Consider the following 53,904-nt stretch of genomic DNA (forward strand, 5'->3'; position numbering starts at 1 on the left):
TGGGTCGCTATGGCCAGTGGGACAACCCCGCCAAGGTCATCGATCCCCGCGAAGAGTAGAGAAAGGAGCTGAGCATACATGGCAGTTACGTTCGAAGGCTATGAGCGTCGCATCGACAAGATCAACGAGACGCTGGCAAAGTACGGCATCGCTGACCTCGAGGAAGCCCTCAAGCTCTGCACCGACAAGGGTTTCAACCCGTATGACATCACCGAGGATGTCCAGTCCATCGCGTTCGAGAACGCCAAGTGGGCTTACACGCTCGGCTGCGCTATTGCTCTGAAGAAGGCCGAGAAGGGCGAGGTCACCAACGCCTCCGAGGCAGCCGCCGCCATCGGCGAGGGCCTGCAGGCCTTCTGCGTCCCCGGCTCCGTGGCCGAGGACCGCAAGGTCGGTCTCGGCCACGGCAACCTGGGCGCAATGCTGCTCGGCGAGGACACCGAGTGCTTCGCGTTCCTGGCTGGCCACGAGTCCTTCGCAGCCGCTGAGGGTGCCATCGGCATCGCCAACAACGCCAACAAGGCCCGCAAGAAGCCGCTGCGCGTCATCCTCAACGGCCTCGGCAAGGATGCGGCCCAGATCATCGCCCGCATCAACGGCTTCACCTACGTCCAGACCCAGTTCGACTACTTCACGGGCGAGCTGAAGGTCGTCAAGACGATCCCGTACTCCGATGGTCCCCGCGCCAAGGTCAACTGCTACGGCGCCGACGACGTCCGCGAGGGCGTTGCCATCATGTGGCACGAGAACGTTGACATCTCCATCACCGGCAACTCCACGAACCCGACCCGCTTCCAGCACCCCGTTGCGGGCACCTACTTCAAGGAGCGCACGCTGGCTGGCAAGAAGTACTTCTCCGTCGCCTCTGGTGGCGGCACCGGCCGTACGCTGCACCCGGACAACATGGCTGCCGGCCCCGCCTCTTACGGCATGACCGACACCATGGGCCGCATGCATTCCAGCGCCCAGTTCGCCGGCTCCTCCTCCGTCCCCGCGCACGTCGACATGATGGGCCTGATTGGCATGGGCAACAACCCCATGGTCGGCTGTACCGTCGCCTGCGCCGTCGCTGTCGAGGGCGCCATCAAGGCCTAGGTTCGCATCGAACCCTGAGCCCCCTTGGACTCACGAGACCCGTCACCTTGGTGGCGGGTCTTTTTCTGTTACGGCCCCTCGCGAGGCGAGAATAGTAAGGCGCCGACCGAACTGCGACGGCACACCGGTCGCCTCTTTCTGCGCGCAGCCCCAGCCGCGCGAGCCCCTGCCCTACTCGCCCGCAGCCTCCACGGCGGACGCACGCTTAGAGCACAGCTGGAAGTAGCGTTCGAAGACCGTCTCCATCACGTAGTAGAAGCAGAGCCTGCTGGTCAGGTCCATGCTGTCGTAGACGATGTGCTTGTCCATGGCGTAGAGCGCAATGTCAGCCTGCTTGGCAAGCTTGTTCTTCGAGAGTCCCGTCAGCGTGATGAGGGTCGCGCCGTGGGACTTTGCAATGGCGGCCGCCTCGACCGACAGCCTGGTCTGTCCGGTCACGCTCACCACGAACACCACGTTGGGAGCCTCCGCGCGTTTGGCGGCATGACGCATCACGTGGCGTTCGGTGTAGACGACCGAGTCCTTACCCATGATCGTGAGGCGCCGGCTCATGTCCTCGCACGGAAGCGCCGAGAGTCCCGACGCGAAGAAGTCCACGCGCCGCGCACCGTCCAGGGCGTGCACCACCTGGTCCACGACTTCGTCGTTGAGCAGCTCGTGGGTGCGGATGATCTGCTCGTCCAGACTCGTGCGCTCCATGACAAAGCCAGCCTCCTGAAGGGAGAGCAGGTACGAGGTCTTGAGGTCGTTGAACCCCTTGTATCCCAGCTTGTGCGCCAGGCGCGTGATGGTGTTGGGCGCGACGTAGAAGTGGTCCGCGAGAGAGCGGGCCGTCAGCTCTCCCACACCCTCCTTGCTCGCAATAACGTAGCGGAGAATGTCCGCATCCAGGTCGTTGAGCTTTTCGGCGTTCTCCGCGACGGCCTCATAGAATTCCACGAGCGCTCCAGTCATCCGATGTGTATGGATACACAGACCTGTGTCACAACTCGAAAAGTGTATCGCCGAGCCGAATGGCTATGCAACCCGCACTTTTTTTGCACCCATACGGTAAAACGGATTGCGTCGCGGCGAGACGAAATCCCGGGAGCGTCAACACTGCCGCATTGCTGGAAGCAAATGGCTCCAAACCAAGGAAAGTGGTTTTCGATGAAGGACAAGCTCAACATCGTTATCGTCGGCGGCGGCTCCACCTGGTGCCCCGGCATCCTCAAGTCGCTCACCAAGCACCAGGACATCTTCCCGCTCAACCGCGTAATCATGTTCGACACGGACGCAGAGCGCCAGGCCGTGATCGGCGAGTTCGGCAAGATCCTGTTCCGCGAGGAGGCCCCCGAGGTCGAGTTCGACTACACAACCGACAAGGACGTGGCATACGAGGATGTCGACTTCGTTCTGTGCCAGATTCGTACCGGCGGCTACGACATGCGCTCCAAGGACGAGAAGATCCCCCTGCACATGGGCCTCATCGGTCAGGAGACCGTCGGTGCCGGCGGCATGGCCTACGGCATCCGTTCAATGACCGACATGATCGAGATCGTTAAGGACGTCCGTGCCCACAGCCCCAAAGCTTGGATCATCAACTACACCAACCCCGCAGCGCTCGTGGCCTACGGCCTGCAGAAGGCCTTCCCAAAGGAGGACCACATCCTCAACATCTGCGATCAGCCCGTCAATCTGCTGCGCTCCTATGGCCGTCTGCTGGGCCGCGACTCAAGCGAGTTCGAGCCCGTCTACTTCGGCCTGAACCATTTCGGCTGGTTCACGCACCTCTACGACAAGGATGGCGTCGACCTCGTCCCGACCGTCAAGAAGTTCGTTAAGGAGAACGGCTTCAAGCCGGTCGACGCCGAGCAGCGCGACCAGTCCTGGCTCGACACCTACGCGATGGTCGCCGACATGCTCCAGGACTTCCCCGACTACCTGCCCAACACCTACCTGCAGTACTACCTCTATCCCAAGTACAAGCTCGCTCACCTCGACCCCGACTACACCCGCAGCGACGAGGTCATCAACGGGCGCGAGAAGCGCGTCTTCGCCGAGTGTCGCCGCGTCGCCGAGGTCGGCACCGCCAAGGACTCCTCGGTAGTCCAGAATGACGCGCACGGCGACATGATCGTCGAGGTCTCCTCGGCCATCTACCGCAACACGCGCCAGACCTTCATCGTCATGGTCAAGAACGACGGCATCGTCAAGGACTTCCCGGACGACGCGATGGTCGAGGTCGCGGCAAGCGTCGGCGTAAACGGCCCCCAACCCTACGCCGTCGGCGAGATCGGCACCTTCTACCACGGCCTAATGGTCAACCAGTACTCCTACGAGCGCCTTGCGATCGAGGCCTACTTCGAGCACTCCTACGAGAAGGCGCTCCAGGCCCTCACGCTCAACCGCCTCGTCAACGACGCCAAGGACGCCCGCGCCATCCTCGACAAGCTCATCGAGGCCAACAAGGACTACTGGCCCGAGCTCAGCTAGTCGCCCACGTGCGGAAGGCACGGCAAACCTAAGATTCAGTGGAGAGTAGTGAGAGGAATCAAGATGAATAAAGAAGAGGTGCTTGGAAAGTTCCAGCGCTTGGGCAAAGTCCTCATGACGCCCGTGCTCATCCTGCCTATCGCTGGCATCCTCGTTGGCCTGGGCAACGCGTTCACGAGCAAGTCGCTTATCGCCGTGGCACCCTGGCTCGGTACCATCGTGCCGACCATGATCTTCACGCTCTGCAAGGTCGCAGGCAACGTGGTCATGGGCAACATCCCCGCAATCTTCGCGATCTGCGTCGCCTACGGCTTCGCGAAATCCGAAAAGGCCACAGCCGCGCTCTGCGGCTTCCTGGGCTACATGACGATGAACACCGTCATGGGCACCTTCCTGACCACCACGGGCGTCATCGACCCCGCGAACCTCGCCACCGGCCAATCCTCCATCCTGGGCGTGAGCACGCTCGACACCGGCGTCATCGGCGGCCTCGCAGTCGGTGCGCTCGTCGCCTGGCTGCACAACCGCTACTACAAGATCGAGCTTCCGCCCGTGCTGTCCATCTTTAACGGCACCCGTTTCATCCCCGCGGTCACGCTCCTCTTCTGCACCGTACTCGGCCTTCTGATGTCCTTCATCTTCCCGCCCATCCAAGGTGCCCTGGGCATGCTGAGCGAGTTCATCCGCAGCACCGGCGCGCTGGGTAGCTTCGTCTACGGCGCGGCCGAGAGGCTCCTGCTCCCCTTCGGCCTGCACCACTTCGTGTACCTGCCCTTCATGTTCACCAGCCTGGGCGGCACTGCCACCATCGACGGTACGGACCTGACAGGCGCGGTGAACATCTACAGCGCCATCCTCAACTCCAGCAGCACGCCCTTTGACATCGAGGTCAGCCGCTTCGTCATGAACGGCAAGGTCATCTTCGCGATGTTCGGCCTCACAGGCGCGGCACTCGCCTTCTACCACACCGCTCTGCCCGAGAACAAGAAGAAGGTCGGCGCGCTCATGATTGCCGTCGTCATCCCCTGCTTCTTCATGGGCATCACCGAGCCGATCGAGTACTCGTTCCTGTTCATCGCCCCCGTTCTCTACGTCTTCCACGCAGTCATGGCAGGCCTCGCCTACGCCCTCACCTACCTGTTGAACTTCAACGTCGCCGGTTCCGCGGCATTCGGCGGCCCGTTCCTCTCGCTGGTGTTCAACGGCATCCTGGGCACTGGCAAGGGCTCCAACTGGCAGGTCATCCTGATCCTGGGCCCCGTCTACTTCGCAGCCTACTACTTCGCCTTCAAGGCCATCATCCTCAAGAAGGGCCTCAAGACCCCGGGCCGCGAAGACGCCTCCGACGAGGACGACGCTCCCCAGGCGACCGTAAGCAGCACCGAGATCAGCAAGGTTATCCCGCAGATCATCCAGGCCGTCGGCGGCGCGCAGAACATCAAGAGCGCCGACGCCTGCTTCACCCGCCTGCGCCTGCAGCTGAACGACATGGACAAGGTTGCAGATGACGGCGTATTCACCCGCGACCTGGGCGCCAACGGCATCGTCCACGTGAGCGGCGGCGTACAGATCGTCTACGGCAACAAGGCCTCGCTCTACGCCACGCAGATGCGCGAAGCCCTCGAGCAGGAGTAGTGACCGGCCATGTTCATCAGGAACCCCTTCTCTCGCTCGCGGCTAGTCACCACCAAGACTGACGGCAAGGCTCCCACAGGCGTCAGCATCGTCAGTCCCGCGACGGGCGAGGCAGAGCCCTTGGAGAAGTGCTCGGACGAGGTGTTCGGCAAGGGCATGATGGGCCCCGGCGCCCTCATCATCCCCAGCGAGGGCAAGATCTTCTCGCCCGTCGACGGCAAGATCGAGGTGCTCTTCGACACGCTCCACGCCTTCGGCTTCAAGACCCCCGAAGGATGCGAGGTCATGCTGCACGTGGGCATCGACACCGTCGAGCTCGGCGGCGCCCCGTTCGTGGCCCACGTCGCCCAGGGCGACACCGTCCGCAAGGGCGACCTGCTGCTCGACATGGACCTCTCGGCCATCGAGGCCGCGGGCAAGAGCAGCGAGACGCTCGTAATCGTGACCGACGCGCACGGCAAGCAGGTCAGCCTCACCAACAACGGCTCCGTGCAGGCGGGCGACCCCATCCTGAGCGTCGCGTAGCCGCACGCGCCCAACAGTCCCCCACCCCCCTGCGAGGCCCCGCTCCGGCGGGGCCTTTCGCTTTCGCAGAAGTGCCACGCCCACAGGCCCGCCACAACTCGGGCCGTGCGGGACCCGCCGCCGTGGCGTCGGGCCCCCTAGTCGAAACACACGGCCCCTCCATACACGCCCCGCATAGAATGTGCTCGCCAATGCATACGAATCGGCGCACCAACGCAGCGCAGTCACAGCAAGGAGCATGAATGGGCGTAATGTCGGGCAACTTCACCGAGGACCTCCGGTTCAGCAAGCTGCTGGCACGCGAGTTTTCCAACAGGCAGTCCGCCATCAGCGAGATCATCAACCTCGAGACCATCCTCACCCTTCCCCGCGGCACCGAGCACTTCGTGAGCGACATCCACGGCGAGCACGAGGCGTTCATACACATCCTCAACAACTGCTCCGGCGTCATCCGCGAGCAGATTCGCGTCATCTTTGACGGCGAGCTGGACGACCATGGACAGGAGGAGCTGCGTACCCTGGTCTACTACCCGCGCGAGAAGCTCGAGCGCATCCACGCGCACGGCCTCGCGACCGACGAGTGGTACCAGGTGAACCTGTACAACCTGGTGCGCCTGGCGCGCTGGATCGCCGGCAAGTACACGCGCTCCAAGGTGCGCAAGTCGATGCCACGCGAGTACGCCTACATACTGGACGAGCTCATGCACGCCACCCGCGACGAGGAGAAGGTCCGCCACGAGTACCACCAGTCGATCCTCCGCTCCATCGTGGGCACGGGCGCGCAGGACGACTTCGTCGAGGCGCTGGCCACACTCATCAAGCGCCTGGCCGTCGACCGTCTGCACGTGGTGGGCGACATCTACGACCGCGGCCCGCACGCGGACCGCATCATCCACGACCTCAAGAACCACCCCTCCGTCGACATCCAGTGGGGCAACCACGACATCGCCTGGATGGGAGCCGCCTGCGGGTCTCTGGCCTGCATCTGCTCCATCGTGCGCACCTGCGTGCGCTACGACACGCTGGACATCCTCGAGAGCGCCTACGGCATCTCCCTGCGCAAGCTGGCGCTGTTCGCAGATGCCACCTACCGCCACGACGACGCCGTCGCACCCATGGAGAAGGCCATCGACGTCATCCTCTTCAAGGTCGAGGGCCAGACCTTCCGCCGCCATCCCGACTGGCGTCTCTCGAGCCACAGGCTGCTGCTCGACAAGATGGACCTCGCCCGCGGCGTCGTGAACGTCAACGAAACCGAGTGGCCGCTTTCGACCACCGACTTCCCCACTGTCGACCCGAAGGACCCCTTCGCGCTCTCGCCCGAAGAGGAAGAGCTGCTCCACGGCATCGCGCAGGCCTTCGGCGAGAGCGGCCGCCTGCACCGCCACATCTCGTTCTTCTACGAGCGCGGCTCGCTCTACCTGGTCCGCGACGGCAACCTGCTGTTCCACGGCTGCATCCCCATGGCGAAGGACGGGTCCTTCTCGCGCGTGATGTGCAACGGCGAGCTGCTGAGCGGCCGGGCCTACATGGACTTCTGCGACCACGTGGCGCGCCGTGCCTGGTCCCAGGGCGACCAGGACGCCCTCGACTGGATGTACTACCTGTGGTGCGGCGCGCACTCGCCGCTCTCGGGCCGCGTGGTCAAGACCTTCGAGCGCGCCTTCGTGCCCGACAAGGCCGCATGGGAGGAGCCGCGCAACCCCTACTACGAGCTCAGCAACGACGAGCGGGTCTGCGAGCGCATACTGGCGGAGTTCGGACTGGCGGGGCCAACCTGCCGCATCATCAACGGCCACACGCCGGTAAAGGCGTCCTCGGGCGAGAGCCCCGTACGCGCGAACGGCCGCAAGCTCGTGATTGACGGCGGCTTCTGCAAGGCCTACCACAAGAAGACGGGCATCGCCGGCTACACGCTGGTCTCGGGCTCGCACGACATGCGCATCAAGGCGCACCGCCCCTTCGACGGCATCGACTCCGCCCTGGACGACAACGCCGACATCATGAGCGAGAGCGACGTCATCTGCCGCTACGACCACCAGGTGCTCGTCGCCGAGACCGACCGCGGCGACGACATCCGCGAGCGCATCGAGGACCTCTCGCACCTGGTGGCGGCCTACCGCGAGGGACTGATCGTCGAGAAGTACGACTAGCCCTTCTCGGGCGCCCCCCTTGCGGGCGTCTGGCACGGAGCCACCACCGGCAACCCGTATAATCGGGAAGAAACGCCACGGCCGTACATGCACGTCGCGCGGCCACACCAAAGGAGCGACATGAGCTTTCTTCCCGTCAGCAAGCAGGACATGGCCGAGCGCGGCTGGGACCAGTGCGACTTCGTCTACGTGTGCGGAGACGCCTACGTGGACCACAGCTCGTTCGGCATGGCCATCATCACGCGCACGCTCGAGGCGCACGGCTACAAGGTCGGCGTCATCTGCCAGCCAGACTGGAAGGACCCCCAGAGCGTCAGGGTGCTGGGCGAGCCGCGCCTGGGCTTCATGGTCTCGAGCGGCAACATGGACTCGATGGTCAACCACTACACCGTCGCCAAGCGCCGCCGCAGCAAGGACTTCTACTCCCCCGGCGGCGTCATGGGCCTGCGCCCCGACCACGCCACCGTGGTCTACTCGAACCTCATCCGCAGCCAGTACAAGCACGCGCCCATCATCCTGGGCGGCATCGAGGCGTCGCTCAGGCGCCTGGCCCACTACGACTACTGGTCGAACGACCTCAAGCGCTCCATCCTGCTCGACTCCGGCGCCGACCTGCTGATCTTCGGCATGGGCGAGAAGAGCGTGGTCGAGGTTGCCGACGCGCTCGACTCGGGCCTGCCCGTCAGCCAGCTGACATGGATCCACGGCACCGCATACAAGACGCGCAACCTGGCGGACCTCGACGACCCCGTCATCCTCCCCACCTGGGAGGAGCTGCGCGCAGACAAGCTCAACTATGCCCGCAGCTTCGGCATCCAGAGCAAGAACCTCGACCCCTTCAGCGCGCACACGCTGGTCGAGGGCTATCCCCACGACGTCTACGTGGTGCAGAACCCACCCAGCATGCCGCTCACCACGCAGGAAATGGACGAGACCTACGAGCTCCCCTACGAGCGCACCTACCACCCCATGTACGAGGGCAGGGGCGGCATCCCCGCCATCAAGGAGGTCAAGTTCTCCATCGCCAACAACCGTGGCTGCCTGGGGCAGTGCAGCTTCTGCGCGCTCAACTTCCACCAGGGCCGCATCATCCAGGCTCGCAGCCACGAGTCGATCCTGGCCGAGGCGCGCCTGATGACCAAGGACCCGGACTTCAAGGGCTACATCAACGACATCGCCGGCCCCACGGCGAACTTCCGCATACCTGCCTGCCAGAAGCAGCTCAAGGCGGGAGCCTGCGTGAATCGCCGCTGCCTGAGTCCAAAGCCTTGCCCCAACCTGCGCGTGACCCATAAGGACCTTGTCAAGCTCCTGCGAGAGCTGCGCGCCATCCCCGGCATCAAGAAGGTCTTCATCCGCAGCGGCATCCGCTTCGACTACGCCATGCTCGACCCCGACCGCAGCTTCATCGAGGAGATCGCCAAGTACCACACCTCGGGCCAGCTGCGCCTTGCGCCCGAGCACATCTCGGACGCCGTGCTCGAGGTCATGGGCAAGCCCAGCAACGATTCCTACCAGGCCTTCTGCAAGGAGTTCTACCGCATCAGCAAGCAGGCCGGAAAGGAGCAGTACGTTCTGCCCTACCTGATGAGCAGTCACCCGGGCTCCACCATGAAGGAGGCCGTCAAGCTTGCCGAGTTCTGCCGCGACCTGGGCTACAACCCCGAGCAGGTGTCCGACTTCTACCCCACGCCCTCGACGGTCTCGACCTGCATCTACTACACGGGCGTCGACCCGCGTACCATGCAGGAGGTCTACTGCCCCACCAACCCGCACGAGAAGGCCATGCAGCGCGCGCTGATCCAGTATCGCAACCCCAAGAACTACGACCTGGTGGTCGAGGCGCTCCACCGCGCGCACCGCGAGGACCTCATCGGCTACGGGCCCAAGTGCCTGGTCCGTCCCGACGGCCCGCACGGCCCGAGGCGCGAGGGCGCCAAGGGCAAGGGCCCCAAGCGAGACGCCAAGGGACAGAAGGGCACGCCGGGCGAGAAGGGCAAGACCCCCCAGCGCAAGCGCGGCAAGAGCGGCAGGCCCGCCAGGGGCGTGGGAGCGTCCCACGGCACCGGAACCAACCCCAAGCAGGGAATCTACGCGGCGCGCGGCAGGCACCACGGAAAGAAGGCGCGCGGAGCCGGCAACGGCCGCGCCGGCAGGCCCCAAGGCGGAAGGTAAGACGTGACCACGGCACCCAATCCCATCGAGGCGCTCGCCCGGGCGTCCGCCAGCCAGACCAAGATCCGCTACGTTCGCTACCACGGCGCGTACGCGCGACCCTGCCCAGCCCCAGCCAAGGCGGACGGCTCGCCGCAGGCTGATTTCACAAGCACGCGGCCAGCTGACGCCACGGACGCGCGACAGCTGGCCATCCTGCGCCACATAGAGCTCCCGCGCATCAGGGAGCGTCTCTGGCACGGAGAGTCCATCCTTCTGGCCACGACCTCGCAGGAGCAGGCCCGGGCGGCGCTGCGCATTGTGCGCGAGGCGCTTGAGGGAGAAGAAATCGACACCGCGCTCGAGGGCGCCAACGTGATCCTGCACCGTCCGCAGTACGACGCCTACGACGCCGTCTATCTGCTGCCGGCCAACCCGGGTCCACAGGCTGGCGCGGGCGCGTTCGCGCTGGGCGGCATCGTCGTCAAGGGCGAGGTCTGCCTCGTCGCGTCGGCGGACGACCCGCAGGCCCAGGCCCTTCTGGCCACGGTTCCCGCAGAACGCCTGGGCGTGGAGGACTCGACGCTCCTCTCGATCTTCGACGACGTGCGCGAGGGCGTCACCACCCTCGAGGGCGAGCCGGTCCCCACCTTCCACCGCCGCGTCGGCCGCACCCTGCGCGAGCTGGACAAGAGCGGCAGCATCCCGCGCCTGTGGTTCAAGAAGAACGTCACGCTCTCGCAGCTCGCCGACCAGGACGGCGCGGGCCTGGGCAGGCTCGCGCGCCAGTGGGACGTGCCCAGCAACGCGTGCTTCGACTTCGCGGTGTTCGACCGCGTCAGCCGCAGGCTCTGCGCGCTGATCGACGTCCGGGCGCCGGGAGCGGCGAGCGACGCCCCGCAGGTCCGGACCAAGGCGCGCTTCGTGCGCGAGGCGCTGGGCGCCGCTGCGGTGACGCTCACGCAGCCCGAAGAGCCCACACACGCGGACGAGGGTGCGAACCCGGATGCCTCGACTTTCTCGTACGTCACCATCCCCACAGACGGCAGCACCTTCCTCGAGACCAAGGAGCTGCGGCTCAAGGCCATGTCGATGAGCCTTGCCGGCAGCCGCTACCTACCCGATGGCACCAAGCTGCCCGTCAGCCTGGCCCACGTGCTGCTGAGCGCCTTCAGGGCGCAGCGCTCGGACGACGAGCGGCGCCTCTACGTAAGCGAGGACGTGCTCAGGGCCGCGCGCGACGCGGGACTGAGCATCTGGCCCAAACCCAAGCCAAAAGACGAGGCCAAGGCCGCCAAGGCCAAGCGAAAGGCCGCCGACGCCGGCGGCGCGACGGCAAGGGACGCAGGCAAGAAGGGCGCGCCCCCCAGGGGCGGCAAGCAGGATGGCACAAGGCAGGACAGCGCCAGGCTCGGCCACGACGGCAAGCAGCCACATGGCAGCGGGCGTGCCGTCGCGCGGAAGCAGAAGGTCAAGCCCGGCTACAAGGCGAAGGCTAAGCGCAAGGCAAGGCGTACGCAGCACGGCCGCGAGGGCGGCAGGCGCTAAGCGAGATCCGCGGCAGGCGCTAAGCGAGATCCGCGGCAGGCACTAGGCGGAATCCGGGGCGAGCGCGGGGCTCGTGCCAACAGGCGCGGGGCCCTCATCCATGGTCCGCTTGAGGTAGTCCGTGAACTCGCGCACGGGCAGCGCCGGCGAGAAGTAGAACCCCTGCTCGTACTCGACGCCCATGTTGAGCACGTCCGAGGCCATGTGCATGGTCTCGACGCCCTCGACCACGACGTCGAAGCCCATGTGCTCGAGCATGTCTATCTGGAAGCGCAGGACCTGGCTCTCGCCCTTGAAGAAGGCGCGGGTGGTCTCGGCGTCGAGCTTGACCTCCGATATGGGCAGGGTCGAAAGGCGAACGATGTTGCTGGTCCCCGAGCCGAAGTCGTCCAGGGCGAACGTCGCGCCCTCGCCTATCAGGCGCAGCATCTGGCTGCGCAGGAGGGTCAGGTCGTCCATGGCGGACTCGGTGATCTCGAAGCAGAAGTCCGAAAGCAAGACGTTGCGACGGGCCGCCTCCTGGATTAGCTCCTCGGCCAGGTTCTCGCTCATACACTGCGCGGGAGAGAGGTTGACGTTGATGCGCTCGATGCCCAGGGCCCGCAGGTCATGCGTAGAGGCAAACAGGCAGGCACCCGCGAACACCTGACGCCCCAGCTCGCGAATGCTGCCGTTCCTTTCGGCCACGGCGACGAAATCCGACGGGGGAACGCTGCCCATCTCGGGATCGTTCAGGCGGGCGAGGGCCTCCGCCCCCGTGATCTGGCGGTCGTGCACGGAGTAGATGGGCTGGAAGAAGACCTCGATGCGCCTCTCGCGCAATGCGCTCATGACCGCGCCCTCGACGGCAGCCTCGCGAATGAGCGCCTCGAGGTAGGAGTCGTTGATCGTGAAGAGGTCCTCTCCCCTGAGTTCGGCCTCCATCAGGGCGCGCACCAGGCACTCGCGAACGACGACGATGTTCGTCTTGTCGACCGAAAGGGGCAGGTATGCCATGGCGACAGTGAAGTCGACCTCGGTCGAGGTGTCCAGCCAGGGCCTGCGGAAGCGCTGACGGATCTCGGACGACAACCTCCTCGCATCCATCTCGCCGCCCTCGCACAGGAGCACGAAGCGGCCCGAGCCGATGTAGAACCCATAGTACTGGGGGAACTGGTGGCGAAGCCAGTCGCCGATCAGGACGATGCCACGGTCGACCTGCGGGACGCCGTAGATTCGCTTGGCGACGGCATAGTTGCGCAGCTGGATGCCAAAGACCGAGAAACGCTCCGCTCGTATCTGGCAGTTGGACACCATCTCGTCGAAGGCGCCGTAGTTGAACAGCGGGACCTTGGGATGGTGGAAGAGGTCAGGGTTCTGAGCGGTCAGGTAGATGACCAGGATTGCCAGCAGGCTAAAGAAGCTCGTCACCAGCGTGTGGGAGAACAGCCCGCGCATGAGGATGGCCGCGACCAGGATGGCGTCGCAGACGTACAGGCTGATGACCAGTCTGAGCTGGGAGCGACGCTGGCAGGTGACCAGCACGAAGAGGAGCGCACCTATGTAGAACCACGTCGACCAGTAGATGCTGGGGTAGAGCCAGGTGTTGTGGTAGCCCTCCCCCGGGTCAAAGTGGAAGATGAGGCCGAACCACGGCGTGGTGACGACCAGCGCCACCATGATCAGGATGGGGACGCAGAGCGCGTTGATGACGCGTATGCCCAGCACGCGCTCTGCGTGGAGCGCCTCGACCGCATAGTAGAAAATCGCCCAGCCCCTGAGCAGGAAGCCCAGGAAGTACAGGATGTTGACCACGTACATGAGCCACAGGGGGAACTGCTCCCATATCTCGTTCATCTCGCACGAGACGATGTCGGATATGGTCATGGCCAGGTTGGCCGCAAGGACCGCGGCGAACGCCCACGACTGCCTGCCGGGAAGGTTGCGACGAGACAGGTAGTAGCCCATCAGAATAATCTGGACCGGGATAGTGGCCAACGCAAAGTCGTAGTTGTACCCGCTGAGCCAATGGAACACCGCAACCACCACGCCCTCTGCCAAAGTGACGTACGCATGCCCGCAAAATATAGAGAGTTGCACCAACAGTTTGGCATAGGGCGACAATATCGTCACCGACGCGGTGACAATTGGCACGATGTGGCAGGCGAGCGCAACAAAGTCACGCTCGCAAGGACTAGCCGGGCAAGAAGAGGTTGGGAAGTGCCAGGATCCGGCTAGCGCATGAACGAGGGCGTCTGGCCGCTTTGGGCGCAGCGGGCGATCTCCTCGAGCGCCTGGGCGACGGCATCGTCGGCACAGGCGCCGATGTGCCAGCGCGCGGTCGCGGCGGCCTCGGGCGTGGCGTTGGCGACGGCCACGGAGTTGGGCACTTCTCGCATGATGGCAAGGTCGTTCTCGGCGTCGCCGAAGAACACGATCTCGTCGGCGCAAACGTCGAGCTCGGTCATGAGGTCGGTGAGCGAGGAGCCCTTGTTGACGCCGCTCGGCAGGATGTCCACCCAGTGCGGGACCGGCTGGACGAAGTCGAACTCGGGACAGAGCTCGGCACCCTTGGCCATGACCTCCTCGACGTCGGCCTGGGTGCCGGCGCAGCCGAAGGTGGCGCCGATGATCTCGAAGTCGGGCACGGCGTCGCAGGCGTGCGCCTCGAACGAGAGGTCGTCGCCCCAGAGCTCGGCAAAGCGCTGGCGGATGCCCATGCACCAGACGGGGTTCTGGGGTGCGCTCTTAAGCGGGTAGGCGCCCACAAAGCAGTCGTCGCGCGTGAGGACGTAGTCGACGAAGCGCTGGAGCGCGGCGTTGTCAATCAGGTGCACGCGGCGCATGTCGCCGTCGACCATGACCTTCTTGCCGTTGGAGAGGATGCCCGTCCGGAAGCAGGAGTCGTCGCCGTCGAAGAACCTGAGCAGCTCGAAGTAGTCGCGCCCGGTGGCGGGGCCGAACTGGACGCCTGCCGCGCGGACGGCCGCGATGGCCTTGCGGGCGCGGGCAGAGACGTGCCCCGCGCCAAAGGGGACGAGGGTGTTGTCCATGTCGGTCAGTACGAGCTTGATCATGCGTCGCCTTTCTGGTTGCGATGACGGGCCACGGGTTTACCTGGGAATGGTACCGCGCGAGAACCCGCGGGCACGCAGCACCGTCGCCACCTGCGCCCTAAGCACACAACCCGCGACCGCCACAAGCTTCGGACTACGGGCTACGCGCCCGGCAGCAGGCGCTCGAGCACCTCGACCATCTGCTCGTGACCCCATATGACGGGCACGGGATACCAGGGAGTCGCCTCCTCGAGGGCGCGGTCGGCCAGAAGGTCGAAGTCGGACGGGTCGAGACGCTCGATGTGCGCGGGAATGCCCAGGCGCTCGTTGAGGGAGCGGATGCCCTCGATCAGGCGCGCGGCGTTCTGGTCGTCAGGCAGGTTGGGGTCGCCCACGCCCGCCGCGTGCGACAGCTGTGCCAGGCGCGCGTGCGCCGCGCTGCCGTAGGCCTCGAGCACCACGGGCATCACGCTTGCGATGGCGCGACCGTGGGGAATGTCGTAGAGCGCGCCGATGCCATGGGCAAGGGCGTGCACGTAGCCCACGAACGCGTTTGTGAGGGCAAGCCCCCCGCCGTACGAGGCGGTCAGCATGCACTCGCGCGCCTCGAGGTCGGACGGGTCGTCCATCACGCGGGGAAGGTTCGAGAAGACCAGGCCCACGGCCTCGAGGGCGGCCTCGGAGGCGACGGGCGGGCAGAAGCGGTTGACGTATGCCTCGACGGCGTGGGAGAGCGCGTCCATGCCGCTATAGGCCGTGACCTCGGGCGGAAGTCCCAGCGTGAGCTGGGCGTCCAGCACCGCCAGGCGGGGCACGAGCCTCGAGTCGCTTATGGGGTACTTGCAGTCGCGTCCGTCGACCACGTCGGTTATGACCGCGGCGGCCGTGACCTCGGAGCCGGTCCCGGCCGTGGTGGGGACGGCGACCAGGGGCGGAAGCATGCCGCGGACGCGCATGACGCCGCGCATCTGGGGAATCGTGAGACCGGGGTTGGCGACGCGCATGCCGATGGCCTTGGCGCAGTCGATGGCCGAGCCGCCACCGAGGGCGACGATGCCGTTGCAGCAGCCCTCCTGGTAGGATGCAAGGCCCTTCTCGACGCACGCGACCGTGGGGTCGGGCTTGACGTCGGAATAGACGGATGCCGCAATGCCGCTGACCTTGAGCGCGCGCTGCAGGGGCTCGATGGTGCCGCGGCGCACCATGCCGGAGGACGTGACGATCAGGACGCTCGTCACGCCCATGCGCGAAAGGGCCTGCGGCAGGCACAGGAGCGAGCCGGGGCCGATGATCCGCCGCTGCTCCCTGAAGCCCGCTCGCAGCGCAAGGGAGGTCCCGAGGTTGAGGGCGCGAGTGCCCATCCTTCGCGAAATGGCAGACAGAGCGCCCATGCCAGATCCTCCTTGCACGCGTCAGCAGAAGATGCGGACACCAAAATCCCGCGTGTCACGCAATGACAATAGTGTAATCAATTAGCGGGGCAATTATTCGGAGAGTGGCGCCTATCTTGCAGTCAAAAGTTCCGCCTACGATCTTCGGAACACAAGGTAGCGGTTGAGCGAGGAGGTCCTTCCGTCAGACGAGAAGTTCCCCAACAGGCGGGCGGAATCCCCCACCGCGCCCGCGAGCCGCTCAACCTCCGCATCGCCGAAGCTGTGGCAGTAGCGCCAGGCGCCCGGAAGCCGCTGCCAGCCCAGGAGGTAGTCGCCCGGACCAAGGTCCTGCGCGTCCAGCCCAAGGGCGTCGAGCGCCTGGGCGGTCGTCGCGCGCGCACGCTCGGCCAGGCCGGGCTCGCTCATGAAGCGCCAGAGCGAGACGCAACAAAGACCCCCGGGGTGCGTCGCGGCCACGAGGCCCTGCAGGAGCCGCTGCCGCGCGGCCTCCCCGGGCACGTGGTGAAGGAAGCCGAAGGAGACCACCAGGTCGAAGCCGCGCCCGAGCTCGGGACCGAGCCCCGCCGTCGCAAGGCGCGTGGGAAGGTCTCCGTCCAGGAGTGCCCCCACCACGTCGACCTTGTGGGTCGCCACGGCCACGCGCCCCGAAGACACGGCGTCAGGGGCCGTCGCCATGAGGTCCTCGCAGTTGTCGACGGCGTGGTAGTCAATGCGCCGCCGTGGGAGCGCTCGTGCCAGGAAGGTCGCAAAGCGCAGGTTGCCTGCGGCAAGGTCGAGCACGCGCAGGGAGGCGCCGCCCGCATCCCACGGGGCGGCCCGGTCGCCCACCAGATGCGACAGGCAGCGGTCCCACCCCGGCCAGCGATTGTGTCGGGTAGCGGAAAACGAGCTCGCCTGCAGGCGGTAGAACTCGCTGTTCAGCCGGCTCATGCGGCGCGCGACGTCGTCGGCCATGTCGTCCATGTCAGGTCTTCTGGTATCCATAGCAGCATTCTAAGCCCAGCCGGCAGCGGACGGCACATGGCGGAAAAGTGGCGAGGGCGCATGCGCGCGCTTCTGGGCCACGCGCGCCCCCACGTCGCGCCCCTATAATGGCTTCCTATGGAAGAACTCTTGCTAGACATACTCGGGCGGCTGCGCGCGCTGCCGCAGGGGCAGGACGCGCTGGGGCACGAGGCGCTCGAGGCCGTGGTCCGCAGGCACAACCGCGGCATCCGTGACAACGCCAAGCACCTCTCGAAGAGACGGATACTCCCCTTCTACCTGCACGTTCGACAGAACGACCCCGACCGCTGGGCCAGCTGGAGCATCGACGAGGAGCTCGAGCGGCGCCTGCTCAAGACGTTGCGCATGAAGCCCCGACGCACGGCCTCGGGCGTCGCGACCATCACGGTCATCACCCGCCCGCAGCCCTGCTCGAGCGACTGCGTCTACTGCCCGTGCGACCTGCGCATGCCCAAGAGCTACCTTTCGAACGAGCCGGCGTGCCAGCGCGCCGAGCGCTCGTTCTTCGACCCGTACCTGCAGGTGACAGCCCGCCTGCGCGCGCTCGACCAGATGGGCCACGCAATCGACAAGATCGAGCTCATCGTGCTGGGCGGCACCTGGAGCGACTACCCACGTGCCTACCAGATCTGGTTCGTTCGCGAGCTCTTCCGCGCGCTCAACGACTGGCCGAACGTGGACCAGGACCGCCACGAGCGCTGGAGGCTCTACCACGACCTGGGCATATCAAGTGACCAGGAAGACCTTGCCGCCTTCGTCGCGGGCGAGCAGGCCAAGGTGGACGCCGGACAGAGCAGCTACAACGAGTCGTTCAGGCGGCTCTTCTCCCAGAGCGAGCCCCACCAGAGGGCCGGCGACGCCATGGCCGCAACGCTGGACGAGCTCTACGCCGAGCACGCGCGCAACGAGCGCGCGGCGCACCGCGTGGTGGGCCTGGTCATCGAGACGCGTCCCGACACCGTGACCCCGCAGGCGCTCGAGCTCTTCCGCCAGCTGGGCTGCACCAAGATCCAGATAGGCATCCAGTCAACACGGCAGGAGATTCTGGACGCAAACCAGAGAGCAACGACAATCGCGCAGGTCAAGCGCGCGTTCTCGCTCATCCGCCTGTACGGCTTCAAGATCCACTCGCACCTGATGGTGAACCTCGTGGGCGCCACGCCCCAGGAGGACAAGCGCGACTTCCAGACCTTCGTGCAAGACGCCGGGTTTCTGCCCGACGAGATCAAGCTCTACCCTTGCGCCCTTGTCGCAGGCACGCGCCTGGTCGGTCTCTACCGGACAGGCGCGTGGCGACCCTACGACGAGGACGAGCTGCTGGACGTGCTGGTAAGCGACACCATGGCCACCCCGCCCTACATCCGCATCAGCCGCATGATTCGCGACATCGGGGCCGACGACATCCTGGCGGGCAACAAGAAGACCAACCTGCGCCAGATGGTCGAGGGCAAGATCGAGCGCGCGGGGCTGGCCGGCAAGGTGCAAGACATCCGCTTCAGGGAGATCAACCAACGCAACATCAGGGCCGACGACCTCACGATGGACGACTACCCGTACGAGACGGCAACCACGCGGGAGCACTTCCTGCAGTGGGTCACGCCACAGGGGCGCATCGCGGGCTTCCTGAGGCTCTCGCTCCCCAAGTGGGAGGCCATCCAGGACGGCCAGACCGACGTCGCCGCGGACGAGCTTCCCACCGGAGCTGGCGAGGCCATGATCCGAGAAGTGCACGTCTACGGAATTGCCGCCCACCTGGGCAAGTCGGACGTCGCGGCGCAGCACCGCGGCCTGGGACGCGCGCTCGTCAGCCGGGCCGTCGACATTGCGCGCGAGGCGGGCTACGCCCGGCTCAACGTGATCAGCTCCGTCGGCACGCGCGAGTACTACCGCCACCTGGGATTTGCAGACGCGGGACTCTACCAGAGCGTCGAGCTCTAGGCGCTTCTCCGCCGCGCGGGACTTACGGACGTCCTGCCGGGCTCGTCACGCCAGGGCCTGCGAGCATTCGTCAAGCACGCCCAGTGGTCGGACCTACCCCACCAGGCCGAGCGAGCTCACCAGCCACAGCCAGAGCGTCAGGGTGACGGCGCAGCCAAACGTGGTCATCATGACGGCGGTCGAGGTGAGGGTGCCGTCGTGCCCCATGTTCTTCGCCATGATGTAGCAGCTCACCGTGCTGGCGGAGCCCAGCATCACCAGCAGCGCCACCAGCTGCTGGTCGCGGAAGCCCATCAGGATGGCAAGCGGCAGGAAGATGGCCACCAGAACGACCAGCTTGATGGCCGTCGCCACGCCGGCGAGCCTCAGGTCTCCCCTGGCGTCCTCGATGCTGAACGAGGCACCCATGGCCATGAGCCCCAGCGGGGTCGCGAGCACGGCCACGTTCTTGAGGGTGCTGGCCGCGATGCCGGGCATCGGCAGGCGCAGGACCGACCAGGCGAGGCCCGCCACGACGCCGATGATGATGGGGTTCTTGGCGATTCCGACCAGGGACTTCCTCACCAGGTCAGCGGTCTGGTCGGCACCCGTGCCCTCGGCGCCGCCCTCGTCGGTCCCCTCGGCGGTCAGCGTCAGCACGGCGACGGCCGCGACGTTGTACAGGGGCACGCTGCCCAGGATCATGAGCGCGCCCATGCTGGTGCTCGCCGAGCCGTAGATGTTCTGGATGAACGCCAGGCCCAGGATTGCCGCAGAGCTGCGGTAGCTCACCTGGATGAACTCTCCGCGACGTGGGCGCTCCGGCACCAGAGCGCGGCCCAGGAGCACGATTGCCGCGATGCTCAGCGTGGTCGCGACCAGGCAGAACAGCACGTAGCGACCGTCCCACGCGTCGGCGAAGTCCTGGGTCGCGAGGTCCCTGAACAGGAGCGCGGGCAGCGCCACCTTGAAGACGAACGCGTTCAGGTACGCGGTGAACCTCTGGTCCATGAGGCCCAGCCTGCGGAACAGCAGGCCGCACAGCATGGTCAGGAAGATGGGCAGGGTTGCGTTGACGCTAAAGAGAAAGCTCTCCAAGGGACACCCCCAGCGAGGTTGCGGTCAAGGGGACGGCGTGCGGACACGCGCCGCCATGACCCGATTGTCTCCCCCGGCGTGCGGCCCGGCCGCCGCGCGCGCGAAACATACCCAAAAACGTAACGTCAGCACAGTTGGGGCGCGGGCCAGGTACCGGGAGCGACCGGGGGGACGACCCGGCAGGCCGCGCACTTCTCGCCCGCACGAGCGCGCAACCACCGGCGCGCTACCCCTCCAGGGCCGAGCGCACCGCCGCCTGCAACTCGGGCACGACCTCCGCCTCGAACCACGGGTTCTTCCGCATCCAGATCCGGTTGCGCGGCGAGGGGTGCACCAGGGGGAAGTACGCGGGGCCAAACGAGCGCCAGTCGCGCACCACGTCCGTGAGCGCCACGGAACCCTTGAGTCCCAGGTACCTGTGGACGGCGTAGCTGCCCACGAGCACGGTCAGCCGAACGTGCGGCATCATGCCCAGAAGCACCGGATGCCACTTCTGCGCGAAGCCCCTGCGCGGCGGCAGGTCCCCGGACTTTCCCGAGCCGGGAAAGTAGAAGTCCATGGGCACAATGGCGACCTTGCGCGCGTCGTAGAACGTTTCGCGGTCGACGCCCAGCCACGAGCGCAGGCGGTCGCCCGACTTGTCGTTCCACGGGACGCCGCTGTCCTGCGCGATGCGCCCGGGCGCCTGCCCTATCACCACCATGCGGGCCTCGGCGCTCGCCGAGTACAGCGGGTCGATTCCCCGCTCGGTGTAGGCGGCGTTCTGCGCGTCGGCCCTGATCGCCTCGAACACGGCGCCGAAGTCGCCGCCAAAGGCGTCCGCGCCCTCCTGACCAATGTCTGGCACTGCCATCGCAACCTCCCGTCGAACCCTTGCAGCCAGATACAGTCTGAACCAACGGGAGGCGCAGTCCGTTGCAGCCGCAACAGAGCCTAAGATCGCAACGGCGCGAGGGGCCGGGAAGCGCCTGTCCCCTCGGCCGGCACTAGTCCTTCGCGGGCGTGGGCGCACCGGGCTGGATGGCCATGAAGCCCTCCTCGCCCGTGCGGATGCGGATGGCGCGGTCGAGCTCGTAGCAGAAGATCTTGCCGTCGCCCACCTCGCCGGTCCAGGCGGCCTCGCGGATCACGTTGATGACCTTCTGGGCCCAGTTGGGCGTCGAGACCACGATCTCGAACTTCACCTTGGGCAGCATCGTCATGGCAGACACGCTGCCGCGCACCTTGTGCGTGTAGCCCATCTGGGTCCCGCAGCCCATCACCTGTGACACGGTGATGCCGCGCACCTCGATCCCAAAGAGGGCCTCCTTGACGTCCTCGAGCTTCTCCTCGCGGACGATTGCCTCGATCTTGAACATGTCAGCCTCCCAACAGGCCGCGCGACCGGACACCCGTGCCAGCCGCGCGACGGTCGCATACCAGCAATCCTAGTCGTCCAGTCCGTTGAACGAGGGGTAGGCGCGCTCGCCGTGCTGCGAGATGTCCAGGCCCACGCGCTCGTCACGCTCGCTCACGCGCAGCGGGACGACCAGGCTCACGACCTTGGCCACGACCAACGTTCCCGCCACGGCGATTGCGATGGTGATCAGGATACTGGCGACCTGCGCCGCGAAGAGCTCCCACTGGCCAAACGCGAGGCCGTCCCAGCGCACGGCGGGATTCACCTGGGACGTGGCGAACACGCCCGTCATCACGCCACCAAAGATGCCACCGATGCCGTGGCAGCCAAAGGCGTCCAGCGCGTCGTCGTAGCCAAAGTGCTTCTTGATGCGAGACACCGCGAAGAAGCAGAGGGGACTCGCGAGGAAGCCAATCACCAGGGCCGCCCACAGGGGCACGAAGCCACAGCCCGGGGTGATGGCCACCAGACCGATGACCAGGCCCGTGCTGGCGCCGACCAGCGTCGGCTTGCCGTCGTGAAGCACGTCCATCAGCAGCCACGAGAGCTCGGCCGTGGCAGAGCTGACGGCCGTCGTCGCAAACGCGTGGCCCGCGAGCTCGTTGGCCGCAAGCGCGCTTCCCGCGTTGAAACCGAACCAGCCAAAGAGCAGCAACGCCGCGCCGATGGCGACCAGCGGGATGTTGTGCACGCGATAGCTCGCCTCGTCGTAGCCCTGACGACGACCCAGAAGCAGGCACAGCACGAGGGCAGACACGCCGGAGGTGATGTGGACCACGTTGCCGCCCGCGAAGTCGACCGACCCCATCTGGGCCAGAAGACCGCCACCCCACACCATGTGCGCCACGGGGTAGTACACCACCAGGGTCCAGAGCACCACGAACAGGAACAGCGCCTTGAAGTTCATGCGACCCGCGATGGCACCGGCAATCAGGGCCGGCGTGATGACCGCGAACATCATCTGGAACAGCGCGTAAACCATCAGCGGGATGCTGGGCGCGTAGCCGTTCGTCGCGTCCTCGACTCCAATCATGAACGGGTACTGCATGCTGCCGATGACGCCGGCCACGTCAGTCCCGAAGCTCAGCGAGAAGCCCAGCACGAACCACATCACAATGGCCACACCAATGCAGAAGAACGACGTCATGATGTTGTTGACGACGTTCTTGCGGCGACCCAGGCCGCCATAGAAGAAGGCAAGGCCTGGCGTCATGAACAGCACAAAGGCCGCGCACAGCAAAACAAAGCCAGTATCGGCAGCATTCATCTTAGTACCCCTTCGTCGTAAGCGAACGGATACATGATTCAACGCTCCGGTTGCCCGTTTGCATCGCGGTCGTTGCAGCCACGTTGCCAAGCGTTTCTACCAAGTCAACCGAACGTTACCGTTGCCTTCCAGACGCGATGCCACGCCGTCACACCCCCACGTAAACCGATGGGGAGAAGTGCGTATGCTCCGAGCACGATTCCTTCCCTCCCCCGGTTCACGTATTCGGTACCAGTTAGCGGAGGCCCCATGACCCCCCACGGGGAACAAAAGAGCGGCGGACGCGCATCGCTCGCATCCGCCGCCCGCTCAAAGAGAGCCATCAACAAATAAGCAAGGGTTAATCGAGGTCCTTCGCCAGCTCGCATCCAATCCTATGCGGGATACCGACGACCAGGGCGTTGCCCATGCAGAACGCTCGATGCCCATCAGTCATGCCAACATTCGTCCAGCCCTTAGGGAAGCCCTGCAGCTGGTCGAGCTCATCAGGGACGAGTCTTCTCATACGTCCGTCTTCCGTCTTGATGATGTGCTTAAAACGGGAGGGGCCAGACCCACCCTCGCCCGTCAGGATGGTCCTGGACGGGTTCTCGAGCAGGTCAGGATAGGCCATTGAGCCCTCAGAGTAGAAGTACGTGAAGCCCGTCTTCTTGTTCACTCTCTCTTCTCGCTTCGACCCCTTGAGGTACTCCCACTTGGGCAGTTGCTCATCCGGCACGTAGAAGGACTCCGGCACCTCTGAAGCCGGGACAATCACGTCTCCCAAGCACCCCAGGCGACCGTCGTAGACTTCCTCAACATCGCAAGTCAGCACTTTTCCGTCAGCCATCACGCCACGGTTGCGGAAGGGCGAGCGCTTCGAACGTTCCTCGTTGAAGTGAAGCGTCGCGTCATACGGGTCAGCAGGAATGCTAACCGTGCCGATTTCCTCGGTCTTTGCAATTGGGAACGCTCGTGTGATAACGCCATCGAAAAGCCTTACCCGCTGATTCCAGGAGGCGTTGCGCTCCGCGAAGATGTAAACGCGCTTGCGCCTCTGGGGGAAGCCGTACTCACCGGAATTGATGACTTGCCACTCGACAGAGTAACCAAGCGAGGACAAGCAGCTGAGGATGATCGAAAAATCGCGACCGCGCTGCGACGCAGGAGACTTCAGGAGCCTGTCAACGTTCTCGAACAGGCAATAGCGCGCGTTCTCGGACGACTTAGATATCTGAATCTGGAGGAATCTGTAGATGTCCCACCAAAGAACGCCTTTCTTTCCCTCGATGCCACCGGCTTGGCTAAGGGGCCTCGCCACGCTGTAGTCCTGGCAGGGGAACCCACCCACGACCATGTCGACGGAAGGAACGTCCCTCTCGCCTGCGTCGACTTCGTCAAGCACCTTATGGATGTCTTCATTGACGACGGAGCCCTCGCCAAAGCGGGTCTCGTAGCATCGGGCCGCAAACTGGCGCGCGTTTGATCCAGGCGGCTCCCACTGGTTTGCCCATACCGTCTTATAAGGTCCCGCGGCGGGCAGGCTCATGCCGGAACCGTTTGGGTCGGTGTAGCCGTCAAGGCCAAGACGGAAGCCACCGACGCCCGCAAAGAGCTCGGCAATCTTAATCTCTTCGGACACGTTTCTCCAATCGCTGCTGTGTCCCAAAACTTGTGAGATCAATAATAACCGATCGACCGGACAAGATCAATCTTGCAAGGCGGCATGGATAAATGCCAAGCAGATGAAAGACGAGTAGCTACCGTCCAAGCGCTTTGGCAATCTCGTCGGCGATGTAGTTAGCATTAAGCCAGAAACTCTTCTTTGGAACTGGCTTGCCATGGGGCTGTGGGCAGGTGTCTTTGCTGTCCCTACCGTGCGTCTTTACAAAGCAGCACCTGTTTTCGGTCGACCTGACCGAGACGATAGCAAGTCCTTCTCTCACGTTTTCCCGCATTTGGTCATAGCAGGCTTTGGCTTCATCGAGGTCGTCATCGGACATCTGCCAGAAGCAGATGTCCGAGAGGCGATATGCACCGTCCTGGTCCTCCCTATAGAGAACGAAAAGGTACATGTTCTGGAGATACGAGTAGAAATCAGAATCCTCGAATTCTCTCTCTTCAAGGTCATAGTAGTTGAATGCCCGAAAGGAAAGGGGCTCCTTAGGCTTGCCGTTCTTCTTAAGACGTATCGTCTTTGGCTCGATTCCTGCTTTAACGAACTCTGCAATCTGTTCGTTTTCGCCAATGCCAAGAATGCGCTTTGTGATTCTCGCACACCTGTCCTTCGAGCAAGATACGCCCATCTTCTTGGCAAGCTCAGCCTCAGTGAGTCCGAAGAACGGTTCGAAGCGTCTGCGCACGAGCTCAAGAAGACCGATAGAGCCCTCATCGGCAGAGCGCCCGATAGCTTTCGCATTTTCAAGAAGGTGATTTTGGACGGACGTCATGTACGAGGCCTTAAACGCCCAAGCTCTTGGCTTCGCGCAGGCTGACGAGAAGGGCTGGGAGCGGCGGACTTTAGAATTCGCTGATTTGGTACAAGCCTCAAGGTAGACGGTATCGGAGCCAGAGATGTCCTCGGCATGGCCGGACCGTACCTTGTTCACAACCGTTTCCCAATCGGCCTTGATCTGTGGGACATCCTCGGGAGGGATTGACCAGACGTCGGCAAGGACAACCTTATAGTCGAGCAAATCAACGTCCTTCTCCCACAGATACGAGATGAGAAGGATGTTGTCAATCTTCTCCATGAGATGACTCGTCTCAAACGTCTCGTTGACGACGCTCATGTAGTCAATCATGCTCAGAACGAGCCGCTCTTTGGCAACTAAGCCACCCTTGGTCGTCCGTTTCAGGGGCGTGCACTTGAGCTCAAGCCCCGCCTCGGAGAAGTCGGGAGCAGAATCGGAGTTCGGAGCATAGTGGAAGTAGTACTCCTCCACAGCGTTGCCAAACGCCCCTTTCCTCCTATGGGGATCATCGAGCTTGGACGCATTGGTCTTCTCACGAAGGCTGTGCCCCACGAGCTTGTGAGCGTATTCGACAATTGAATGAACATCCTTCTCGTCGTATTCCTCGTGTCGCGCCAAGGCGCCCTCCCTTCACGAGCGGCTTTCCAAATCCGAGACAGACACTACCACTTGAAAGTTGCCAAACGAGGGCAATTGAAACCCGAACTCAAGACCCTTCCGCCGCTACTGTCAAACCAACGCTACTGCCAAAAACCTCGCCGCGAGACGAAATGGAACGCCGCTCAACACTGATGACGAAGCCCGCAGCCTATACTTTGTGTACACTTCAAACCCCTGTTGTGCGAGCTTCCAGAGGAGCAACATGAGCCCCGTCGACTTCATGTACTTCTACGTAAAGGACTTCTTCATCCTGCTCTTCCTCGAGCTGGTCATGCTCGTGCTGTTCACAACCAACCCCCGCATCGGATCGAGGCGAGACCGCATCCACGTCCTCAGCCTCATGGCGATATGCCTAGCGCTCTCCGTCGCACGAGAGGTGGACACGATCTTCTCGGACGTCAGCCTGTACCCCTACACCAACATGCCGCGCGCCATCGGCACCTACCTCACCTACGTGCTGGGCGTGGCGTCACTCCTGCTGTTCTTCGAGCTCGCCCTGCCAGACACGCGCAAGGTCCTGCTATTGGCAATCCCCCTCGCGCTGATGGCCATCCTGTACCTGACCATCATCATCTTCCCCACCGCAGAGAACCCCCTCGTCGTCGGCTTCGGGACGGACAACGTCTTCAGGCGAGGTCCTCTGGGCTTCACGTCACACACCCTGAGCGTAATCTACACGCTGGGCCTGATGGGAGTCATCATTCGCAGCGCAGGTTCGGCCAGGCGCGTGGACACCCTGGTCATCGTATCGTGCGGAATCGGCGTCATGTACGCGCTGGCCATCGAGACGCTGGGCATCGCGACCAACGTCCTGTACCCCACCATCCTGATCAGCACGGTCGTCTGGGTCCTGTACTCGTTCATGAAGACGGCGCGCCACGACACGCTCACGAAGCTGATGAACCGCCTGACCTTCCTGGACGACGAGATGCGCGAGAACGGCAGCGTCTGTGCGGTGATCTCCATCGACATGAACGGCCTCAAGCAGATCAACGACGCCAAGGGACACATCGCGGGCGACGACGGGCTGCGCGCCATCGGAAGCGTCTTGGAAAGGTTCTCGAGCGCCGACTGCCGCATGTACCGAACCGGAGGCGACGAGTTCACCGCCCTGTGCCGCAAGATGGACGAAGGCGCCGTTAGGAGAATATGCGACGACGTTCGCGACGGCGTCATACAGAAGGGTTACTCGGTATCGATAGGCTATGCCATGCGAACACCGGGCATGAGCGTGGAGGACGCCTACAAGGCGGCCGACGCCGCGATGTACGAAAGCAAGCGCGCGTACTACCAGCGTGAGGGAAACGATCGCAGGAAGCACCGCGCATAGGAGGAGCGCATGGCTTCCGCTGACACGCGAGACGAAATCCTGAGGCACTTGGACGAAGCGACGCGCAAGCTAAGCCCAAGCTCGACCAACACGTTCAACACGTCGGCCATCGCCTCGCGATGCAACGTAAGCAGGAATCTGGCGAGCCAATACCTCAACGAGCTCGTCCGGGCGGGACTTGTAGTAAAGGTCAACGCGCGACCCGTGCTCTACCTGCACAGACGCGGGCTCGAGCGTTATCTGCAGTCGGAGCTCGACCACACGGAGTTCCCATCGATGCAAGACCTACTGTCTTCCGTCGGCATGGTCGAGCGCAAGGACTTCGAGAAGGCAATCGGATTCGACCTGAGTCTTTCCACCTGCGTGGAGCAGCTCAGGGGAGCAGTCGGCTATCCGCCCTTCGGCCTGCCCGCACTCCTGATAGGCGGTCATGGGTCCGGAAAGGACATGCTAGCCCGTCTGGCTTTTGAGTACGGGACGAACTCGGGCGCGCTCCCCCAGGGCGCGAGCCTGGTGAAGGTAAACTGCACCGCCTACGAAGAGTCGGCCACAAGCTTCGAGGCGGATGTCTTCGGCCAAGATGACACGAACGGTGCAGCGCAACGCTGCACGGGAGGCATCGTCTACCTCAGCCGCGTCGACCACCTGCCGCTGGCCACCCTCGAGACCCTGACCCACCGCATCCTGGAAGACAGTGAGGGCCGCTCGGGCAGAGGCAGCCATCCGGCACGCTTCATCCTAGGAACCGCTCGGCCCCCGGAAAGCCCCGTCGTACAGAACCTCGCCCGCATGATCCCCATAGCCGTAGAGCTCCCCGACTACGCAAAGCGAACCGAACGCGAGCGAACCGCACTGGTCATGCACTGCCTCCATGCCGAGGGGCGACGCGTGGCAGCAGACGTCTCCGTCAGCCGAGGCGCATTGCGCGCACTTGCCTCCTACGACTTCGACGAGAACATAGACGGACTGAGGGCCTGCGTCACCAACTGCTGCGCAAGTGCATTTCTGAGCCGCAAGGATGAGGGCGTGGTGGTCCGCAGCTACAACCTGCCCAGCCACATCCTGGGAAGCAGCACCCCGCTTCCCGACGATGACCAGCTGGTTTCCAGCACGGACCGCGAGCCCAGCGACCCCAGCGGAAGGCTCGTCTCGTTTCTCCAGCGAATAGTGGACTCCTTCGAGGAGCAGCAACAGGGCGAGGTGTCGCTGGGCGAGTTCATGCGTGTGGCGAGCGGCGCCCTGGGATCGTTCCAGGACGCCCAGAACTTCGAGTCCCAGTACGCCAGCCCACGCGTCGCCTCATTCGAGCGCGTGCTCGCTCCCGTAATCGAGGGCATCAACGCCGACTACGGCATCGAGCTTTCCCGTAAGGTGACGCGCTCGCTCGCCCAGTCCCTCTCAATCCAACTGTGGGACGGAACCTACCTGAGCATGTGGCGTGCGAAGAACCGCGCAGCGCTCGAGCGGATATTCCAAACCTTCTCGAACTATTCCGCATCGGCCGGCATCATCGCAAGACAGATAGCCACTAAGGCGCACATCGCCCTTGGAATCGAGTTCGACTGCCTCACGCAGGCGCTCCTGAGCATCGAGGTGGTCGGTGCCATGGGGTCGAGCCCCAGCGTGCGCGACACGCTTGGGGTCATCATCTGCCATGGCTACTCGACCGCCACCAGCATTGCCGACGCTGCCAACCGCATCCTGGGACAGCGCGTCTACGAGGCCATCGACATGCCCTACAGTCAGGAGCTTTCTGACGTCATGGGCCAACTGACGCGACTCGTCGAGCGCTTCGCGTTCTGCAAGACGCTCGCGGTCTTGGTCGACATGGGCTCCCTGGCGCAAGTGGACGAGACCATCCCCAAGCTGGCAAACGGCCAGATGTACGTGGCTGACAATGTGTCAACGGGGCTGGCGCTGGAGGTGGGTTCAGCCCTAATCAACCACGGGAGCGTTGCTGACGCACTCGAGACCTGCGTCGAGGCCTGCAAGCCGACCTACCGTGCCATCGCGAGCCCGCACGGTGGAGATGCCATCGCGTTCTGCTCCGAGGCTGGTTCCGACGCGGCAGACAAGATTCGCCGGTTGGTGCAGGACAGCCTGCCTCAGGACCTTCCCATCAGCCTAATCACCTGCGACTTCCTTGAACTCGCGCAGCGGGGCGACCAGGCAGGGATGTTCTCGAGCCACAACGTGCGACTGATCGTGGGCACGATGGACCCCGGCGTGACGGCGGCCCCCTTCGTGCCACTAGGCGACATAGTGGCGACAGGCGCGAGCGAGGAGCTCGACAAGTCGCTCTCTCGCGCGCTGACCGCCGAGGAGATGGACGAGTTCCACGTCAAGCTGCTGAGAAACCTCACCCTACGAAACGTCGCCGTCTCGATAACCATCCTCAACCCGGAGATCCTCTACCTGGAGGCCGACCGCGCCATGCACGAGCTCGCCCGCCTTTCGGGCGAGTCGATCGAGGTCCGAAAGCAGATTGGCCTCTACGTGCACCTCTGCGGCCTCATCGAGCGGCTGGTGACCAAGAGCTTTGTGGACGACTACCCCGACATGGAGGCCTTCGAGCGCGACCACGCCGACTTCGTCCGCTGGTTCCGCGCAGCCTTCGACGACATGTGCCGCCGCTACCGCGTGACCATCCCAGTGTCCGAGGTGGGCTACGTCTACCACATGCTCCACGAGCCCGACGGTTGCGCCGCAAGCACGGCCATACTTGGGTCCATGGAGGACGAGTAGCACGCAGGGGCACGCATTTCTCCCCGCCCGACTTCTTGCGGCCTCGACACTCCGCCTAGACGCACAGTGTCGAGGCGGAGTGTCGAGAGGCCTCGCAGGCAACATCGTGCGCAACGGTCAGTGTCGAAATGTCACCATGACTGACGATTTCCCTCGTTCAGGCACGCAAGGCGAGCGTCGCGCCGTATCGTGACCCCAGCAAGCGCATTGCAGGACTAGAGGTTTCGGTACGGAAAGGAGTTGCAGCATGAGCATTGTTGCGGGAAGAATCGACTACCGCCTCCTGCACGGGATCGTCCAGGGCTTCTGGTGCCCGACGTACGCCACGCAGCGCACGATGATCATCGACGACGCCACGGCCAACGACGAGGTGCGCAAGTCGGCCATGAGGCTCTCGAAGCCGGCGGGACAGGCGCTGTCGATCATCAACCGCGAGACGGCCTACGCCAACTTCAAGAGCGGCAAGTACGACAACCACACCGTCTTCGTGATCGCGCGCGACCCCCAGACCTTCCTCGACCTGATAGAGCTGGGGCAGAAGGTGCCCATCCTCACGCTGGGCCTCACCGAGCTGCCCCCCGAGGGCACGCCAGGCGTCCTGGCGGGGAGAAGGGCCTTCATCCACGACTCCGAGGTTCCCGTGTACCAGAAGATCGCCCAGGCGGGCACCAAGGTCGAGATCCGCTACATGACGACAGACAAGCCGGTTCCCCTGTCCGAATACGTCGCGGCCTAGCGACTCAACCCAGAAGGAAGGTGGTTGTTGATGTCAGTCAACGTCGTGCAGTTCGTCCTGATCGTCCTGCTGGCGGGCTTCAGGGCCGCAGACCAGTACTCCACCCAGCTCTTCCCCTTCCAGCACGCGCTGATGTGCTGGCTGGTCGGAATCATCCTGGGAGACCCCAACACGGGCCTCGTCGTGGGCGGAACCATCCAGCTGATGTCGATGGGCGCAGCCGGCCTCGGCGGCTCGTCGGCCCCCGACTACGGCATGGCCGGCATGGTCGCGACCGTGCTCGCCTGCGTCACCGGCTCGAGCGACATCTCGGTGGGCCTCGCCGTGGGAGTCGCGGTGGCCATGCTCTACGTCCAGCTGGACGTCATCTTCAAGATCTACAACTCGTGGGTCTTCAAGGTGATCCGCGGCTACTGCGTCAAGCGCGAGTACAGCAAGATGCTCGCCTCGTTCTTCCTCTCGCACGTCTACCTGTTCCTCCAGGGTGCGCTGCCCATGGCCCTCGTTCTGGCCTTCGGCCAGGGCGCCATCGACTCCGTGCTGGCCATCATGCCCGAGTGGTTCACCACAGGTCTCTCCGTCGCCGCGGGTATCCTGCCCGTCACCGGCTTCGCGATGCTCCTGACCTTCATGCCGGTCAACAAGTTCTACGCGTTCCTGATCGTGGGATACGTGCTCTCCGCGTACCTTGGCCTCACGGTCCTGCCCGTCGCCCTGCTGGGCGGAGCCGCAGCCGTCGAGTACTTCAGGCTCAAGTCGAGCGAGGGCGCCGCCCCCGCCGTCGCAACCTCAACCGCCAACGGAGGTGAGCTCGAAGATGAGTAGCTTCTTCAAGCCGAAGGATTTCAAGGACTTTAATGAGGCCCCCAGCCCCGTCCAGCTTCCCGACGGATCGTACGAGCCCGTCCTGACCAAGGAGGACCTCAAGGTCTGCTCAAGGCGCATGTGGCTGATGGACACGGTCTCGTACTCCTACGCCACGCAGAACGCGCCCTGCGCCGCCTTCGCCGCCTACTACGCGCTGCGCAAGATCTACGGCAACGACGAGGACGCCTTCAACAAGGCCATGCTCAACCAGCTGGACTGCGTCTTCAACGCGACGCCTCCCGTGTGCGGCCTGGTCCTGGGTGCGGGCCTCGCCATCGAGGACAAGCAGCACGAGGCCGGCATGCAGGCCGAAAACGACCTCAAGGTCGGCCTGATGGGTCCCATCTCGGGCATCGGCGACGTGTTCATCTGGATCCTGCCCATGACCATCCTGGGCTCCATCGCGGGCTATATGGCCATGCAGGGCAGCCCGGTGGGAATCCTGCTCTGGGTCGCCCTCTGGATGGCCGTGCTCGGCTGGCGCCTGCAGAACTACAACCAGGGCTACGGCGCCGGCGCATCCGTCATCACTAAGCTGGGCGACAAGGTCTCGACCATGACCGACGCCGCGTCCATCCTGGGCCTCACGGTCGTGGGTTCGCTGATCTTCTCGGCAATCTCGATCTACACCCCGCTCACCTTCACCTACGGCGAGATCAGCCTGGCCCTCCAGGTCGGCGTGCTCGACCAGATCTTCCCCAACCTGCTTGCGGTCCTCACCGCGTGCGGCGTCTACAAGCTGATCAAGAAGGGCGTCAAGCTCAACTGGATCATCTTCGGGATCATCGTGATCTGCTGGGCCTGCGCGGCCTTCGGCATCTTGGGCGTCGCCCCCGCGGCATAGCGTCCACGCGCAGCCTCCCCTCCTCTCTCCCCGGCGCGACCAAGGACGGCGGCGCGTCGGGGAGCCCCTTGGGAGGGGCGGTCACTCCCCCGACCGCCCCTCCCAAGGGGTCCGCGCCACGCCAGGCGCGCTTCCGGCCACAGCCACACGCCGCACGGGCGGCAGACAGCGAGGACTGCTTATGAGACACATCGTTTTGGCATCGCACCACCGCTATGCCGAGGGACTTGCCGACACGCTCGCCTTCCTAGGATGCCGCAAGAAGCTGAACGTCATCTGCGCCTACGTGGACGAGAAGCCCCTTGCCCCCATGGTCGACGAGCTGTTCGGGGCCTTCGACCCCCAAGACGAGGTGCTTATCCTGACCGACATACTCCAGGGCAGCGTCAACCAGGCCTTCGCCCCGCACATGGGCGAGCGCGTCTTCCTGGTAACGGGAGCGACCGTCTCGCTCGCGCTGGAGCTCTGCCTTGCCGGCGAGCCGCTGACCGCTGAGTCGATCGCCCGCTCGATCGAGCTCGCGCGTCAGTCCATCTGCCTCGTCAACACACTCGACTCGAGCGCCGAGGAGGGTGACGAGTAGTCGAGCGGGCACTTCTCGCCCAGGCGACCAGGTAACCGCTTACCCTGCGACCAGGCGAACGGACGACCATCCACCCAGCGGGCATGCCGCACCCGCGAAAGACAAGAGGAGAAGAGCATGCTCATCGGAGAAGCCATAGACGGCATCAAGGGCTACTGCAAGGGCGTCGACTTCGTGAGCGGAGAGCCCATCGACGACGCGACCACCCGCGACAAGGTGACCTATGGAGCCGAGCACCTGGGAGAGCCGTGCACGGGAATCGTGACGTGCATCTGGCCCACGGCGGACATCATCCGCAGGGCGGGGGAGCTCGGTGCCAACCTGATCGTCTCGCACGAGGCCCTGTTCTGGAACCACGGCGACCGCCAGGACGTCATCGCTCACAACAAGACCTACTTCGCCAAGAAGGCGCTGCTGGACGAGTGGGGCGGCACCGTCTGGCGCTGTCACGACTACATCCACTCCAAGGTCCCCATCGACGAAGGAGGGCGCTACGTCGACGGCATCTTCTACGGCTTCGCCTGGAAGCTCGGCTGGCTGGACTACCGCTGCGAAGACGTACCCATGTCCCTGGACTTCAAGATCCCCCAGACGAGCGGCCGCAAGCTCGCCCAGCACATCGTCAGGAGCCTGGGGCTCAATGGCACCCGCCTGATCGGCGACCCCGACGCGCGCGTGAGCCGCATCCACGTCCCCATGCACGTGACGGGCGACGCCGCCAGCGACACGCGCGAGATCTCGTACGCCGACGCCAACGACGTCGACGCACTGGTGACCATGGAGTTCGTCGACTTCACCACCAGCGAGTACATACGCGACGCAGGTATGCTGGGGCAGAACAAGTGTGCCATCACCGTCGGCCACTTCAACCTTGAGGAACCCGGAATGGAGTACATGACCCACTGGGTCCACGAGGCGCTGGGCAACGACGAGCTGCCCGTGTCCTTCGCTCCCATGCACGACACGTACCAGTACGTCTGCGCATAGGCACAAGTCGCCGCACCACGCGCCTCGGAAAACACGTCCGCCCCGGCCAAAGGGAAACCGGGGCGGACTATCTTTAGGGCACGGTCGCGCGAGGCGACTGTTTCGCATGCATCAATCTACGTGCCCGCAAGACGGCAAATGAGACTAAGCGGTCCGCGCGTCGCTGGCAGAGCGCGCGTTGCTAGCGGTCAGCGTGTTGCCGGCAGACTCCGCGTCGCTGACGGTCTCCCACTCGCAGATGACATCGTCCCACGCGTAGATGGTGTCGCTATGCTCGCCGCGCCCGTTTCGCACGCAGCGCAGGCATTCGACGCCGGGATCCTCCTCTTCCGAGTACTCGACCACGAGGAACGTGAGCCACGCGTCGGCCGAAGAGGTGGGGATGTTTACGTCGACCTGAACGGCCGTCACGACATCCTCCGGGTCATACGGGACGTTCACGAGGTTGTACTCGCAGTCCTCCCAGTCGCGAGCGTCAGGAATCTGCTTGGCCACAAAGTCCCTTATCGTCTCCTCGACCAGACTTTCGTAACGCCACCTCATAGCCATGCCTCCTTGAAGAAGTGTCCAACCGATTTGTCGCCCCGTACTATAGGCCTCCCGGGCGAGCCCGCAACGCACAAGTCGCAATCTGGCCAATTACAAAGTATTTGATACCGCTCGTCTGAATACACGCTTTTGCGATATAGAGAAGTGCAAGCTAATTGCCAGTTTTCTGCTAGCCAGACACATGCACTTCTCTACTAATGCATGAAAGTTATCTGATAGATAAGTGCCAGGAATCGGTCAGCTAAGTGTCAGACACTATCGACCGTGCGCAAGCCAGGCGCGAGCCTGACAACTGGGAGGGGCATCGGTCGCCGGGTCCATTTGTTCGCGAACCAGTAATTCCCAAGAACAAGTTGTGCTGAAAGGGATAGAGTTAGCCTACGTTAACTGTTATGGGGCACGAGAACGGAGCAACCCAATGGACCTGAAGTTTGGCGACATTCAAGAGACCGCGCTGATAACGCTCGCGGTTCGCGCGAGCGAGACCAGCCGACCCAAGCCGCGCATTCGCGACGAGAAAGCGAAAGAGATCATCGAGACCCTAGGCGTCGACGTCAGCAAATACGACCCCTTCATGTCCCACGAGGGGGTCGTCGCGCGCACACTCATGTTCGCCGAGGCCCTGCGCAAGCTGATCGCACAATACCCCGACGCGCTCTGCATCAACCTTGGCTGCGGCTTCGATGACAAGTTCTCCCAGGTAGACAACGGTAAGATCGAGTGGTACGACGTCGACCTTCCCGACCAGATTGCCGTGCGACGCAAGGTCTACGACGATCGCCCCCGCTGCACCATGATGAACGGCAACGCGCTGAGCGGCGAGTGGACTGCCGGCCTGCCGAAGGACCACTCGACCACCATCGTCGTAATGGAAGGCGTGCTCGAGTATTTCACCAAGGGGCAGACCGCGACGTGCCTTCACATGCTCTGCGATTCGTTCGAGCACGGCTACCTGGTCGCCGAGATGAACTCGATGTTCATCGTAAAGCACTCCAAGCAGCATGACGCCATCAAGAACACCAACGCGACCTTCAAGTGGGGCACCGAGAGCGGAGCCGAATTCGTCGAGCTCGAGCCGCGCCTTACCCTGCTCTCCGAGCACAGCTACAACGAGGAGATGCGCAAGTACACCTTCCTCGCCAAGGTCTTCGCGGCAACCGTGGGCAAGAAGAACAACAACCGCCTGGCCGTCTTCAGCTGGTAGCCCGTGCGGGGACGGTCGCCCCGCACGGGGCGCCGTCCTCCACACGCACCGTGGACCAATTGAGCCGGAAGGGTTAGCCTCTTGGCAAGGAACCCGCGACCGGAAGGAAAGCCATGCCACGAGAGAGCAGCAAGACCCTCGTCGTGTACTTCTCGCTCGAGGGAAACACCCGCCTTGTAGCTAACGAGCTGAAGAAGAGGATCGGCGCCGACCTGCTTGAGCTGAGGCCGGCCAAGGCCTACCCCACCGGCGGGTTCACCAAGTTCCTCTGGGGCGGAAAGAGCGTGCTCATGAAGGAGACGCCTGAGCTCGAGCCGTTTTACTTGGACCTTTCGCCCTACGACACCGTCGTGCTGGGAACGCCGATATGGGCAAGCTCGATCGCTCCGCCGCTCAGAACCTTCCTGCAAGACGCCGCCAGATCGCTCGCGAGCAAGCGCGTGGTCGCGTTCGCCTGCTGCGCCGGAGGAGACCCCGGCAAGGCCATCGAGCAGATACAGGAGCTGGCGAACACGAAGGTTCGCGCGACCGCCGTCTTCGTCGACCCGAAGAAGGGCCGCGACGAGAACTGGAACGCCAAGCTGGGCGTGCTTGCGGGGGCCATTCAGGCACGCCTGAGCTAGAGACCACACAACCGCCAGAGAGCATGCGCCCACAGACGAAAGGGCGGGACGACATCTGTAGAGCGCGTATATTCGAAGGGGCATCTGCGCCCTTGCGCGTCGCACGAAGATGAGCGCGAGAGGGGCACGGGCCAGTCGTCATCTAGCTACGCCGCTCGGTACCGTGAGTCAGCAACGCATCACCTGGTCGTTTCGTTCCCCGTCGACAGGAGGCGTCAGATGATCTGTCCAGCTTGTGGTCAAGAGATTCCCGAGAGCAGCAGCTACTGCCTGCACTGCGGAGCGCCCGTGCTCGCCACCCGGTCGCGTCACCGCTGCCCCATGTCTCGCATTCCCCGCAGGCAACGAATGGCCCTGCTGGGCGTCGCGGGGATCGCCGTGCTCGCGGCTGGCATGGGGACGGCATGTGCAATGCGGCGACATTGCCAAAACAAGGCCACTGGGCAGCGCAAACGCGAGAGCCTGAAGAATGTGCAGGAAAACCTGGCAAACTCGCTTTCGCGAATCGAGATTCCACAGCTAGAGAGTCTGCCGATTTCCGACGTATCGACGGTTTCAGCCATCATCCCCGAAGGCCTCGCCCTGTTGAACATGCCGGATACGCCAGGTCTTTCTGACCTGTCGGGCATGCCGGGGACGCTTCCCTCGTTGGTCGAGCTTCATGCGTTGGCGCACGAGCTCGAGGCAGCCGCCCGCTCGCGCGCAACAGCCGCCGCGCGCGGCGCCGCGAAGAGGGCCCTCCGGTCATCGTTCGACAGGAAGGTCCGGCGCGTCCGGCGCCTGCGCGACGCGCTAGTCGTCCTCGCGCAGGCGGTACGCGAGGACGACTAGCGTTTTGCCTCGCAAACGAGGGGCGAGACCGGGCTACTGGATGGGAAGGGCGGCAACGGTCTTATCGCCGCCCTCGTAGACCACCCTGCCACCCGAGATCGTGTACAGGACACCCGTGTTGGCGACCTGTCTCACATCGACCTCTGTCAGGTTCTGGCCGAGCACCACCATATCCGCAAGCTTGTCCTTCTCGATAGACCCAATCTTGTCCTCCATGAAGAGGGCCTTGGCGCCGTTGGTCGTGTAGAACTTGATCATGTCCATTACGCTGACGGCCTCGTTGGGGTTGCGCAGCGTCTTGGGATCGTTCTCGCCCTCGTCGAGGGGCGACTGCTGCGTGGCGCCTGCCTGGATTCCAGTAAGGGGACGAACCTCGAGCGTGATGGGATAGTCGACCGACCCTTTCATCACGATGCCCGCATCGAGCATGGTCTTGACGCGGTACTCCTTGGCAAAGCGCTCGGGGCCGAAGTTGGCCTCCTCCATGTACGAGAAGAACGGGTCGTAGTAGAACCACATGGGCTGCATGGCTCCGATGACCTCGAGGTCGGCCATGCGCTGGATGTCCTCATCCCTCATGAGCGTGGCGTGGGCAATCTGGTGGCGGGCGTCACGCTTGCCGTTCTCCTTCTGGGCGTACTCGAAGGCGTCGAGCGACATGTGCACCGCCTCGTCGCCCATGGCGTGGAGCTCGACCTGGTAGCCAGCCTTGTCGGCGATGGCAACGACCTTGTTCAGGGTCTCCTGGTCGGTGTAGGCGGGACCGCAGTAGCCCGCGCCCATCCCCGCGGCCTCCGTATAGGGCTCAGAGAGCGCCGCCGTCGCGCCCTCGGGAACTCCGTCGAGCAGGGCCTTGATGAGCGTAGTCTTCTGCCAGTCGGAATTGTACTTCTGGGCATCATCCAGGCTCTTGACCGCCTCGAGCACGTCGTCCTCCGAGAAGTTCACGAACGGGCCCGCGCTCACGCGCATGCTGAGCTCTCCGGACTTCTCGAGGTCGTTGACCATCTTCCAGACCTTGTCGGACGCGCCGCCGGCCATCTGGAAGGCCGTGATGCCGTAGGAGTTCATCTCGGCCTCGAACTCCTTGAAGGCAGCATAAACCTGCTCATCCGTATACGAGAAGTGCTCCTTCAACACGTCCGTGAGGCTGAAGCAGTCAGAGAGGTAGCCAGTCGGGTTGCCCTCGGTATCACGGATGATCTTTCCTCCGGCGGGGTCCGGCGTATCCATAGCTCGGCAAGCTGGTCATAGGTACTTGTCCCAAGCAACAGCATGCGTGCCGCAAGGAACGGGACTCTTTGACCCGAAGCCATCTCGTTCATCTCGGGCGATGAAAGCAAAGCTTTACTTTGCGCCGCAGTGGCCACGACGCCCAGACCCTGACCGGCGGCTTCGCTCAGCCCAAGTCCGTACCTCGTCAACACGTCCTGAACGGTAGTCAGGTCTCCCCTAATGGTCCGTTCGCTTGTCTCAAAAGACGCGGCGAGCCTCGAGACACTCAAACACTCGCCGTCAAGCAAGCGCCTTACGATTACCGCCTGTCTTTCGTTGAGCACCGTCATTCCAACCGCCTTTCGAAACAGCAACAACGTATGGTCCAGCCACAACGACAGCAATGTTCACGAGCTTCCGCATTTATGCGACAAGTGACTCTTGCCCTGTGAGAGCTCAAGAATTCCGATGCGCAGGGATAATCACGCCTTGGACAACGCGCAGGTTACGAAGCTTTTTCAACTTGACTGGAGTCTTCAACGAAGCGCAAATGTTCGCTTTGGGCGGCACTTTTGAGTTGCACATTTCCGCCTACCGGATGCAATGGCACGACCTACTTCTCTGGAATCTGGGTGTCCAGAAGCTCCAGATCGTTCACGAGCTTGGAGTCCATATCCGAGAAGTCCTCGCTATACGACGTGTAGCTGCCCGTCGGATCGGACGCCATGTTGGTGAACGAGACGTAATCCGTATAGAGGGTCTTCAACGTCTCGTAGGCTTCCTCACAGTCAGTAGGCGGATCAGTGAGCTGAGACATCAGCTCCTTCGTAGTCTTCTGGTTGTCCGTCAACGTGAGCTTTTGCGACTGGAACGCATCGCTTCCAGTCCACTTTCCCAGCGCATCGTTGAAGTCCGTAGAGAAGTAGGGCCTCACCTCTTCGTCCCATGCGCTGGGGTTGCTCTCAAAGATGGCCGAATGCCAAACATTGAGGGTCGTGTTGCCCATGTTCTCAGCAACTGACGCGCCAGAGAGGATGTAGTCACAGGCGGTGTGAAGGTTGTCGATGTAGTCAAGCCTGCGCTCCTCTTCCTTCTGTTCCGCTTCCGCGGCCGCCTTCTCTTCCTCGATGCGAACGCTCTCGTTGTGCGCGTACACCCCACCGCCGATGCCAGCAAGCACAACGACGGCTGCGGCGATGCAGATTGCCACTTTGTTCCTCTTGCTGAGGGGCATCTTGTGCCTTGTCTTGCCCTTGCCCGGCGTTATGGCGACATCTGAAGGAACAGCCTCGGCAGCAGCCGACGACTCTTCACCCTCCCTGCCTATAACGTCTTTCGCGAACTCAAGCTCAGGAGAGCTCGACTCCTCGTTGTCACCATCGCATCCGTCGGCTGCGATGGCCCCGTTCAACGCCATCAGGCTCTCCGGCGGAGAAGTGCTTTGCAGCAAGACCGCATCCTTCATCCAGCCCGGCCGCCTTCTGATCGTCCAAGGCGGCTTCAGACACGGCGTTGGCCATTTCCTCTTTCGGCGCCTCTTCCTCGTGTTCTTGGTCACTCATATCCGTCTCCTCTTCCTAAACAGTAGGGTCACCTCAAGAAGCCAGCCGTCATGCGAGCCACCTGCCCCATCTACGTGACACACGGGTCATACAGGCTTCTTTCAGCTTCTGGCCGGAAGTTATCACTGCGACCGGACATTATTTACAGCAGCTCCCTATGATGGCCTCACCACGGCTTCGGAAACCGGGAGCTGCCGTGGTGCAGGACGTCAACGGATTCGGCATGGCCGCGCCGGACTAACAACCATGTTTCATTATGTGTCGTGCCACCGAATCCGTTGGCCCCCGGATGGCTGATAGGTTGATGATTTGGGCTTCGAGCCCGTCCCATAATGTCCTGCCGAGAGGGCGCCAGCGACGTTCCCCGCCTCCCATTCGAGAAAGGGGGCAGCCATGGAAGCTGCTCACGGCGTCGTTGTGGGATTCGACGTCGGAAGGTACTCCCACCACATGACGGCCATCGACGCCCATGCCGGGGAGGTGACCGCCAGCAAGCCCGTGGGACAGGACGAGTCCGAGATCCGGTCGGCACTCGAACCGTACGCCGGCACCGACGCGATCGCGGTCGTGGACCAGCCTGGTGACCTCTCGTCCCTGCTCTTCGCGGTGGCACGGGAGATGGGCCTGGACGTCGGGTTCATCACGCCCAAGGCGATGGCCAAGGGCATCGACCTCTACGGAGGCGAGGCGAAGACCGACAGGCGCGACTCGTTCGTGATGGCGGACCTCGCGCTCCGCATCCCCTCGCTCGTGCACGGGGTGTCGGCGCGGCGCGGGGACGCGGAGGAGCTCGCCGCGCTCATGTCCTACGACCGAGAGCTCACCGACGACGCGAGGCGCGCCGCCGCGAGGATACACGGGCTCCTGCTCGCGACGTGCCCCGCCCTGAACGGCGTGTTCGCGGGCCAGAGGGTCAAGCGCAGGCTCCCCTTGGCGCTGCTCGCACGGTACGGGGGCGCGAACGGGCTCGCCTCGGCCGGCAAGGGCAGGGTCAGGAGATGGGTCGGTGCCCAGCGCGGGTTCGGGCATAGAGGCCCCCTGTTCGTGGAGGAGGTCTTCTCGGCCATCGCCTCGCAGAGCGTGGAGATCGTGTCCTCGGCCTTCTACGACGAGCTGATCAAGATCGAGGCCGCCTCGCTCAGGTCCGCCCTGGACGCGCGCGAGAGGGTCGGCCGGCGCGTCGACGAGCTGCTCGCGTCCATGCCCGACGCGCGGGTCCTCCTCTCCATGCCCGGGCTCGGGAGGGTCACGGCGGCCACGTTCATCGCCGAGGTCGGGGACATCTCGAGGTTCTCGAGCGCCGCCAAGCTCGCCGCCTACGCGGGGCTCGCGCCGCGCGTGAGACAGTCGGGTCGCTCCCTCAACTCCGTGACGAAGCCCAGGGCCGGCAACAAGAGGCTCAAGAGGGCCTGGGTGCTCTCCGCCGCGAGGTCGATCGACTTCTGCGAGGAGTCGAGGGCGTACTACGACCGCAAGAGGGCCGAGGGGAGGTGCCACTACTCCGCAGTCATAGCGCTTGCCCGTCGCCGCATCAACGTGGCGTACGCGATGTTGCGCGACGGGCAGCGCTTCGAAAGTCGGCTCGGCTAGCCTGATTCCACCCATGCCTAGCCGTCCGCTGCAGCCCCGATTATACAGGGGCTGCGCGTCAGCATGCGCATTCGTCGCCAGCGCCGAAACCACTCGCAAAACCCATCGAGAAATAGGTTGACATTAATTCCCTCTTGTCAGAACCATGTCAAACAGCAGGGGGCGCCTGGCAGTGTTGCCAGACGCCCCCTCGGGAAACGCGTTCCATTTCGGCCTCGCAACTGGGAGGCCAACAGGACTCCCAAGCTTTACAGCTCCGTGTACTTCTTGGAGCTGCCGCGAGCCTTGTCCACGGGATACTTGCGAGCGTTCTTCTGAATCTTGTCATGCATCAGCTGCACGGGGTCCATGCCCAAGCGGTCCGCCAGCAGCAGGCAGTAGATCATCACGTCGGCAAGCTCTTCTCCGATGGATGCCTCCTTGTCCTTGCACTCGAGGTCGGTGCCCGACCACTGGAAGTTCTCCAGGAGCTCCGACGCCTCGAGGCTCACCGAAATGGCGAGGTCCTTGGGGTTGTGGAACTGTCGCCAATCCCTATCGTCTCGAAAGGCCGCCACTTCGGCCTGGACGTCCTCAAATCTCATCGTTCGCTGTCCTTCCGTGGAGAGAACTGCGCACATTTCGCAGCACCGCTACGTCTCCGTCAAGGCGGCCCTTGTGCCCTCCGTCGCCATCTTCTTCAGGTGATTTCGCAGCCCCTCGTCAACCGCAAAGATATACAGGCCGTGGACGCCTCGCTTCAGAAGCACGTTGAGCTCGTTTCTGAGGTTTGCCTCGGGACGGTCGCTGCCATCAATGGCCTTACTGTTCTTGCTCTTGTTCTTGTTGAAGACCACCTTGCCGTCGCGATACTCGACAGACGGGCCGACGATCACGCCAGCAAAGTTCAGGTCGAAGCCCTGGATGGTATAGGTCGACCCGCACTCCCCCAGCGTGTGGTCCTGCTCGGCCCAAGACTTTCCGCGAACGTCCTCTCCCGGTTCGTGCTTCAGCTGATAGTTCCATGGCATACTGAAGAGCCTGCCCTGGGCGCGCAGCTCCTCCCTGCGCTCATCGAGCAAGGGATCCTCGTCAGCAGAGACCCAGCCGACACCCTCCTGGACGATCTCGACGTTCCACGTCTCGCCCTCGGCCGGGGCCTTCCCGTCCTTGTACTCCCAGTCATATGTCGCCAGCACGCGGGAAAGCCCGTGATCCGTGTCGTCCACCATACGACCAGAGGAGTCAAACGTTATTGCCTTGTCCTCGACAGCTCGCTGGAGCTCGAAGGGCGAGTCGAACACCTTGATTTCGTAAGGCCGGTGCCCGTCCGCAGGAGAATCCTTCGGGATGGGCCCGATGCCCCGCCCCGCCGCAAAGTCGTCAATCCACGCGACGACCTCCTCGCACGCGTCGATTCGGTATTGCTGCTCAAGCATGATGTTGGTGACCCGGCAGTCTGCAGGCCCAATTTGCACCGTGCGCTTGAGTCCGACCGTCTTTCCCCCGTCAAAGCGCTCTTTGGGAAAGAGAAGGTCGCGCATCTCCCGCCCGATCTCCTGCTCCTTCCTGAGCACCTGGTTGGGATCATAGACCGCAACGACTACCCGGGCACGACGCATCACGTCGATCAGCATGTTCCTCGACCCGCGGTAACTCTGGTTTCCAGCTGTCAGCAGCAGGTGTGCCTCGTCGATGAGCGCAACGTCCACGGGGTCCGCGGGAAAGTCCTGCCTGTCGAGCCCCTTGCCATGGCCCGACTCGGAATGCTTGTTGATGAACTCGGTGGGCTTCATGACCACCACGCCGCTCTTGCCCTGCAGGCCGAGCCTCAGCATGATCGAGTTGTAGACGGTCACCTGCTCGTTGTGGTTGACAAGCAGGACCGCGGAGCCCTTCTCACGCGCAGACGACTCGTCTTCCTCATAGTCACGAGCACCAAGCTCGGCAAACTCGTTCTGGAGCCGATAGAAGAGGTGACTCAAAAGGACGGTCTTGCCCGTTCCCGCGACCCCCTCGACCAGAATGAGCGCCCCGCCGGGCTGGGCGTCCGACCCAAGCGCAGCCTTGACCTGCTCCAGGATGGTCCCCTCGGCCTCGCGCTGCTCTGGCCCCAGGCAGTGGAACGGCGACGCCTTGAAGATCGCCGAGTCACGAATGATCGACTCCGCAGGGAACAGCTCTGGGTCGTCCCCGTTCAGCTTACGCCAAATCTGGGACGTGAGCCTGGGCAGCTCCTTGCGAGTGTAGTAGTCATCCTGCGGGTTGCCACGAGAGTTGACCAGGCTGACCCGCTGGGCCCCGGAGGCCAGGATGTAGCTCATGAAGGTGTTCTCGAGGTCGAGCGTGAGCGACTTGTTGAAGTGGCTGTGGGCGATGACGTACATGGACGCATCGTCCGCATGGTTGATGACCCGCCACTTCCGACGGTTGCTCTCGGTCTTGTAGCTAGTCTCGTCCGAATAGTGCTCGACGGTGCGCCGCTCGATGGAGTTGGTCTCGCCAACGTAGACAACGAGTTCCTCGGCCTGGCTCCCATGGCCACCACGACCTCGCACGGCGTCCTTAGCGCGAATGATGTAGACGGTTGGGTACCGCTTGAGGTGGCGGCGGTCGCGACCATCAAGCTCGTGGCCCGCCACGTCCTCGCTCACCTCGTCGACCAGCTGGCCGACGACTCCCTCGTCATTTCGGTAGGCGACCTTGATAACAACCGGCGTCTCGGCCACGCGCGTCTCAACTCCCCTGCTCGGACAAATGGTCTCAGCTCGTGCGCCGCGCCCGCCGACCCCCTCGCCGGCACACGAACTCAATCGTATACGTTACCGCCTATGGGACAAGAGGTGCAGCGGTGCCGACAGTCACCTAGCCGTCAAGTTCCGGGTTATAGACGCAGCACTGCTCGGGCGAGCGCTTTGCGCGATAGAGCGCGCGGTCCGCGCAGGAAAGCAGGTCGCGGTCGTAGCCATGCTCGCCAAACGCCACGCCGGCGCTGACGGAAACCACAGGGATGCCGTTATCGCGGATGCTCAGGAGCTGATTGATTGCGTCGACGCGCCTCAGGAGCTTGCCTTGAAAGGAGGACGGGCAGTCGCGAAGTATGACGGCGAACTCGTCGCCGCCCAAGCGGATCACCTTGTCGCCCGAGCGCATGCTCGACACGAGGGCACGGGCGACCGCACGCAGGACGTCGTCCCCCACGCCATGGCCGAAGCGGTCGTTTATTCCCTTGAATTTGTCGACGTCGAGCAGCACGACCGCAAGCGGGTCGGAGCAGGAGCGTAGCTCAACCATCAGCGAATCGAGCGCAGAGCGGTTGAGCAGGCCCGTGAGGGCGTCGTGCTCGGCCCTATACGAGGCGAGCTCCAGGCTTCGCTTCGCCTCGTCGATGTCCTCGATCGAGAAGAGCACCTTTGCCGGCAGCCCCCGCTCGTCGCGCTCGACGACGATGACGCGCGCCATGACCCAGCCGACCTCGCCCGTCAGGTACTGCATGGAAACATCGTCCCTGTCGCACAGCGTCCGACGTAGGTTGTCGATGTCCAAAAAGGCATGCACCTGCTTGAGGTACATGGGATCGACCGTCCCGTCGATGGCAAGGGGAATCTCGGACAGAGGCCCGACGCGAGACTTGGCGCGCCACGAATGAAGGCCGTTCTCCACCTCGTGGTAGAGGCCAGCCTCGAAATCCCAGAGGTACATGCCCACGTAAACGGACCTGAGGGCCGCGACCATCCGCTGCTCGAGTCCCTCGCGCCTATCTATGTGGTTCGCAACGTAGAGCGCGACCGTCCGGAGCACAACGTAGTCACCATCCAGCAAGGAGGGATTGTCGACGGTCAGGTAGCCCGCCAGGCGCTTACCCGTCCAGAGCGGCGCGATCAGGAGACTCTCGAGGCCCCAGACCTCCAGCAGGCGGCACTTCTGGGGAGACTCCTTGCCAGAGTGGCACGCCCCCCTGCTGATGAGCGAGACGCAGTCGTCGGCCATGGTCTCGGACCAGGCCGAGAAGTCCACCGCTCGCATGCCGTCAAGCTCGTCGAGCTGGCTGGGGACGCCCTCTCGGCACCACTCGCACGCGTCCTCCACAGAACCGCTTGCATGATCGAACTCGAAAACGTATGCGCGGTCACCGCCGTAGTGCTCGCCCAGAGCGGCCAGAATCTCTTGAATGGCATCGTCGGTATCGAATCCGTGGCTCAGCGCATCCAGGCAGCGCTGCAGCGAGCCTTTGATCCGCGAGTCGCTGGACTTGGCAGAAACGTCTTCCATACAGCCTCCCTGTAAAGAGTCGGCCGACCTCATACAGAAGGATATCCCCCGCCCGTCCTCAGCTGCACCGAGGCCCGGGCGCCAATCCATCGAGCGCAACAACACATCCGCCTGCGGCCATCGCACGTGGCCGCCATCCGGCTGCGGCTGCTCCGCCGGATGCCGCGAGCAAGCGCGGGCGAGGCGCTTCTCTACCAGCGAAGTGACAGGCAGGTGATGCTGCCGTCAATCTTGCGGTACTCGCTCATGTCAACGGTGGCGACGTCGTAGCCCCACTCCTCGAGCTGCGCCTGCACGCGCGGGTAGCCGGCGGCCATGATGACCTTGTCGTTGATGCGGACGCAGTCTGCGCCGTAGGCCTCCTCGTCGGGAACCTCGAAGACGTTCCTGAACTGGCCGCGGCGGTACGCCGGCGCGGCCTTGAACTCGCCGGAGACCAGCAGGTTGCCGTCCTCGACGTAGGTGCCGCCGGTCTTGAGGTGCAGGATGTGCTCGACGGGCACCTGCTCGGCGGTGTAGCCCCACTCAGCCAGGAAGCCGGCGAACTGGCGGAAGCCCTCGTCGTTGGTGCGCGACGAGCGCCCCACGTAGTAGTGGTCGTCCACCATCATGACGTCGCCACCCTCGAGCGTGGCCGGCGCGCTCAGCCGCTTGATCTGGTCGGGCGAGAAGAATTCCCTCAGCGTCGGCAGCATGAGCTCCGCCTCCGCGCGGCGGCTGTCGGTCGCAGGAATGTCCACCACGACGCCCTTGGGCGTGATGACGCAGGTGTCCTCGACGAAGACGCTGTCCGGATAGCCCTCGAGCGCGGGGAGCACCGTCACCTCGACGCCCGCGCCCTCTAGGGCCGCAACGTAGTCGTCGTGCTGCTCGAGCGCCAGCTCGTAGTCAGGCTTGCCCAGCTGGGGGTTGGTGGTGATGCCCTCTATCAGACGCCTGCACGGGCGGCGGACGATCGCGTGCGAGAAGTTGCTGGCCATGGGTCTTCCTTCCTCTGCCATGCCTGCCGAGGAGCCCGTCCCCGGCGTCGGTTTGACGTGCGAAGCATACGACTCGCCCGGCGCCAGGCCCGCCGCGCAGGCGCGGGAGTTACGAATTCGATACGCAGCACCATCCGTCCGGCGGACGTCACGTCGCCGCGTACGGCATCGCCCGCAGCAAAGCGCTATCGGGCACGGGGAAAGCCCGCACGCACGGCATCCAGGATCTGGGCGCAGCGCACGGACGCACCGTGCGGCATGACCGGCGACTCGACAGTGCCCGTGCGCACCATCCGGTTGAAGTGCTCGAGCTCGCCGAAGAAGTCGTCCACCACGTAGGGCGCGTCGATGCGCCGTGGCTCCTCCCCCGCGACCAGGACCGTGGCGGCCTGGGGGCGGTGCAGGTCCTCCACCACGATGCGGCCGCGCTCTCCCACGATCTCGCAGCGGCGCGGCTTGGCCCTGTCCATGGCGCACTCGAGCAACGCGGGAACGCCACCCAGCTTGAGTCGAGCGCCCACGTAGGCGTCGACGGTCGCGCCGCCATCGTCGCAGCCCCGGGCGGGAACGGTGGCGACGTCGACGGACTCGAGCGCGATCGCTCCGGGAAGAAGTGCCTCCAGCCACGAGGCGCAGTATATCCCGCAGTCCAGAAGCGTCCCTCCCTGCACGGAATCGAAGATGTAGCTGCTATTTGAGTCGCGGAAGTGCTGCAGCGCGTCGTTGCACAGGCTCGCCTCGACCGAGCGCACCCTGCCGACGACGCCGACCGAGACCTCCCGCATGACCTCTCGCGCCGCGGGAGTGAAGCGCGCCTTCATGGCCTCCATGAAGGGCACCCCGGCCTCGCGCGCGGCGGCCGTGATACGCCGGGCGTCCTCGGAGCTCAGGGCCAGGGGCTTCTCGCACAGCACGGGCTTTCCGGCAGAGAGGGCCCTCAGGCACCACTCAAGGTGCATGCCGTGGGGAAGCGCAAGGTAGACCGCATCGACCCTGGAGTCGGCCAGCAGCTCGTCGTGGCTTCCGTAGCCACGGGCGCCCGCAGCCCCAACCTGGTCCAAGAACACGTCGGCCCGCTCCTTGGTCCGACGGCTCGCGGCCACTAGGACGCTGTCCTCGGACGCCGCGACGCTCGCGGCAAAGCGACGGGCGATCCCGCCCGCGCCCAGGATGCCCCAGCGAACCGGCGCGAGGCACCTCCCCCTTGGCATTTCCTGCGTCTTTGGCATGGCCGCCCCCTTCTGTCAGGCCACCCGTGCGAACAAGTCTCTCTGTCGCATGGTACCCCAGGGCGTTCGGCAGAAAAACCTGCTACGGAAACGCGATAGTCAGACTATCATTATTTGGCCGATTACGGTAACATTTTTACGAACGGGGTCTTTTGTCAAACCCCTCAAGGCGGGAGTCGGGTAAGACAGAAATGGACACGCTCAAGCGCTATTGGCGCGACCTACATGAGTCAATCTACGTCGGCGTCGCCGAGCGGGTCATCTGCAACGTCACGGCCGTCGTCGCAGTCGTGATCACCCTGTTCGCCCTCGTGTCGGTCATCCTCAACGTCGCCACAGGCAGACGCGAGATGATGCTCAGCGGTGTGATCTTCACCTTCTGCGGGGCCATAGCGACCTGGCTGAGCGCCATCAAGAGGAGCCGCTTCGCCGCATCCTTGCTCATCCTGGTCACTTGCGCCCTCGGATTCACCTACTACGCCATCCAAGGCTCCAACAACGGATTCGCCATTCTCTGGGTCATGCTGCTTCCCCTGGGAACCATGTACTTCTGCGACGTCATCGTGGGAGTCTACGCGTCGCTCCTGTTCGAGCTCCTGTTCGTCGTCCTGTTCTGGTCGCCACTCAGCGCGTACGTGTCCTCCAACTACACGACGACCTTCGTCACGCACTTCCCGATCCTGTTCCTGCTCAACGTGATCATGAGCGCCTGCGCCATGATCGAGTACCACCTGAGCGCCCTGGGCCGCCTGCGCATCGCCAACGGCCTGCACGACGAGGTGGAGCGCCTGACCCGCAAGGACCGCGAGCGCCTGCGGCAGATGGAGCTCATGAGCGAGGAAGCTGTCCAGACGCTGGCGACCGTGGTCGATGCCAAGGACCGCTACACGCAGGGCCACTCCCACCGCGTCGCGGAATACTCGGTGCTTCTCGCCCGCGAGCTGGGCCTTCCCGAAGACGAGGTCAATGTGCTGCGCCTCGAGGCGCTCCTGCACGACGTGGGCAAGATCGGCATCCCCGACACCATCCTCAACAAGCCCGGCAGCCTGACCGAGATCGAGTACGGCATCATCCAGTCCCACACCGAGCAGGGCGCCGACATCCTGTCGCACGCCAGCACCATCCCAGGAGCCAAAGACGTCGCTCTGAGCCACCACGAGCGCTACGACGGGAAGGGCTACCCCCATCGCCTTAGCGGAGAAGAGATTCCGCCGCACGCCCGGCTCGTCTGCGTGTGCGACGCCTACGACGCCATGCGCTCGGACCGCATCTACCGAAACGCCATCCCCATCGAGACGGTGCGCGAGCGCATGGTCGAGGGCCGCGGCGCGCAGTTCGACCCCACTTACCTGGACGCCTTCATCCGGCTCCTGGACGGCGGCGCGCTTGCGGCCGTCGAGTCGAAGCAGGTCGTGGAATCACCCCTCTACAGCGACGAGAGCCCGGACTCGCTCAGGATGGTCGACGAGTTCCTCTCGCACGTGGTCGCCACCGACAAGCGCAACGCCTACAGCATCTCGCGCGACGAGTTTGCCGAGCTCTGCGCCTGCATGCGCACCATCAGCAGGTGCCAGGGGCGCGAGCTGACGCCCATCATGGTGAGCCTGAGGCCGCGCGAGGGAGCCAGCGTGAACATCAATCGCGAGAAGAACGCGGTCAACGCGATGGAGCTCGCCATCCGCAAGACGGCGGACACCGAGGTCATCTGTGCTACCTGCTCGCAGACCCAGACCATCGCCCTCTTCCCCAGGACCGAGGGGCAAGGCGACGTGAAGGTCCTCATGGAGCATGTCTTCTCGAACTTCTACAAGATCTTCGACGGCAGCGAGTTCGAGCTCGACTACGAGGTCTTCGAGGCGGAGTAGCGCACGGGCAGGCCCCTGCCAGCGGACGGCCAGTAGCGCCCTAGTAGGCAGCCTCTATCTGACGCATGCGCTCCAACAGCCAGCGGTTGGCGGGCACCAGGATGCCATGGCGCTCGGCGCGGCGAATCACCTCTCCGGCAAACTCGTCCACCTCGCTGGGCACGCGGTTGATGCGGTCCTGTCCCATCGAGGGCGTCGATCCCTGGTCAAGCCCGAGCTCAAGCTCGATGGACACGTTTATGACGTGGTCGTCCAGCTCCACGCCCTCGGCGCGGGCGAGCGCGACGACCTCACGCATGGCGGCGACGAGCATGCGGAAGGGCTCTGCCGCCTGGTCTCCCAGGATGCCTCCGTAGGGAAGGCCATATGCGGCACAGCATTGGTTGATGCCCACGTTGAGCACGAACTTCTCCCACATGGTGCGCCTGATGTCGTTCTCCGCCACAAGCGGGATTCCAGCACGGCCCATGAGCTCGCGCGCACGCTCGAACGTGGCGGCCGGGGTCCGCTCGAAGCGGCCTACGTGCAGGGCGCCGGGCTTGGTGTAGCTCAGGTCGCAGCCATAGCGCGCGGCGTCCATCCCCCTCGCCACGCAGGGGACGACGCGCTCCCAGCCAAAGCGCCCGGCGATGACCTCCTCGCTGCGCACTCCGTTGAGGACCGACACGATGGGCGTGTCGTCGCGAAGGAGCGGGCCCATCAGGTCGAGCGCCGCGGAGAGCCCGGTCGCCTTCGTCGCGACGATGACGAGGTCGGCCTTGCCCGCCCGCTCGGGAGTGGCGTCGGCAAAGTCTCGCGGCTGCCCGTTGACGGTGTAGGCGTCCTTTGCGTGGCGCGCCAGGCGGGCCGCGTCCATAACGAACACCACGGCGTCCCGCCCGAGCTCCGAGCAGACCGCGTCCGCATACAGAAGGCCCAGTGCCCCCTTGCCGACGATTGCGATGCGCATGCTGGACTCCCCCCGCGGCGCAAGCGCGCCGCCCTCGACTCATCGGCACAAGCCTACGCCACGTACCGCGACTGACGCCAGAGTGCACGCCCAAGCGTTGCCAAGGCGAAATCTGCCTGCCAGACGCAGGCCGTCAGCCGCACGCAAGCCGTGTACCAGCGCGAGCGGAACGCCCGGACCAGAGGCCTCGCCGCACAGCCGTCTGTCGCAAAGCTGACGGATAGAGAAAACCGTGAGTTCGCGAGTAGTACCCTTAAGGGCACGGGCTCACGGGAGGGCAGCCCAAGCCCCTCTCGCACGTCCAAGCAACAGCCTCGCGCGCAGCCGCGCGCGACACAACCCATTCGGACGAGAGGGGCTCTACCATGCAGATTGCAGACGGCATTCACTACATTGGCGTAAACGACCACGACATCGACCTGTTCGAGGGGCAGTTCGTCGTGCCCGACGGCATGGCCTACAACTCGTATGCCATCGTCGACCAGAAGATCGCCGTTATGGACAGCGTCGACCAGCACTTCGGTCAGGAGTGGATCCAGAATCTTGAGACGGCGCTCGACGGCCGCGAGCCGGACTACCTCATCGTCCAGCACATGGAGCCTGACCACAGCGCGAACGTCTCGCTGTTCATGGAGCGCTACCCCCAGGCGACGGTCGTCGCGAGCGTCGGCGCCTTCAACATGATGGCCAACTACTTCGGCACCAAGTACGAGGGCCGCAACATGGTCATCAAGGAGGGCAGCACGCTCAGCCTGGGCACGCACGAGCTCAGCTTCGTAGCGGCGCCCCTGGTCCACTGGCCCGAGGTCATGTTCACCTACGACGCGACGGCGAAGGTGCTCTTCTCGGCCGACGCCTTCGGCAAGTTCGGCGCGCTCGACGTGGAGCAGGACTGGGACTGCGAGGCCAGGCGCTACTACTTCGGCATCGTCGGCAAGTTTGGCAAGAACGTCCAGGCGGTGCTCAAGAAGGTGGCGCCCCTGGACATCCAGACCATCTGCCCGCTGCACGGTCCCGTGCTCTCGGGCGACCTCACGCACTACCTGAGCCAGTACGACACCTGGTCCAGCTACGGCGTCGAGACGCCGGGCGTCGTAATCGCCTACACGAGCGTCTACGGGCACACCAGGCAGACGGTCGAGGAGCTCGCCGCGGCGCTTAGCAAGAAGGGCGCGCAGCGCGTGGTCGTGACCGACCTCGCCCGCGACGACCAGGCCGAGGCCCTGGAGGACGCCTTCCGTCACAGCGTGCTGGTGCTTGCGACCACCACCTACAACGGCGGCTTCTTCCCCACCATGCACGAGTTCGTGAGCCGCCTTGTGGACCACAACTTCCAGAGGCGCACCGTCGCCTTCGTCCAGAACGGCTCGTGGATGCCGGCCGCCGCGAAGGGCATGCGCGCCCTGTTGGAGCAGTGCGCCGGTATCGACTTCGCTCAGAACGTCGTGACCGTCAAGGGCTCCCTCGACGACGAGTCGCGCGCGCAGATCGACGCCCTCGCCGACGAGCTGGTTGCCAAGATCTAGCCACCCCGGACCCGGACGCGGCCGAATGGCAGGCAAGGGGCGCCAGCATGCGGGCCGATGGAGGCGCGACCCGACCAAACGCAAGAATAAAGAGGACGGCGCGGCAGTCCCGGATGGGAGCGCCACGCCGTCCTCCCCCGCTGAGGGATGCGGGTTATCCTAGAGGCAAGCTGGGGGCGAGAAGGGGTTCGCTTACTTGCCGTAGGACTCGTCTGAGCAGATCTCCTCGAACCACTTCTTGTAGAGATCCGGTCGCCAGTCGGTTCCACCGACGGAGGGGTTGTGCTTGTAGAGGAACCTCGTCGCGAGCGAGAGGTCGATTGTGGCGGTGTACATGGCCTCCTCGTCGGAGCCGGGCGCGACGAACGGGCCACCCGCGTAGTAGTGATAGTCCCAGGTGCCCTTACCCGGGCCGAGGACGGAGCTTCCGTCCCAGAACCAGTTGTCCTTGTCGAGGCCGGCCAGGTTCGCGCTCGCAATGAAGATGCCCTCGCGGATGACCTGCGCGTGGATGGTGTCGTCCATCAGGTGCTCGCCGTGGGCGTGGCACACGGCCGTGGGGTTGAGGTAGAGCCTGCAGCCCTTGGCGACATAGTAGTCCATCAGCTCTGGGAAGCAGTAGGTGTCGTAGCAGATGGCGATGCCCACCGGACCCCACGGGGTGTCCAGGATGAAGGGCTTGTCGCCGCGCGTCGCCCAGTTGGGCTCCGGAGCCGGCAGGTGAATCTTATGGTAGGAGCCCACGAGGCCCTCGGGCGAGAAGACCGCGAGGCCGTTGTAGACGACGTCGGACTTCTCGTCGTCGCGGATGGGCATGCCGAAGACCACGTAGAGGCCGAGCTCCTTGGCCTTTGCGGCGACGATCTCGCTGGTGGGGCCAGGCACGGTCTCGGCGAGCTTGTGCTGCATCTTCTCCGCGACGGGAACGTCGGGCTCGTCATCGTAGCTGGTCAGGGCCATCTCGGGAAGGAGCAGGAGGTCAGAGCCCTTCTTGGCAGCGGCCTCCATGTAGCCCAGGATGCGGTTGAGGTTGCGCTCCTTGTCGCCCCATTCGGCGTGGAACGCAACGGTCGATATGGTGATGATGTCCTTGTACATAACTACCCCTTCCGTCGTACGTCAGAACGTGACTACAGGTATAGGGGTCTGGCATTGCGCGAGGGTTAGGCCACCGTTTCGCCAAGCTCGCAGCGTCGTAAAGCGCATCTCTCGCCTGCGTTGCGGCCAATCGACGCAAACGTTACAAAAAAGGGAGGCCCGACCGTTTTGAACTGAACCGCCTCCCTTTTCTTGGACATGAGAAAAGGGAGGCTTCTTTCATGACCCGAAGAACTTTGTACGACGCCGCCACGAGGTCGAAAGCCGCCGAGCTCTACGACGCGGGGAACGGTGTCAAAGCCATCTCCAGCCTGATCGGTGTTCCCTACGAGGCCGTGAGAAAATGGATCGACACGTACAGATCCGTCGGCATCGAGGGGCTGACAGACATGGGAAAGAAATACGCCGTCTACTCATATGAGACCAAGGTCGCCGCCGCGCGCGCCGTCGTCGACGAGGGCATGACGAAGCCCGAGGCCATGGAGAGGTTCGGCATAGCCTCGACGACCCCGTTGAAGGACTGGATG

At 64.0% G+C, this 53,904-nt stretch carries 45 protein-coding genes (1 of these 45 cut by a window edge); 23 read left to right on the forward strand and 22 right to left on the reverse strand.

Annotated features, from left to right (window positions below):
- Nucleotides 1-59 carry the end of an iron-sulfur cluster assembly scaffold protein gene (locus BMY31_RS04220; RefSeq protein ID WP_078687013.1) on the forward strand. The gene continues 634 nt to the left of window position 1, outside the view, so the window shows 59 of its 693 coding nt (coding positions 635-693); its start codon lies beyond the left edge, outside the window; it ends in the stop codon at nt 57-59.
- A 19-nt stretch (nt 60-78) separates the two neighbouring features.
- Nucleotides 79-1,095: a GGGtGRT protein gene (locus BMY31_RS04225; protein WP_078687014.1), complete on the forward strand. Its 1,017-nt coding sequence runs from the start codon at nt 79-81 to the stop codon at nt 1,093-1,095.
- 171 nt (nt 1,096-1,266) lie between these two features.
- Here the strand turns inward: BMY31_RS04225 and BMY31_RS04230 are convergent, their stop codons facing one another.
- Nucleotides 1,267-2,034, reverse strand: a complete 768-nt coding sequence (locus BMY31_RS04230; RefSeq protein ID WP_159443985.1) for a MurR/RpiR family transcriptional regulator — start codon at nt 2,032-2,034, stop codon at nt 1,267-1,269.
- A gap of 210 nt (nt 2,035-2,244) precedes the next feature.
- Here BMY31_RS04230 and BMY31_RS04235 point away from each other — a divergent pair, with 210 nt between their 5' ends.
- From BMY31_RS04235 to BMY31_RS04260, 6 genes are all read left to right on the forward strand, one after another.
- Entirely contained in the window at nt 2,245-3,570 is a 1,326-nt protein-coding gene (locus BMY31_RS04235; RefSeq protein WP_091008566.1) for a 6-phospho-alpha-glucosidase, read from the forward strand.
- 63 nt (nt 3,571-3,633) lie between these two features.
- Entirely contained in the window at nt 3,634-5,205 is a 1,572-nt protein-coding gene (locus tag BMY31_RS04240) for a PTS transporter subunit EIIC (protein ID WP_091008569.1), read from the forward strand.
- Between the two features lie 9 nt (nt 5,206-5,214).
- A complete protein-coding gene (locus tag BMY31_RS04245; RefSeq protein WP_078687018.1) occupies nt 5,215-5,730 on the forward strand; it encodes a PTS sugar transporter subunit IIA in 516 nt (171 codons plus the stop codon).
- A gap of 242 nt (nt 5,731-5,972) precedes the next feature.
- A complete protein-coding gene (locus tag BMY31_RS04250; RefSeq protein ID WP_091008571.1) occupies nt 5,973-7,883 on the forward strand; it encodes a fructose-1,6-bisphosphatase in 1,911 nt (636 codons plus the stop codon).
- A gap of 120 nt (nt 7,884-8,003) precedes the next feature.
- A complete protein-coding gene (locus BMY31_RS04255; RefSeq protein ID WP_257612371.1) occupies nt 8,004-10,058 on the forward strand; it encodes a YgiQ family radical SAM protein in 2,055 nt (684 codons plus the stop codon).
- Nucleotides 10,059-10,061: 3 nt separating this feature from the next.
- Nucleotides 10,062-11,585: a hypothetical protein gene (locus BMY31_RS04260; RefSeq protein ID WP_091008576.1), complete on the forward strand. Its 1,524-nt coding sequence runs from the start codon at nt 10,062-10,064 to the stop codon at nt 11,583-11,585.
- Nucleotides 11,586-11,627: 42 nt separating this feature from the next.
- Here BMY31_RS04260 and BMY31_RS04265 read toward each other — a convergent pair whose 3' ends face one another.
- From BMY31_RS04265 to BMY31_RS04280, 4 genes are all read right to left on the reverse strand, one after another.
- A complete protein-coding gene (locus BMY31_RS04265) occupies nt 11,628-13,601 on the reverse strand; it encodes an EAL domain-containing protein (RefSeq protein ID WP_143802930.1) in 1,974 nt (657 codons plus the stop codon).
- A 197-nt stretch (nt 13,602-13,798) separates the two neighbouring features.
- Entirely contained in the window at nt 13,799-14,641 is an 843-nt protein-coding gene (locus tag BMY31_RS04270) for an HAD family hydrolase (RefSeq protein WP_091008582.1), read from the reverse strand.
- A 140-nt stretch (nt 14,642-14,781) separates the two neighbouring features.
- The gene (locus tag BMY31_RS04275) at nt 14,782-16,011 is read right to left on the reverse strand and encodes an iron-containing alcohol dehydrogenase (protein ID WP_091008586.1); all 1,230 of its coding nucleotides are present in this window, start codon (nt 16,009-16,011) and stop codon (nt 14,782-14,784) included.
- A gap of 135 nt (nt 16,012-16,146) precedes the next feature.
- Entirely contained in the window at nt 16,147-16,998 is an 852-nt protein-coding gene (locus BMY31_RS04280) for a class I SAM-dependent methyltransferase (RefSeq protein WP_143802931.1), read from the reverse strand.
- 117 nt (nt 16,999-17,115) lie between these two features.
- On the opposite strand from BMY31_RS04280, the gene BMY31_RS04285 reads away from it, so the two are divergent.
- Complete coding sequence (locus BMY31_RS04285) at nt 17,116-18,957, forward strand: elongator complex protein 3 (RefSeq protein WP_091008593.1); 1,842 nt, start codon at nt 17,116-17,118, stop codon at nt 18,955-18,957.
- Nucleotides 18,958-19,050: 93 nt separating this feature from the next.
- On the opposite strand, the gene BMY31_RS04290 is transcribed toward BMY31_RS04285, so the two are convergent.
- From BMY31_RS04290 to BMY31_RS04315, 6 genes are all read right to left on the reverse strand, one after another.
- On the reverse strand, nt 19,051-20,034 hold the full coding sequence (locus BMY31_RS04290; RefSeq protein ID WP_091008596.1) for an AEC family transporter: 984 nt from the start codon (nt 20,032-20,034) through the stop codon (nt 19,051-19,053).
- Between the two features lie 226 nt (nt 20,035-20,260).
- On the reverse strand, nt 20,261-20,887 hold the full coding sequence (locus BMY31_RS04295; RefSeq protein WP_091008598.1) for a uracil-DNA glycosylase family protein: 627 nt from the start codon (nt 20,885-20,887) through the stop codon (nt 20,261-20,263).
- A 133-nt stretch (nt 20,888-21,020) separates the two neighbouring features.
- Complete coding sequence (locus tag BMY31_RS04300) at nt 21,021-21,392, reverse strand: P-II family nitrogen regulator (RefSeq protein WP_078687029.1); 372 nt, start codon at nt 21,390-21,392, stop codon at nt 21,021-21,023.
- A gap of 69 nt (nt 21,393-21,461) precedes the next feature.
- Nucleotides 21,462-22,700, reverse strand: coding sequence for an ammonium transporter (locus BMY31_RS04305; protein WP_091008600.1), 1,239 nt, complete (start codon nt 22,698-22,700; stop codon nt 21,462-21,464).
- Nucleotides 22,701-23,040: 340 nt separating this feature from the next.
- Nucleotides 23,041-24,321, reverse strand: a complete 1,281-nt coding sequence (dcm, locus tag BMY31_RS04310; RefSeq protein WP_091008604.1) for a DNA (cytosine-5-)-methyltransferase — start codon at nt 24,319-24,321, stop codon at nt 23,041-23,043.
- A gap of 118 nt (nt 24,322-24,439) precedes the next feature.
- Nucleotides 24,440-25,771, reverse strand: coding sequence for a Sau3AI family type II restriction endonuclease (locus BMY31_RS04315; RefSeq protein WP_078687032.1), 1,332 nt, complete (start codon nt 25,769-25,771; stop codon nt 24,440-24,442).
- A 244-nt stretch (nt 25,772-26,015) separates the two neighbouring features.
- Between BMY31_RS04315 and BMY31_RS04320 the strand changes: the two genes are divergently transcribed.
- The 7 genes from BMY31_RS04320 (at nt 26,016) to BMY31_RS04350 (ending at nt 33,905) form a co-directional block, all read left to right on the forward strand.
- On the forward strand, nt 26,016-27,143 hold the full coding sequence (locus tag BMY31_RS04320; protein WP_091008607.1) for a GGDEF domain-containing protein: 1,128 nt from the start codon (nt 26,016-26,018) through the stop codon (nt 27,141-27,143).
- A 9-nt stretch (nt 27,144-27,152) separates the two neighbouring features.
- Complete coding sequence (locus tag BMY31_RS04325) at nt 27,153-29,888, forward strand: sigma 54-interacting transcriptional regulator (protein ID WP_091008610.1); 2,736 nt, start codon at nt 27,153-27,155, stop codon at nt 29,886-29,888.
- 247 nt (nt 29,889-30,135) lie between these two features.
- Complete coding sequence (locus BMY31_RS04330) at nt 30,136-30,624, forward strand: PTS system mannose/fructose/N-acetylgalactosamine-transporter subunit IIB (RefSeq protein ID WP_091008613.1); 489 nt, start codon at nt 30,136-30,138, stop codon at nt 30,622-30,624.
- A 30-nt stretch (nt 30,625-30,654) separates the two neighbouring features.
- Nucleotides 30,655-31,449: a PTS mannose/fructose/sorbose/N-acetylgalactosamine transporter subunit IIC gene (locus BMY31_RS04335; protein ID WP_091008617.1), complete on the forward strand. Its 795-nt coding sequence runs from the start codon at nt 30,655-30,657 to the stop codon at nt 31,447-31,449.
- Nucleotides 31,442-32,335: a PTS system mannose/fructose/sorbose family transporter subunit IID gene (locus tag BMY31_RS04340; protein ID WP_091008620.1), complete on the forward strand. Its 894-nt coding sequence runs from the start codon at nt 31,442-31,444 to the stop codon at nt 32,333-32,335. The genes BMY31_RS04335 and BMY31_RS04340 overlap by 8 nt, the downstream gene beginning before the upstream one ends.
- 181 nt (nt 32,336-32,516) lie before the next feature.
- A complete protein-coding gene (locus BMY31_RS04345; protein WP_091008623.1) occupies nt 32,517-32,918 on the forward strand; it encodes a PTS sugar transporter subunit IIA in 402 nt (133 codons plus the stop codon).
- A 117-nt stretch (nt 32,919-33,035) separates the two neighbouring features.
- Entirely contained in the window at nt 33,036-33,905 is an 870-nt protein-coding gene (locus tag BMY31_RS04350) for a Nif3-like dinuclear metal center hexameric protein (RefSeq protein WP_091008625.1), read from the forward strand.
- A gap of 144 nt (nt 33,906-34,049) precedes the next feature.
- Here BMY31_RS04350 and BMY31_RS04355 read toward each other — a convergent pair whose 3' ends face one another.
- Nucleotides 34,050-34,448, reverse strand: a complete 399-nt coding sequence (locus tag BMY31_RS04355) for a hypothetical protein (RefSeq protein WP_078687035.1) — start codon at nt 34,446-34,448, stop codon at nt 34,050-34,052.
- Nucleotides 34,449-34,872: 424 nt separating this feature from the next.
- Here BMY31_RS04355 and BMY31_RS04360 point away from each other — a divergent pair, with 424 nt between their 5' ends.
- The 3 genes from BMY31_RS04360 to BMY31_RS04370 all read left to right on the forward strand — a co-directional run bounded on the left by BMY31_RS04360 (nt 34,873) and on the right by BMY31_RS04370 (nt 37,112).
- Nucleotides 34,873-35,658: a class I SAM-dependent methyltransferase gene (locus BMY31_RS04360; protein ID WP_078687036.1), complete on the forward strand. Its 786-nt coding sequence runs from the start codon at nt 34,873-34,875 to the stop codon at nt 35,656-35,658.
- Nucleotides 35,659-35,771: 113 nt separating this feature from the next.
- Nucleotides 35,772-36,281 carry a flavodoxin family protein gene (locus tag BMY31_RS04365; protein ID WP_078687037.1) on the forward strand — a complete coding sequence of 170 codons (510 nt, stop codon included), beginning with the start codon at nt 35,772-35,774 and terminating at the stop codon, nt 36,279-36,281.
- Nucleotides 36,282-36,500: 219 nt separating this feature from the next.
- Nucleotides 36,501-37,112, forward strand: coding sequence for a zinc ribbon domain-containing protein (locus BMY31_RS04370; protein ID WP_143327748.1), 612 nt, complete (start codon nt 36,501-36,503; stop codon nt 37,110-37,112).
- 33 nt (nt 37,113-37,145) lie between these two features.
- Here the strand turns inward: BMY31_RS04370 and BMY31_RS04375 are convergent, their stop codons facing one another.
- The 3 genes from BMY31_RS04375 to BMY31_RS04380 form a co-directional block, all read right to left on the reverse strand.
- Nucleotides 37,146-38,345 carry an amidohydrolase gene (locus tag BMY31_RS04375; protein WP_091008629.1) on the reverse strand — a complete coding sequence of 400 codons (1,200 nt, stop codon included), beginning with the start codon at nt 38,343-38,345 and terminating at the stop codon, nt 37,146-37,148.
- Entirely contained in the window at nt 38,246-38,677 is a 432-nt protein-coding gene (locus BMY31_RS09040; protein ID WP_143802932.1) for a DeoR family transcriptional regulator, read from the reverse strand. The genes BMY31_RS04375 and BMY31_RS09040 overlap by 100 nt, the downstream gene beginning before the upstream one ends.
- Nucleotides 38,678-38,940: 263 nt before the next feature.
- Nucleotides 38,941-39,885, reverse strand: coding sequence for a hypothetical protein (locus BMY31_RS04380; protein WP_143802933.1), 945 nt, complete (start codon nt 39,883-39,885; stop codon nt 38,941-38,943).
- Nucleotides 39,886-40,282: 397 nt separating this feature from the next.
- On the opposite strand from BMY31_RS04380, the gene BMY31_RS04385 reads away from it, so the two are divergent.
- Nucleotides 40,283-41,479, forward strand: a complete 1,197-nt coding sequence (locus BMY31_RS04385; RefSeq protein WP_091008634.1) for an IS110 family transposase — start codon at nt 40,283-40,285, stop codon at nt 41,477-41,479.
- 248 nt (nt 41,480-41,727) lie between these two features.
- On the opposite strand, the gene BMY31_RS04390 is transcribed toward BMY31_RS04385, so the two are convergent.
- From BMY31_RS04390 to BMY31_RS04410, 5 genes are all read right to left on the reverse strand, one after another.
- Nucleotides 41,728-42,063 carry a nucleotide pyrophosphohydrolase gene (locus tag BMY31_RS04390; protein ID WP_091008637.1) on the reverse strand — a complete coding sequence of 112 codons (336 nt, stop codon included), beginning with the start codon at nt 42,061-42,063 and terminating at the stop codon, nt 41,728-41,730.
- A gap of 48 nt (nt 42,064-42,111) precedes the next feature.
- Entirely contained in the window at nt 42,112-44,187 is a 2,076-nt protein-coding gene (locus tag BMY31_RS04395; protein WP_091008641.1) for a DUF2075 domain-containing protein, read from the reverse strand.
- 136 nt (nt 44,188-44,323) lie between these two features.
- A complete protein-coding gene (locus BMY31_RS04400) occupies nt 44,324-45,730 on the reverse strand; it encodes a sensor domain-containing diguanylate cyclase (RefSeq protein WP_180371357.1) in 1,407 nt (468 codons plus the stop codon).
- A gap of 191 nt (nt 45,731-45,921) precedes the next feature.
- Nucleotides 45,922-46,710 (reverse strand): dimethylarginine dimethylaminohydrolase family protein, encoded by a 789-nt coding sequence (locus BMY31_RS04405; protein WP_078687056.1) that lies wholly within the window; start codon nt 46,708-46,710, stop codon nt 45,922-45,924.
- Between the two features lie 185 nt (nt 46,711-46,895).
- Nucleotides 46,896-47,939 carry a Gfo/Idh/MocA family protein gene (locus BMY31_RS04410; protein ID WP_091008647.1) on the reverse strand — a complete coding sequence of 348 codons (1,044 nt, stop codon included), beginning with the start codon at nt 47,937-47,939 and terminating at the stop codon, nt 46,896-46,898.
- A 191-nt stretch (nt 47,940-48,130) separates the two neighbouring features.
- On the opposite strand from BMY31_RS04410, the gene BMY31_RS04415 reads away from it, so the two are divergent.
- The gene (locus BMY31_RS04415) at nt 48,131-49,804 is read left to right on the forward strand and encodes an HD-GYP domain-containing protein (RefSeq protein ID WP_091008650.1); all 1,674 of its coding nucleotides are present in this window, start codon (nt 48,131-48,133) and stop codon (nt 49,802-49,804) included.
- A gap of 40 nt (nt 49,805-49,844) precedes the next feature.
- Here the strand turns inward: BMY31_RS04415 and BMY31_RS04420 are convergent, their stop codons facing one another.
- The gene (locus tag BMY31_RS04420) at nt 49,845-50,753 is read right to left on the reverse strand and encodes a ketopantoate reductase family protein (protein ID WP_078687059.1); all 909 of its coding nucleotides are present in this window, start codon (nt 50,751-50,753) and stop codon (nt 49,845-49,847) included.
- 365 nt (nt 50,754-51,118) lie between these two features.
- Here BMY31_RS04420 and BMY31_RS04425 point away from each other — a divergent pair, with 365 nt between their 5' ends.
- The gene (locus BMY31_RS04425) at nt 51,119-52,279 is read left to right on the forward strand and encodes an FprA family A-type flavoprotein (protein ID WP_091008653.1); all 1,161 of its coding nucleotides are present in this window, start codon (nt 51,119-51,121) and stop codon (nt 52,277-52,279) included.
- Nucleotides 52,280-52,471: 192 nt separating this feature from the next.
- Here BMY31_RS04425 and BMY31_RS04430 read toward each other — a convergent pair whose 3' ends face one another.
- Nucleotides 52,472-53,377 carry a carbon-nitrogen hydrolase family protein gene (locus tag BMY31_RS04430; protein ID WP_091008657.1) on the reverse strand — a complete coding sequence of 302 codons (906 nt, stop codon included), beginning with the start codon at nt 53,375-53,377 and terminating at the stop codon, nt 52,472-52,474.
- 221 nt (nt 53,378-53,598) lie between these two features.
- On the opposite strand from BMY31_RS04430, the gene BMY31_RS04435 reads away from it, so the two are divergent.
- Nucleotides 53,599-53,904 (forward strand): helix-turn-helix domain-containing protein (locus tag BMY31_RS04435; RefSeq protein WP_143802935.1); only part of this gene is annotated, 306 nt, incomplete at its 3' end.

This window comes from Parafannyhessea umbonata (assembly GCF_900111255.1).
Taxonomy (GTDB): Bacteria; Actinomycetota; Coriobacteriia; order Coriobacteriales; family Atopobiaceae; genus Olsenella_J; species Olsenella_J umbonata_A.

Excerpts from the sequence above, each read along its gene's own strand:
- BMY31_RS04225 (WP_078687014.1), top strand. The coding sequence starts at position 79 with ATGGCAGTTACGTTCGAAGGCTATGAGCGTCGCATCGACAAGATCAAC.
- BMY31_RS04235 (WP_091008566.1), top strand. The coding sequence starts at position 2,245 with ATGAAGGACAAGCTCAACATCGTTATCGTCGGCGGCGGCTCCACCTGG.
- BMY31_RS04240 (WP_091008569.1), top strand. The coding sequence starts at position 3,634 with ATGAATAAAGAAGAGGTGCTTGGAAAGTTCCAGCGCTTGGGCAAAGTC.
- BMY31_RS04245 (WP_078687018.1), top strand. The coding sequence starts at position 5,215 with ATGTTCATCAGGAACCCCTTCTCTCGCTCGCGGCTAGTCACCACCAAG.
- BMY31_RS04250 (WP_091008571.1), top strand. The coding sequence starts at position 5,973 with ATGGGCGTAATGTCGGGCAACTTCACCGAGGACCTCCGGTTCAGCAAG.
- BMY31_RS04255 (WP_257612371.1), top strand. The coding sequence starts at position 8,004 with ATGAGCTTTCTTCCCGTCAGCAAGCAGGACATGGCCGAGCGCGGCTGG.
- BMY31_RS04270 (WP_091008582.1), bottom strand. The coding sequence starts at position 14,641 with ATGATCAAGCTCGTACTGACCGACATGGACAACACCCTCGTCCCCTTT.
- BMY31_RS04275 (WP_091008586.1), bottom strand. The coding sequence starts at position 16,011 with ATGGGCGCTCTGTCTGCCATTTCGCGAAGGATGGGCACTCGCGCCCTC.
- BMY31_RS04280 (WP_143802931.1), bottom strand. The coding sequence starts at position 16,998 with ATGGATACCAGAAGACCTGACATGGACGACATGGCCGACGACGTCGCG.
- BMY31_RS04285 (WP_091008593.1), top strand. The coding sequence starts at position 17,116 with ATGGAAGAACTCTTGCTAGACATACTCGGGCGGCTGCGCGCGCTGCCG.
- BMY31_RS04295 (WP_091008598.1), bottom strand. The coding sequence starts at position 20,887 with ATGGCAGTGCCAGACATTGGTCAGGAGGGCGCGGACGCCTTTGGCGGC.
- BMY31_RS04300 (WP_078687029.1), bottom strand. The coding sequence starts at position 21,392 with ATGTTCAAGATCGAGGCAATCGTCCGCGAGGAGAAGCTCGAGGACGTC.
- BMY31_RS04305 (WP_091008600.1), bottom strand. The coding sequence starts at position 22,700 with ATGAATGCTGCCGATACTGGCTTTGTTTTGCTGTGCGCGGCCTTTGTG.
- BMY31_RS04320 (WP_091008607.1), top strand. The coding sequence starts at position 26,016 with ATGAGCCCCGTCGACTTCATGTACTTCTACGTAAAGGACTTCTTCATC.
- BMY31_RS04325 (WP_091008610.1), top strand. The coding sequence starts at position 27,153 with ATGGCTTCCGCTGACACGCGAGACGAAATCCTGAGGCACTTGGACGAA.
- BMY31_RS04330 (WP_091008613.1), top strand. The coding sequence starts at position 30,136 with ATGAGCATTGTTGCGGGAAGAATCGACTACCGCCTCCTGCACGGGATC.
- BMY31_RS04335 (WP_091008617.1), top strand. The coding sequence starts at position 30,655 with ATGTCAGTCAACGTCGTGCAGTTCGTCCTGATCGTCCTGCTGGCGGGC.
- BMY31_RS04340 (WP_091008620.1), top strand. The coding sequence starts at position 31,442 with ATGAGTAGCTTCTTCAAGCCGAAGGATTTCAAGGACTTTAATGAGGCC.
- BMY31_RS04345 (WP_091008623.1), top strand. The coding sequence starts at position 32,517 with ATGAGACACATCGTTTTGGCATCGCACCACCGCTATGCCGAGGGACTT.
- BMY31_RS04350 (WP_091008625.1), top strand. The coding sequence starts at position 33,036 with ATGCTCATCGGAGAAGCCATAGACGGCATCAAGGGCTACTGCAAGGGC.
- BMY31_RS04355 (WP_078687035.1), bottom strand. The coding sequence starts at position 34,448 with ATGAGGTGGCGTTACGAAAGTCTGGTCGAGGAGACGATAAGGGACTTT.
- BMY31_RS04360 (WP_078687036.1), top strand. The coding sequence starts at position 34,873 with ATGGACCTGAAGTTTGGCGACATTCAAGAGACCGCGCTGATAACGCTC.
- BMY31_RS04365 (WP_078687037.1), top strand. The coding sequence starts at position 35,772 with ATGCCACGAGAGAGCAGCAAGACCCTCGTCGTGTACTTCTCGCTCGAG.
- BMY31_RS04370 (WP_143327748.1), top strand. The coding sequence starts at position 36,501 with ATGATCTGTCCAGCTTGTGGTCAAGAGATTCCCGAGAGCAGCAGCTAC.
- BMY31_RS04375 (WP_091008629.1), bottom strand. The coding sequence starts at position 38,345 with ATGGATACGCCGGACCCCGCCGGAGGAAAGATCATCCGTGATACCGAG.
- BMY31_RS09040 (WP_143802932.1), bottom strand. The coding sequence starts at position 38,677 with ATGACGGTGCTCAACGAAAGACAGGCGGTAATCGTAAGGCGCTTGCTT.
- BMY31_RS04385 (WP_091008634.1), top strand. The coding sequence starts at position 40,283 with ATGGAAGCTGCTCACGGCGTCGTTGTGGGATTCGACGTCGGAAGGTAC.
- BMY31_RS04390 (WP_091008637.1), bottom strand. The coding sequence starts at position 42,063 with ATGAGATTTGAGGACGTCCAGGCCGAAGTGGCGGCCTTTCGAGACGAT.
- BMY31_RS04400 (WP_180371357.1), bottom strand. The coding sequence starts at position 45,730 with ATGGAAGACGTTTCTGCCAAGTCCAGCGACTCGCGGATCAAAGGCTCG.
- BMY31_RS04405 (WP_078687056.1), bottom strand. The coding sequence starts at position 46,710 with ATGGCCAGCAACTTCTCGCACGCGATCGTCCGCCGCCCGTGCAGGCGT.
- BMY31_RS04410 (WP_091008647.1), bottom strand. The coding sequence starts at position 47,939 with ATGCCAAAGACGCAGGAAATGCCAAGGGGGAGGTGCCTCGCGCCGGTT.
- BMY31_RS04415 (WP_091008650.1), top strand. The coding sequence starts at position 48,131 with ATGGACACGCTCAAGCGCTATTGGCGCGACCTACATGAGTCAATCTAC.
- BMY31_RS04420 (WP_078687059.1), bottom strand. The coding sequence starts at position 50,753 with ATGCGCATCGCAATCGTCGGCAAGGGGGCACTGGGCCTTCTGTATGCG.
- BMY31_RS04425 (WP_091008653.1), top strand. The coding sequence starts at position 51,119 with ATGCAGATTGCAGACGGCATTCACTACATTGGCGTAAACGACCACGAC.
- BMY31_RS04430 (WP_091008657.1), bottom strand. The coding sequence starts at position 53,377 with ATGTACAAGGACATCATCACCATATCGACCGTTGCGTTCCACGCCGAA.